Origin of the sequence: Paenibacillus sp. FSL R5-0766 (assembly GCF_037971845.1) — a bacterium.
Lineage (GTDB): Bacteria > Bacillota > Bacilli > Paenibacillales > Paenibacillaceae > Paenibacillus.
This window is the reverse complement of record NZ_CP150227.1, coordinates 4,151,991-4,209,661: the sequence shown is the minus strand read 5'-3', so window position 1 is coordinate 4,209,661 and position 57,671 is coordinate 4,151,991. Positions and strand designations below refer to the sequence as shown.

At 45.3% G+C, this 57,671-nt stretch carries 53 protein-coding genes and 1 other annotated feature (2 of these 54 cut by a window edge); of the genes, 40 read left to right on the top strand and 13 right to left on the bottom strand.

The window, feature by feature from the left end:
• The 11 genes from MKY66_RS18090 to MKY66_RS18040 form a co-directional block, all read left to right on the top strand.
• Positions 1-92: the end of an alpha-L-rhamnosidase gene (locus tag MKY66_RS18090; RefSeq protein WP_076210046.1), read on the top strand. The gene continues 2,629 nt to the left of window position 1, outside the view; the window shows 92 of its 2,721 coding nt (coding positions 2,630-2,721); its start codon lies beyond the left edge, outside the window; the stop codon is at positions 90-92.
• A 109-nt stretch (positions 93-201) separates the two neighbouring features.
• Positions 202-681, top strand: a complete 480-nt coding sequence (locus tag MKY66_RS18085; RefSeq protein WP_339805521.1) for a putative immunity protein — start codon at positions 202-204, stop codon at positions 679-681.
• Complete coding sequence (locus MKY66_RS18080) at positions 656-1,195, top strand: GNAT family N-acetyltransferase (protein ID WP_076210047.1); 540 nt, start codon at positions 656-658, stop codon at positions 1,193-1,195. Before MKY66_RS18085 ends, MKY66_RS18080 begins: the two co-directional genes overlap by 26 nt.
• Before the next feature lie 140 nt (positions 1,196-1,335).
• Complete coding sequence (locus MKY66_RS18075; protein ID WP_076210048.1) at positions 1,336-2,424, top strand: acyltransferase; 1,089 nt, start codon at positions 1,336-1,338, stop codon at positions 2,422-2,424.
• A gap of 167 nt (positions 2,425-2,591) precedes the next feature.
• Positions 2,592-3,152 carry an AAA family ATPase gene (locus MKY66_RS18070; RefSeq protein ID WP_076210049.1) on the top strand — a complete coding sequence of 187 codons (561 nt, stop codon included), beginning with the start codon at positions 2,592-2,594 and terminating at the stop codon, positions 3,150-3,152.
• Positions 3,153-3,209: 57 nt separating this feature from the next.
• Positions 3,210-3,509: a hypothetical protein gene (locus MKY66_RS18065; protein ID WP_076210050.1), complete on the top strand. Its 300-nt coding sequence runs from the start codon at positions 3,210-3,212 to the stop codon at positions 3,507-3,509.
• 231 nt (positions 3,510-3,740) lie between these two features.
• The gene (locus MKY66_RS18060; protein WP_036613486.1) at positions 3,741-4,580 is read left to right on the top strand and encodes a PRD domain-containing protein; all 840 of its coding nucleotides are present in this window, start codon (positions 3,741-3,743) and stop codon (positions 4,578-4,580) included.
• 167 nt (positions 4,581-4,747) lie between these two features.
• The gene (locus tag MKY66_RS18055; protein ID WP_076210051.1) at positions 4,748-6,685 is read left to right on the top strand and encodes a beta-glucoside-specific PTS transporter subunit IIABC; all 1,938 of its coding nucleotides are present in this window, start codon (positions 4,748-4,750) and stop codon (positions 6,683-6,685) included.
• A gap of 445 nt (positions 6,686-7,130) precedes the next feature.
• The gene (locus tag MKY66_RS18050; protein WP_074095535.1) at positions 7,131-9,044 is read left to right on the top strand and encodes a beta-glucoside-specific PTS transporter subunit IIABC; all 1,914 of its coding nucleotides are present in this window, start codon (positions 7,131-7,133) and stop codon (positions 9,042-9,044) included.
• Positions 9,045-9,078: 34 nt separating this feature from the next.
• Positions 9,079-10,521, top strand: coding sequence for a 6-phospho-beta-glucosidase (locus tag MKY66_RS18045; protein WP_076210052.1), 1,443 nt, complete (start codon positions 9,079-9,081; stop codon positions 10,519-10,521).
• A 313-nt stretch (positions 10,522-10,834) separates the two neighbouring features.
• A complete protein-coding gene (locus MKY66_RS18040; protein WP_076210053.1) occupies positions 10,835-11,233 on the top strand; it encodes a RidA family protein in 399 nt (132 codons plus the stop codon).
• A 119-nt stretch (positions 11,234-11,352) separates the two neighbouring features.
• On the opposite strand, the gene MKY66_RS18035 is transcribed toward MKY66_RS18040, so the two are convergent.
• Entirely contained in the window at positions 11,353-12,513 is a 1,161-nt protein-coding gene (locus MKY66_RS18035) for a S8 family peptidase (RefSeq protein WP_076210054.1), read from the bottom strand.
• 221 nt (positions 12,514-12,734) lie between these two features.
• Here MKY66_RS18035 and MKY66_RS18030 point away from each other — a divergent pair, with 221 nt between their 5' ends.
• The 3 genes from MKY66_RS18030 to MKY66_RS18020 all read left to right on the top strand — a co-directional run bounded on the left by MKY66_RS18030 (position 12,735) and on the right by MKY66_RS18020 (position 14,574).
• The gene (locus tag MKY66_RS18030) at positions 12,735-13,256 is read left to right on the top strand and encodes a GNAT family N-acetyltransferase (protein WP_083657006.1); all 522 of its coding nucleotides are present in this window, start codon (positions 12,735-12,737) and stop codon (positions 13,254-13,256) included.
• 81 nt (positions 13,257-13,337) lie between these two features.
• Positions 13,338-14,198 (top strand): Cof-type HAD-IIB family hydrolase, encoded by an 861-nt coding sequence (locus MKY66_RS18025; RefSeq protein ID WP_076210055.1) that lies wholly within the window; start codon positions 13,338-13,340, stop codon positions 14,196-14,198.
• 193 nt (positions 14,199-14,391) lie between these two features.
• Positions 14,392-14,574, top strand: a complete 183-nt coding sequence (locus MKY66_RS18020) for a YjfB family protein (RefSeq protein WP_036613510.1) — start codon at positions 14,392-14,394, stop codon at positions 14,572-14,574.
• A gap of 144 nt (positions 14,575-14,718) precedes the next feature.
• Here the strand turns inward: MKY66_RS18020 and MKY66_RS18015 are convergent, their stop codons facing one another.
• The 5 genes from MKY66_RS18015 to MKY66_RS17995 form a co-directional block, all read right to left on the bottom strand.
• Positions 14,719-15,456 (bottom strand): HAD family hydrolase, encoded by a 738-nt coding sequence (locus MKY66_RS18015; protein WP_076210056.1) that lies wholly within the window; start codon positions 15,454-15,456, stop codon positions 14,719-14,721.
• A gap of 71 nt (positions 15,457-15,527) precedes the next feature.
• On the bottom strand, positions 15,528-16,577 hold the full coding sequence (locus tag MKY66_RS18010) for an alcohol dehydrogenase catalytic domain-containing protein (protein WP_076210057.1): 1,050 nt from the start codon (positions 16,575-16,577) through the stop codon (positions 15,528-15,530).
• Positions 16,578-16,815: 238 nt separating this feature from the next.
• Positions 16,816-18,054, bottom strand: a complete 1,239-nt coding sequence (locus MKY66_RS18005; protein ID WP_076210058.1) for an aspartate aminotransferase family protein — start codon at positions 18,052-18,054, stop codon at positions 16,816-16,818.
• Between the two features lie 92 nt (positions 18,055-18,146).
• Positions 18,147-19,355, bottom strand: a complete 1,209-nt coding sequence (locus MKY66_RS18000; protein WP_076210059.1) for an MFS transporter — start codon at positions 19,353-19,355, stop codon at positions 18,147-18,149.
• A 341-nt stretch (positions 19,356-19,696) separates the two neighbouring features.
• Positions 19,697-20,329, bottom strand: coding sequence for a hypothetical protein (locus tag MKY66_RS17995; protein WP_076210060.1), 633 nt, complete (start codon positions 20,327-20,329; stop codon positions 19,697-19,699).
• 204 nt (positions 20,330-20,533) lie between these two features.
• Between MKY66_RS17995 and MKY66_RS17990 the strand changes: the two genes are divergently transcribed.
• Entirely contained in the window at positions 20,534-21,235 is a 702-nt protein-coding gene (locus MKY66_RS17990) for a pseudouridine synthase (protein ID WP_076210061.1), read from the top strand.
• Positions 21,236-21,307: 72 nt separating this feature from the next.
• Here MKY66_RS17990 and MKY66_RS17985 read toward each other — a convergent pair whose 3' ends face one another.
• The 3 genes from MKY66_RS17985 to MKY66_RS17975 all read right to left on the bottom strand — a co-directional run bounded on the left by MKY66_RS17985 (position 21,308) and on the right by MKY66_RS17975 (position 24,436).
• On the bottom strand, positions 21,308-22,246 hold the full coding sequence (locus MKY66_RS17985) for a DMT family transporter (protein ID WP_076210062.1): 939 nt from the start codon (positions 22,244-22,246) through the stop codon (positions 21,308-21,310).
• A complete protein-coding gene (locus tag MKY66_RS17980; RefSeq protein WP_076210063.1) occupies positions 22,243-23,094 on the bottom strand; it encodes an AraC family transcriptional regulator in 852 nt (283 codons plus the stop codon). The genes MKY66_RS17985 and MKY66_RS17980 overlap by 4 nt, the downstream gene beginning before the upstream one ends.
• A gap of 226 nt (positions 23,095-23,320) precedes the next feature.
• Positions 23,321-24,436: an NADH:flavin oxidoreductase gene (locus MKY66_RS17975; RefSeq protein ID WP_076210064.1), complete on the bottom strand. Its 1,116-nt coding sequence runs from the start codon at positions 24,434-24,436 to the stop codon at positions 23,321-23,323.
• A gap of 223 nt (positions 24,437-24,659) precedes the next feature.
• Here MKY66_RS17975 and MKY66_RS17970 point away from each other — a divergent pair, with 223 nt between their 5' ends.
• From MKY66_RS17970 to tyrS, 8 genes are all read left to right on the top strand, one after another.
• Entirely contained in the window at positions 24,660-25,241 is a 582-nt protein-coding gene (locus MKY66_RS17970; RefSeq protein WP_076210065.1) for a TetR/AcrR family transcriptional regulator, read from the top strand.
• A gap of 38 nt (positions 25,242-25,279) precedes the next feature.
• Complete coding sequence (locus MKY66_RS17965; RefSeq protein WP_076210066.1) at positions 25,280-25,579, top strand: Dabb family protein; 300 nt, start codon at positions 25,280-25,282, stop codon at positions 25,577-25,579.
• Between the two features lie 46 nt (positions 25,580-25,625).
• Entirely contained in the window at positions 25,626-26,405 is a 780-nt protein-coding gene (locus tag MKY66_RS17960) for an NRDE family protein (RefSeq protein ID WP_076210067.1), read from the top strand.
• Positions 26,406-26,728: 323 nt separating this feature from the next.
• The gene (locus MKY66_RS17955) at positions 26,729-28,045 is read left to right on the top strand and encodes a nucleobase:cation symporter-2 family protein (protein ID WP_076210068.1); all 1,317 of its coding nucleotides are present in this window, start codon (positions 26,729-26,731) and stop codon (positions 28,043-28,045) included.
• A gap of 312 nt (positions 28,046-28,357) precedes the next feature.
• Complete coding sequence (locus tag MKY66_RS17950) at positions 28,358-29,827, top strand: YdiU family protein (protein ID WP_076210069.1); 1,470 nt, start codon at positions 28,358-28,360, stop codon at positions 29,825-29,827.
• 95 nt (positions 29,828-29,922) lie between these two features.
• Complete coding sequence (locus MKY66_RS17945) at positions 29,923-30,375, top strand: Imm63 family immunity protein (RefSeq protein WP_076210070.1); 453 nt, start codon at positions 29,923-29,925, stop codon at positions 30,373-30,375.
• A 10-nt stretch (positions 30,376-30,385) separates the two neighbouring features.
• On the top strand, positions 30,386-30,637 hold the full coding sequence (locus MKY66_RS17940; RefSeq protein ID WP_256704187.1) for a DUF4375 domain-containing protein: 252 nt from the start codon (positions 30,386-30,388) through the stop codon (positions 30,635-30,637).
• A 295-nt stretch (positions 30,638-30,932) separates the two neighbouring features.
• Positions 30,933-31,160: a binding site (T-box leader), on the top strand.
• 119 nt (positions 31,161-31,279) lie between these two features.
• The gene (gene tyrS / locus MKY66_RS17935) at positions 31,280-32,542 is read left to right on the top strand and encodes a tyrosine--tRNA ligase (protein WP_036613950.1); all 1,263 of its coding nucleotides are present in this window, start codon (positions 31,280-31,282) and stop codon (positions 32,540-32,542) included.
• A 156-nt stretch (positions 32,543-32,698) separates the two neighbouring features.
• Here tyrS and MKY66_RS17930 read toward each other — a convergent pair whose 3' ends face one another.
• The 4 genes from MKY66_RS17930 to MKY66_RS17915 form a co-directional block, all read right to left on the bottom strand.
• Positions 32,699-32,977: a YxcD family protein gene (locus MKY66_RS17930; RefSeq protein ID WP_017687903.1), complete on the bottom strand. Its 279-nt coding sequence runs from the start codon at positions 32,975-32,977 to the stop codon at positions 32,699-32,701.
• Between the two features lie 5 nt (positions 32,978-32,982).
• A complete protein-coding gene (locus tag MKY66_RS17925) occupies positions 32,983-33,480 on the bottom strand; it encodes a hypothetical protein (protein WP_076210071.1) in 498 nt (165 codons plus the stop codon).
• A gap of 98 nt (positions 33,481-33,578) precedes the next feature.
• Positions 33,579-34,145 (bottom strand): PadR family transcriptional regulator, encoded by a 567-nt coding sequence (locus MKY66_RS17920; protein WP_036613540.1) that lies wholly within the window; start codon positions 34,143-34,145, stop codon positions 33,579-33,581.
• A gap of 173 nt (positions 34,146-34,318) precedes the next feature.
• Positions 34,319-34,894: a carbonic anhydrase gene (locus tag MKY66_RS17915; protein WP_036613541.1), complete on the bottom strand. Its 576-nt coding sequence runs from the start codon at positions 34,892-34,894 to the stop codon at positions 34,319-34,321.
• Between the two features lie 348 nt (positions 34,895-35,242).
• Between MKY66_RS17915 and MKY66_RS17910 the strand changes: the two genes are divergently transcribed.
• The 17 genes from MKY66_RS17910 to MKY66_RS17830 form a co-directional block, all read left to right on the top strand.
• A complete protein-coding gene (locus MKY66_RS17910; protein WP_076210072.1) occupies positions 35,243-36,757 on the top strand; it encodes a carboxypeptidase M32 in 1,515 nt (504 codons plus the stop codon).
• Between the two features lie 159 nt (positions 36,758-36,916).
• Positions 36,917-37,921, top strand: coding sequence for an ABC transporter substrate-binding protein (locus MKY66_RS17905; RefSeq protein WP_076210073.1), 1,005 nt, complete (start codon positions 36,917-36,919; stop codon positions 37,919-37,921).
• Positions 37,922-37,950: 29 nt separating this feature from the next.
• On the top strand, positions 37,951-38,745 hold the full coding sequence (locus MKY66_RS17900; RefSeq protein WP_076210074.1) for an ABC transporter ATP-binding protein: 795 nt from the start codon (positions 37,951-37,953) through the stop codon (positions 38,743-38,745).
• Between the two features lie 5 nt (positions 38,746-38,750).
• The gene (locus MKY66_RS17895; protein WP_076210353.1) at positions 38,751-39,575 is read left to right on the top strand and encodes an ABC transporter permease; all 825 of its coding nucleotides are present in this window, start codon (positions 38,751-38,753) and stop codon (positions 39,573-39,575) included.
• A 348-nt stretch (positions 39,576-39,923) separates the two neighbouring features.
• Positions 39,924-40,901, top strand: coding sequence for an aromatic acid exporter family protein (locus tag MKY66_RS17890; RefSeq protein WP_036613548.1), 978 nt, complete (start codon positions 39,924-39,926; stop codon positions 40,899-40,901).
• Positions 40,902-40,976: 75 nt separating this feature from the next.
• Positions 40,977-41,537 carry an outer spore coat protein CotE gene (locus MKY66_RS17885; protein WP_017687912.1) on the top strand — a complete coding sequence of 187 codons (561 nt, stop codon included), beginning with the start codon at positions 40,977-40,979 and terminating at the stop codon, positions 41,535-41,537.
• Positions 41,538-41,739: 202 nt separating this feature from the next.
• On the top strand, positions 41,740-42,990 hold the full coding sequence (locus MKY66_RS17880; protein WP_256704190.1) for a hypothetical protein: 1,251 nt from the start codon (positions 41,740-41,742) through the stop codon (positions 42,988-42,990).
• 207 nt (positions 42,991-43,197) lie between these two features.
• Positions 43,198-45,999, top strand: coding sequence for a DNA mismatch repair protein MutS (mutS, locus tag MKY66_RS17875; protein ID WP_083656991.1), 2,802 nt, complete (start codon positions 43,198-43,200; stop codon positions 45,997-45,999).
• A gap of 21 nt (positions 46,000-46,020) precedes the next feature.
• Positions 46,021-48,255 carry a DNA mismatch repair endonuclease MutL gene (gene mutL, locus MKY66_RS17870; RefSeq protein ID WP_076210076.1) on the top strand — a complete coding sequence of 745 codons (2,235 nt, stop codon included), beginning with the start codon at positions 46,021-46,023 and terminating at the stop codon, positions 48,253-48,255.
• Positions 48,256-48,272: 17 nt separating this feature from the next.
• Positions 48,273-49,058 carry a class I SAM-dependent methyltransferase gene (locus tag MKY66_RS17865; RefSeq protein ID WP_076210077.1) on the top strand — a complete coding sequence of 262 codons (786 nt, stop codon included), beginning with the start codon at positions 48,273-48,275 and terminating at the stop codon, positions 49,056-49,058.
• Positions 49,039-49,995: a tRNA (adenosine(37)-N6)-dimethylallyltransferase MiaA gene (gene miaA, locus MKY66_RS17860; protein ID WP_076210078.1), complete on the top strand. Its 957-nt coding sequence runs from the start codon at positions 49,039-49,041 to the stop codon at positions 49,993-49,995. Before MKY66_RS17865 ends, miaA begins: the two co-directional genes overlap by 20 nt.
• A 373-nt stretch (positions 49,996-50,368) precedes the next feature.
• Positions 50,369-50,611, top strand: a complete 243-nt coding sequence (gene hfq, locus MKY66_RS17855; RefSeq protein WP_017687918.1) for an RNA chaperone Hfq — start codon at positions 50,369-50,371, stop codon at positions 50,609-50,611.
• Positions 50,612-50,781: 170 nt separating this feature from the next.
• Complete coding sequence (locus MKY66_RS17850; RefSeq protein ID WP_076210079.1) at positions 50,782-53,469, top strand: PBP1A family penicillin-binding protein; 2,688 nt, start codon at positions 50,782-50,784, stop codon at positions 53,467-53,469.
• Positions 53,470-53,757: 288 nt separating this feature from the next.
• The gene (locus MKY66_RS17845) at positions 53,758-54,321 is read left to right on the top strand and encodes a DUF402 domain-containing protein (RefSeq protein ID WP_062835000.1); all 564 of its coding nucleotides are present in this window, start codon (positions 53,758-53,760) and stop codon (positions 54,319-54,321) included.
• A 113-nt stretch (positions 54,322-54,434) separates the two neighbouring features.
• Positions 54,435-55,406, top strand: coding sequence for an AAA family ATPase (locus tag MKY66_RS17840; RefSeq protein ID WP_062834999.1), 972 nt, complete (start codon positions 54,435-54,437; stop codon positions 55,404-55,406).
• Positions 55,407-55,525: 119 nt separating this feature from the next.
• The gene (gene hflX, locus MKY66_RS17835) at positions 55,526-56,812 is read left to right on the top strand and encodes a GTPase HflX (protein ID WP_076210080.1); all 1,287 of its coding nucleotides are present in this window, start codon (positions 55,526-55,528) and stop codon (positions 56,810-56,812) included.
• An 84-nt stretch (positions 56,813-56,896) separates the two neighbouring features.
• On the top strand, positions 56,897-57,671 hold the 5' portion of the coding sequence (locus MKY66_RS17830; RefSeq protein WP_076210081.1) for a methionine gamma-lyase family protein. The gene runs 479 nt beyond the window's last position; 775 of the gene's 1,254 nt are visible here — the first part of the coding sequence; the start codon lies at positions 56,897-56,899; its stop codon lies beyond the right edge, outside the window.

Genomic DNA, 57,671 nt, shown 5'->3' with positions numbered 1-57,671 from the left:
TTGGATCTGGGAGTTACCAATTCACTTACAAAGACACAGATGCTAAGAAGGATCAGAATGTTCAGGATGCTACATTGACAAAGTCTGTATAATGATAGAATAAGCGGTAAGAGGGACACTTGAAGAGGATCTGCACACACGCAGGTCCTTTTTCGAACTTGTCTGAGAGTGAATTTGTAGTATTTGAACAATGAAAGGAGCATGACCATGGCAAAACCTGCATTCAAAGATGCGCCTATGCGCCGCGAAATAGAGGATTTGGCTAAGCAACAGGATCACCATACATTGGCTTGTTGGGCTGCGGAGTGTGCGTTACGTGTCTTGTATATATCTGAGAAGAAGACGGATGATCTCCGCGCCCGTGATGCCATTGATGCAGGAAGAGGTTGGATCCGTGGAGAGATTGCCATGGTAGATGCTCGAAAGGCGGCTTTTGCAGCTCATGCTGCTGCACGGGAAGCCGATCATGTCGCTACCTCTGCTGCATCTCGTGCGGCGGGGCACGCAGCTGCAACAGCCCATGTGAAAGGCCATGCGGTGCATGCCGCAACGTATGCAGTGAAAGCTATCTTTTATGACTGTTTGATGGAAGAGCAAGAACGTCTTGTCCTGGAAGAGAGAACGTGGCAATATCAATATCTGTTGGGAGGATGTAATGATCATGGGGAAAGAACAAGTTAGATTAATTAAACCATCACGAGCATATAAGGAAGCATATTTGGCATTTTATGAAGACTGGGTCAGAAGTGGAGAATTGATGGTACCTTGGGTCGTTTCCAAAGATCCTTATGCGTTCGATGAGATGTTGGCATTTTTGCAGCGCAATGAACAAGGGATCGACATCCCGGAAGGCTGGGTCAAAGACAGTACATACTGGTTGGTCACGGAGAGTCAACAAATCGTGGGTGCTGTGAATATAAGGCATGAGCTTAACGATAAATTGTTCAACAGTGGAGGACATATTGGATATGGTATTCGTCCAGGAGAGCGGCACAATGGTTATGGTTCCGAAATTCTCAGGCTTTCTTTAGAGAAAACGATAGAACTTGGAATCTCCAAAGTATTGGTCGTATGTGATGCGGTTAACGAGCCTTCCAGAAGGATTATCCTTCGAAATGGTGGCATTCGGGATGAAGACTATGTGGAGTCCAATGGCAACGTTGTTGAACGATTCTGGATAGAAAATGTCGAATAATGAAGAATAATGATGTAATATAACGAAAATAATATGGATTATGATTGTATTACCCTCGTGTGCTGATTAAAATGAAGCATAGAATCTGGATTGCGGCCGGAAACTATCATCCCATATCAGGCACAAGTGAGGTTATCTTTATGAATCAACCGGTTAATCGGCCCCGGCGAATTGAGTATCTGGATCTCTATCGTGCTTTTGCCATCATGGCAGTGGTAGCTATTCATGCAACTTCAACAGCAGTTGCGCATTACCCCAAGCATACATTAGATCATGATGTGTATTACTTCTGGAACACGTTTTTGCAATTTGCCGTTCCAGCGTTTCTGTTTCTGTCATCCCTGGTCTTGTTCTACAACTACAGCTCCAAGGTGAATGAGAAGGGTTGGATGCTCGCTTTTTATAAAAAGCGTTTATTTAATGTATTTGTACCTTATCTGGTGTGGTCCCTTATCTATTTTGCCATTAAACAGTTTCTTGCGGGCAAAGAACCTTTGACCCATAGTGTTCAATTTGCCAAACAATTAGTGATGGGAACCGCTCATACGCACTTGTACTTTTTTTTGATTATTCTTCAATTCTATATCGTTTTTCCATGGCTTCTGTCCCTTACACGCCATCGTTTGTTTAATCGGTACTTGCCATTATTCTTTATTGCGGGCCAAGCGATCTTCTATGCACTACATTTGCAGTTTCACTTCGAACGGACAGGAAGTTTGTTACCCAGTTATCTGATCGTGATTGGATTCGGCGCATGGGTTGGGTTGAACTTTGAGTGGGCATTGAACAAACTGTATACTCACCGTTATGTGCTCATAGCTGCGTTGTTAGGTGGAGGTGCCATTTTTATATATGGTAATGCTTATATCAAAACCGCTTTTGCTGCATACCCGGTTATTACCTATACCGTGCTGTTCCTGTTCCGTAATCTGTTTACCTTGTCAGCCTGCCTGCTCCTACTGATCTTTAGTGAACGAATCGGCACAGGAAAACATACCGAGGTTCGTAAAGCTACGCGTATTCTGGACTCCTTGGGTACAGTTGCATTCGGTGTATTTTTAATGCATCCACTTGTACTGCTCTTCTGGAGACGTGAATTCACAGATGAACTGGCTAGGCACTTCAGTGTTGGCATCATACTATCTTATGTTGCGGCGCTCCTGATCTCATGGATCTGCGCGATGGGGTTGCGCCGGATGAAGTGGGGATGGGTACTGATCGGACGTTAATTCAAAATAAATATATGTCATTTAAGATAAGAGATTTCAAGCCCTCACGCGTTGAGGGAATCACTTGAAACCTCTTTTTTATTTGCCCTAAAGAAGTTATTATAGAGTTTAATGTCCATAAAATTGAATTAATGGAATGTACACTACCTTGTCAGGAGTGATCGAAAATGAAATTAGTGATTATTTTTGGCCCACAGGCTGTAGGCAAGATGACGGTGGGGCAAGAACTGGAGAAGATAACAAAGCTTAAATTGTTTCATAACCACATGACCATTGAATTAGTGTCTCCTTTCTTCAGCTATGGCACACCACAAGGCAAAAGACTGGTGAGTCTGTTCCGGCAGGAGATTTTTGAAGAAGTGGCAAAGAGTGATTTGCCGGGTCTGATTTTTACATTTGTGTGGGCTTTGGACGCGGAGTCAGATGGTGAATACATCCGTAAGATCAGTGAGTTGTTTACATCTCAAGGGGGTCAGGTCTGTTATGTGGAACTGGAGGCCGATGCATCGGAAAGACTAGAGCGCAATAAAAGTCCGCATCGTCTGTTACATAAACCAACCAAGCGTGACATTGCGTGGTCTGAGCGAGATTTGCTAGATACGATGAAGCATTATCGATTGAATTCGGAACCGGGAGAAATCAAGCAAGAGCACTACATAAGGATTGATAACACACACAAGAGTCCGGATGAAGTGGCAAAGATAATTCAGGAACGATTTAATTTGTAATCTGAGAAACGTCTAACTTAGCAAAGTAGATGCTTTCTATGAGAGGGGCACTACATCATGTACTTTGTTTTATTTCTGCTCATAGGACTTGTTTTATGTTATCTGATCCCATTTGGTCCAATAGTGGCCGGGGGTATTATTTTTGCACTTGTTGTAGACCAATACCGTCAGACGATACATATGCGTGAAGATATCCGGGATATCAAAAATCATCTGGGCCTAATGAACAATAATGAGGCGAAAGAGTACGAGTTGGATAAAGAATATACGCAAGTTGATCAATTGAGTTCAGAAGAAATGAACATGATTAATCGAAGAATCGAAGCGGAACTGGAGAAAGACAGCAAAAAACAATAAACGGTGAATCGCTGTAAAATAATTCTTGATTTGCTCACTCCTGTGAGTATATTTACCTAGATCAGGAGTCATGCTAATTCGATATTAACTTTTTGTTGCACTGTGTAGAAATTTGTAATATTATGAGGGAAGCGCGTACAACATATCGGGTTGTAACTGTTGAATCAGGCAAAGCCGTATACCTTGAGAAAAGGGATTGGTTTGTCTTTTTCTGTATATTGGAGTGATAAAGTGAAAATCGAGAAGGTGCTGAACAATAATGCTGTAGTTGCAATGAATGACGAACAGGAAGTTATTATCATTGGCCGGGGGATTGCTTATCAGAAGCGGGCGGGTGATATGGTTTCCGAGCAGCATATCGACAAGATATTTACTTTACAGAATGAAGATATTCAGGAAAACTTCAAGGCATTAATCTCAAGCATTCCTCTGGAATACATGAAAGTATCCGAGGAAATCATCGCTTACGCCAAATTAAAACTTGGCAAGAAATTAAATGAGAGCATTTACTTACATCTCACAGACCATATTCACTTTGCCATTGAGCGGTATCGCAAGAATCTGCCCATACGCAACGGTTTAATCTGGGAGACAAAGCAGTTATACAAAGAGGAATATGAAGTCGGAATGGAAGCGCTCAATATGATCTGTGATCAGTTTGGTGTGATCTTGCCCGAGGACGAAGCCGGTTTTATGGCACTTCACTTTGTCAATGCAGCTTTGAACGAGGAAATGCCCAACATCAAGAGTATGACGCAGGTCATGCAGGAAATCTTGACAATCATCAAGTATCATTTCAAGATTGATTTTGATGAGAACTCACTGACATTTTATCGCTTTGTGACGCATTTGAAGTTTTTCGCCCAACGTTTGGTGAAGGGAAAACATTACAAGAGCAACAACGATGATGAACTGTTCCTGATGATTCAGAAAAAGTATCCAGCAGCGCACAAGTGCTCGGAGAAAATCAAGAAATTCATTGAAAGCAACTACACGTATCAACTAACTGACGAAGAATTGATGTACTTAACGATTCATATTGAGAGAGTTGTGAATGCAACTTCTGAATAATCCCATAGATCAGCTTGCAGGGTTGCAACCACTAGGGCAAAACCTGAACGCTTGAATGACAGAACATACCGTTAACCGGATGTTCCATACATTCAGATGTTCAGGTTTTTTTATTCTCTCCAATATGCTCCGAATCCGTGTCTAGCCAGAAAGGAAGAAAAGACTTCATGAAACACGAGCAATTAGCCAAAGACATTCTGTCTGGTGTTGGTGGTAAACAGAACATTAACAGCGTGGTGCACTGCGCGACCAGACTTCGTTTCAAATTAAAAAATGACAATAATGCCAAAACAGACGAACTCAAAAATCTGCCTGGAGTCATAACGGTAATGCAAAGCGGGGGACAATATCAGGTCGTTGTGGGTAACGAAGTGTCTGATGTGTATAAAGCCTTGTTACAAGTGGGTAATATGAATGCGGATGAACCGGTCTCAAGTGATGAGTCAGAATCTTCCGGTAAAAAAGAGAGTCTCTTGGGTCAGTTTATCGACTTGATCTCAGGTGTATTTACACCCATTCTCGGCTTGCTAGCTGCAACAGGGATGATCAAAGGTTTCCTGTCCATGTTCACTTCTCTCGAATGGCTGGACCCGGCTTCAGGAACATATCAATTGTTGAATGCTGCAGGAGACTGTCTATTCTACTTCTTCCCAATCTTCCTGGGTTACACAGCTATGAAAAAATTCGGTGGATCTCCATTCCTCGGGATGGCCATCGGAGCATCACTTGTATATCCGACCTTATCCGGTCTTAGTGGTGGGGAACCGCTCTATACGCTGTTTGCAGGCACATTGTTTGAATCACCGATTCATATCACGTTCCTGGGTATTCCCGTTATCTTGATGAGTTATTCCTCATCCGTCATTCCGATTATTATTGCTGCTTATTTTGGAGCAAAGGTAGAAGCGTTCTTCAAAAAGATCATTCCTTCTGTTGTGAGAACGTTCCTCACGCCATTCTTTACAATTCTGATTGTTGTACCTGTAACATTCCTCTTGATTGGTCCAATTGCGACATGGGCAAGTCAGCTGATTGGTGCCGGGGTATCGGGCATCTACGACTTGAGTCCGTTGGTAACCGGTATTGTTGTTGGTGGATTGTGGCAAGTATTGGTGATCTTCGGGTTACACTGGGGTATCGTACCAATTATGTTGCTCAATCTGTCCACACTGAAAGCAGACCCGATTCTGGCGATGATGTTTGCTGCTTCCTTTGCTCAGATTGGTGCCGTTCTTGGCGTTATGCTTAAAACGAAAAATACCAAACTCAAATCACTGGGTGTTCCTGCTTTTGTGTCCGGGATTTTTGGTGTAACTGAGCCTGCTATTTATGGCCTTACGTTGCCATTAAAAAAACCATTTATTATGAGTTGTATTGCTTCTGCAACGGCTGGTGGTATTATTGGCTTCGCAGGTTCCAAAATGTTTGTATTTGCTTCAGGAATCTTTGGTGTTCCAGCGCTGATTAGTCCCACAGAGGGGATCAACTATGAATTCTGGATGGCCATGATTGCCACTATCATTGCTTTTGTACTAGGCTTTGTTCTCGTTTATTTTGTAGGATTCAAAGATCCTGCTAATCCAGAGACTGCCAAACAGGCTCCAGAACCAGTAAAAGAAGAGAAGGCTACGCTTGAGCCTAATCCAAACAATCGCTACGAAATTGCCAGCCCGATGATGGGTGAGGTGGTTCCTTTGCAAGAAATTAATGATGCTACATTTGCTGGTGAACATATGGGTAAAGGGATTGCTATTCGTCCAACCAGTGGGAGAGTTGTATCCCCGATTAATGGTGTGGTACAGACGATATACCGTACCAAACATGCAATTGGTCTGGTAGATGATCAAGGTGTAGAGATTCTGATCCATATCGGTCAGGATACGGTACAGCTCAAAGGTCAACATTTCACTGCACATGTGAAAGATGGAGATCGTGTGAGTGTTGGCGATCTGATCGTTGAATTCGATCTGCAGGCCATTATTGAGGCGGGATATGAGACCGTAACACCGATTATTGTAACGAATACGGCTGATTATTTAGACGTGGTTGCTACAACAAGTCGTGAAGTGCATGAAAAGGATAAATTGGTTACGGTTATAGGTTAATTCTGCTTTAGTGCGTATTTTATTAATCTGAACATTAGCTATATAGAGACCACTTTGATGTTTTCGAAGTGGTCTCTTTTTTTCATTTTCGGTCACTCCAATGTATTTGTGAAATTAATAAAAATAAGTGTTGCAAACGTAGTTCAGATGTACTATGATGAGTTCAAGAAGTAAGCGCATACATCAATCGGATTGTAACTGTTCAATCAGGCAATGCCGACCATCCTCAGTTCAGAGGGTATGGAATGTAACTTACTCTCGTTATCCAAATAATTAAATACCAATGTGTACAGCCTTACAGGGTTGCAACCGTTAAGGGCAAAACCTGAATTGCTGAATAACACGACTGATTTCCGGACGATCCGGTATGTTGTGTATGTTCAGTGGTTCAGGTTTTATTTGTTTCAAAAGTCATGGGGAGTCTACTTAGAGAGGGAGAATTACAATGAGCAACTACGATCAATTAGCTAAGGACATTCTGTCACGTGTAGGTGGTCGCGAGAACGTAAACAGTGTATTCCATTGCGTAACAAGACTGCGGTTTAAACTGAAAGATGAAAGCGTAGCCAAAACGGAAGAACTTAAAAATCTGCCAGGTGTTATTACCGTCATGCAAAGTGGTGGACAATATCAAGTTGTTATCGGCAACGAAGTGCCGGATGTATATAAAGCAGTGGTTAAGGTAGGGAATTTCCCAAGTGAAGGACAAGTTGAAGAGGAAACGGATAACTCAGGCAAAAAAGTAGGGTTGTTCAGCCGATTTATCGATATGATCTCCGGTGTGTTCACTCCGTTACTAGGTTTGCTGGCTGCAACAGGTATGATCAAAGGTTTCACGGCCATGTTTTTATCCTTTGGATGGATTACAGACACTTCCGGAACGTACCAACTGTTGAATGCAACGGGTGATTGTCTGTTCTACTTCTTCCCGATCTTCCTGGGTTACACGGCAATCAAGAAATTTGGCGGTTCACCGTTCCTGGGTATGGCGATAGGTGCTTCATTAGTTTATCCTACGCTGTCCGGCCTGACTGCCGGAGATCCATTGTACACCCTGTTTGCGGGTACGTTAATTGAATCACCGATTCACATTACGTTCCTGGGTATTCCAGTTATTCTGATGAGTTATTCAACATCGGTTATTCCAATCATTATTGCTACATTCTTCGCTGTTAAAATTGAAAGATTCTTTAAAAATATTATTCCTAAAGTTGTTAGCACGTTCCTTGTTCCATTCTTTACTTTGCTCGTTATCGTTCCGGCAACATTCATTCTGATTGGTCCAGTATCCACTTGGGCAGGACAGTTGATTGGTGCAGGAGCAACAGGCATCTACGATTTAAGTCCGGTTGTTACAGGTTTGATTATCGGTGGTTTGTGGCAAGTGTTTGTACTGTTTGGGCTCCACTGGGGACTCGTGCCAGTCATGCTTCTTAACTTGAGTACTTCTGGGGCTGATCCAGTAATTGCGATGTCTTTCGCTGCATCCTTTGCCCAAATCGGTGCTGTACTTGCGGTTATACTGAAAACCAAAAATACGAAATTGAAATCTTTAGGTATTCCGGCCTTCATCTCTGGGATCTTCGGTGTAACCGAGCCAGCAATTTACGGTCTAACACTTCCACTGAAAAAACCGTTTATCATGAGCTGTATTGCAGGTGGTATCGGTGGTGGTATCTTGGGATTGGCCGGTTCAAAATTATACATCTTTGGTGGACTGGGTGTGTTCGGTTTCCCAAGCTTCATTAATAAGGCAACAGGCGTTGATTCCGGATTCTATATGGCTCTGGTTGCATGTGGTATCGCGTTCATACTTGGTTTTATTCTGACATACGTGGTTGGATTCAAAGACAAAGTGGAAGCTACACCAGCTCCAGCACCAGTACTTGATCCAAATCCGAACAGCAGATACGAAATTGTCAGCCCAATGGCTGGTGAAGTTGTTGCACTGAACGAAATTAATGACGTAACGTTTGCAGGTGAGCACATGGGTAAAGGGATTGCAATTCGTCCAACCAGTGGTAGAGTGGTATCTCCAATCACAGGTGTTGTTCAAACCGTATATCGTACCAAACACGCCATTGGTCTTGTAAGCGATGATGGTGTAGAGATGCTGATCCATATTGGACAGGATACGGTCAAGCTGAAAGGTCAACATTTTACAACCCATGTGAAAGATGGAGACCGTGTTAACGCAGGTGACCTGATTGTTGAGTTTGATCTGCAAGCCATTAAGGATGCAGGGTATGAGACGGTTACACCGATCATTGTTACTAATACTTCAAATTATCTGGACGTTGTAGGAACGAAAGATGCATCCGTTCATGAGAAAGATAAATTGATCACGGTATTAAGCTAATTGAAATTACAGATTGTTTAGGAGGAGCTCCTCTATGAATGAAAAGTTTACAGCCTTCCCGGAGAATTTTCTCTGGGGAGGAGCAACCGCAGCGAATCAATTGGAAGGTGCTTATCTGGAAGGTGGCAAAGGTTTAACAACGGTAGATCTGATTCCGATTGGTGCCAATCGATGGAATATCGCTCTGGGTAATCTGGATTCGTATGAGCCCAAAATAGGGGAATTCTATCCTTCACATGAAGCCATTGACTTCTATCATCGATATAAGGAAGATATTGCGTTATTTGCAGAAATGGGATTTAAGTGCCTCAGGCTTTCCGTAGCCTGGGCACGGATTTTCCCTAATGGTGATGAAGCGGAGCCAAACGAAGCAGGCTTGCAATTTTATGATGATGTCTTTGATGAGTTATTAAAATACAACATTGAACCTGTCGTGACGATCTGCCATTTCGATGTACCTGTACATCTGGTCGAGACTTACGGCGGCTGGAAGAATCGTAAGATGATTGGTTTCTTTGAGAAATATGCGACGACTTTATTCAATCGATACAAGAATAAAGTGAAATACTGGATGACGTTTAACGAGATCAACATGTTGCTGCATCTTCCGTATATTGGAGCGGGTATAGTTCTACAGGATGGTGAAAACAAAGATCAGGTTCTGTATCAGGCAGCACATCATGAATTGGTAGCGAGTGCACTTGCTGTTAAGGCTTGTCATGAGATCATTCCGGATGCACAGATTGGGTGTATGTTAGCCGCTGGAATGGTGTATCCATACAGCTCTAATCCGGATGATGTATGGAAAGCCATGGAGAAAGATCGCGAATCATTCTTCTTCATCGACGTTCAGTCGAAGGGAGCATATCCGGGTTATACAAAAAGATTTTTCAGAGAAAATGACATTTGGATTGACATGCAACCCGAAGACGCAGAGATCTTGATGCAGAACACGGTCGATTATATCGGTTTTAGCTATTACGCAAGCCGATGCACCAGTACAGACCCTGAGATTTTGAAAGATTCGACAGAAGGCAATGTATTTGGTTCGGTGAAGAACCCTTATCTGCAAGCTTCCGAGTGGGGGTGGACCATTGATCCTAAGGGGCTTCGGATTACGCTTAATCAACTGCATGACCGCTATGGCAAACCTTTGTTTATCGTAGAAAATGGACTTGGAGCAACCGATGTGTTGTTAGACAATGACTCCGTAGAAGATGACTATCGCATCGAATATTTGAATAGTCATTTTGCCGAGATGGCTGAAGCGATTCAAGACGGTGTAGAGCTCATAGGTTACACAAGCTGGGGACCGATTGACCTCGTCAGTGCGGGTACCGGAGAGATGAAGAAACGTTATGGCTATATCTATGTAGATAGAAATAATGATGGTACGGGCACACTTCGCAGAGTGAAAAAGAAGAGTTTTCACTGGTATAAAGATGTCATTGCGAGTAATGGCGCCCAATATTTCTGATACAAGGTGTCCGGCTCTATAGAATAAACAAAGAGCAGTCTCGTTATTACGGGATTGCTCTTTGTTTATGAGGGGATGAATTTGACCCTTGATGTGGCTTTCAGATATAATAAAGAAATGAAGAGAATCTTGTCACTTAAGAAAGGGGAGCATCCACTCATGAAGAAAAAATCACTTGCGTTTATATCTTCGGGATATGGATACTCCACTGCTGTCTTTTTCTAGAATCTATTCCAAGGGTGAAGTCTGCCCAAAATCGGAAGAAAACTAGGAAATAACGCAGAAAAATCTTAAGAATGATGAGGTAATCCAGATGAATATTGACAAAATTACTAGAACAAATCCAGAAAATATGCCAGCTCCTGTAGGTCAGTATACGCATATTACAAGAATCCCGAGAAATGCAGAGTTATTTGTGACTTCGGGTCAAATTGGAGCAGATCGTGATGGACTCTTTCCAGAGAGTCTGAATGAGCAAGTCACTAATACATTTAATAATATTAAAACAGTGCTCGAATCTGAGCGTTTAGATGCTGAACATATTATCAAAGTGAACGTCTGGGCAACCGAGAAAATCGATTGGGATTTCTTATACGCCGAGTGGGGACAATTATTTAGTACGGATTATCCTGCAATGACGATTGGATATATTACGGCGTTAGGTCTACCAGAGATTAAAATTGAAATAGAGCTTTGGGCAGCAAAAGTGTAACATCGAATACGTTTTAACCAAGCGAAGGAGCATCTCACTTACAGATGCCCCTTCGTTTTTTAATTTGTGAAAAATGGAAACGATATGCTTGTGTGCAATCATGAGCGATAGTAGGTGTATTATGGCACCTGCAAGCTCTGGTAAGCATTCAGTCGACCATATGTCCAGTAGATCCCGGAGCCTGATACCGGATCAGAAGCGAAACACAGTGCATCCCGAATCTGGGCATTTGTTTTCCCTTGTGCAGCGAGAAGTGCAGCCACTCCAGCCACATGAGGGGCAGCCATGGACGTCCCGCTAAGGTAGGCATAGGAACCTCCCAGGTATGTGGATAGAATGGTATCACCCGGTGCAGCCATATCGACCCAGGAACCATAGTTGGAGAAATTGGATTTGAGATCGGAGGGATTGGTTGAAGCGATGGCAATCACATTGGGATACGATGCGGGTACGATTGGGAATGAAGTGTTGTCGTTACCGGCTGCAGCAATAATCACAGCTCCTCGATCCCAAGCATACTGTACGGCAGCTTGAAGGAAAGCATTTCCCATCGGCCCACCAAGGCTCAGGTTAACAACCTGTACACCGTTATTGGCAGCAAAGACAAGCCCGTTACCGACATTACCTATCGTTCCTTGCCCGTTGTTATCCAGTACCCGGAGCGGAACGAGGGATGCGAGTGGTGCAGCGCCTGCGATGCCCACACCATTGTTGGTAACGGAGGCAGCGATCCCGGCTACATGGGTGCCATGGCCGTTCCCGTCCTCAGGAATGTTATCATAATCAACATAATCATAACCGGGGAGGAGCTTGGAGGCCAATTCTGGATGGTTCAACTGTACACCGGTATCAATAATGGCGATTTTGACAGAGCTGTTACTCTGAGTAATATCCCATGCAGCGGGTGCATTGATTTTGGACAGGTTATACTGATAAGGAAAGAAAGGGTCATTGGGAGTGAAGGATGCCTCAACGAGGTAATTCGGCTCTGCATGTTCAATAAGCTCATGATCTTTGTAATGTTTCAGCATCCGGTGCATTTTTTTGCGGGATTCCACACGGTACCATCCTAAATCTTCATAGGTCTCAGCGACCTTACATCTCCCTTTTTTGTGAAGGGTGTGCATCTCATCATCTGTTGTACCTTCCTTGAATTTGACTAAGAGCTGCTTGGGAGCATGAGGGTGAAACTTGCTCTCGGCACGTTGGTCCAGATAACGATACACGAACACTATTATTGCTAGCAAAATGAAACCAAAAACACCTAACCATAACCACATGAGTATTTCTCCCTCCAATAAGGATTGTGACACGCCTTATCGTATGCGAACTCTATCAGACTGCGTGGGCACTTTTTCAATTTGGTTAGTAGTGTAGATAGGTTGATAGGAAGGAGTAAGTTCGGTAAGATGAGATGAAGAGAGCCGATCTTGGCATGAACAAGCTTTAAAGAAGGGCCAAGAAGCAGCTCCTAATACAGAGGATAAGGAATGTGGATTTGTTGACACAACTTCAGGGTATACCGACAGTCACACCAGTTCAGTCACACCAGATTCATGATGCCATTGATTTTGCCATGCGTGTACGCAGAGAAGTGTTTCCGATGATGGATCATACGAAATTGCCTGTAGACTTCGAGCAGTTCAGAGAACATTATCTGGACTCCGATGGTTCGATCTTTCTTGTTGCAATGATGGGGGATGCGGGCATCGTCGGTTCTATTGGAATATTACCATATGATGGACGTATTGAAGCTGTGGATGGTCGATATGAAGCCCAGTCTGCTGCCGAAATAGTAAAATGTTATGTAGATCCCACGTATCGCAGATACGGCATTGGTTCGATGATGTTAAAGGAACTGGAGAAAGTGGTAAAGGATATGCACTATACGACACTGTATTTGCATACACATCGCTTCTTGCCAGGGGCCGTAGATTTCTGGAAACGCCAAGGGTTTACGGTTATTACTGAGCAGGATGATGACTGGCAAACCGTACATATGGACAAGTTGGCTTGTAAGTGACCTTTGGAATTTATTGAAGGAAATGCCTGTCGGTACTCGCTCGGTTAGACATAGACAACATACATAATGGGGGCTAGGCAGATGAACGAAACGAAGCGAAAGATTGTTTTTATTGATATTGATGGCACATTGGTTGACGATGATGGAAACATTCCGTTGTCAGCACAGAAGGCTTGTAAACAGGCGAGAGAGAACGGACATCTGCTCTATTTATGTACAGGCCGATCCAAAGCAGAAATTTATGATTCCATCTGGGATGTCGGATTCGATGGTCTGATTGGTGCAGGTGGGGGTTATGTGGAGTTTGGCAAGGACGTGTTATATCACAAAAGGGTAACAGCGGAAGATGTTCGACATATGGTCGATTTTTTCAATGAAAACGGCATTGACTTCTACCTTGAATCCAATTCGGCATTGTATGCGAGTAACAATCTTCAACCTCACCTGGAAAGCCGTATCTATGGCGATGTGGAGAATGACCCTGTAGCCAGAGAGAAGAAGGAGCTGAAACCGCACCCGTTTATTGCCGGATTAACGTATGGAGAGGCGGACCTGTACAAGGATGATGTGAACAAAGTATGTTTCTTGGAGAGCTCAGTCATCCCGTTTGAGCGGATCAAGCAAGAGTTTGAAGGAAAATTCGAAGTCATTCAGTGCACCGTGCCGATCTTTGGTGAAGGAAGTGGTGAGCTAATGATTCCTGGCATTCACAAAGCCATTGCGATCGCTGATCTTCTGGAGCATCTGGGCATGTCCCAAGAAGATACATTCGCCATCGGTGATGGCATGAATGATGCCGAGATGTTGGAATTTTGTAACATCGGAATTGCCATGGGTAATGCGAAGCCAGGTCTGAAAGCCATTGCAGATGATATTACTGGAACAGTCGAGGAAGATGGATTGTATCATAGTTTTGTGAAGTATGGATTGATTGAGGGGTAAGTAAAACTATACATGGGTTATATAAAGTGAAATGAAACAGGCAACTCCCGGATAGGGAATTGCCTGTTTGGCATGTGTTTATTTCATAACATATAAGTAGAGAGAGTTTTTTGATTTTTTCAACAAATCCTCTCTTCTAACCGATATATAATAAGTACATCTATGTAATCAGAAAGTGAAAGGAGTGCAGAACATGGATATTGCAGCATTATCAATGGCGATGAGCCAAGCTTCAGTAGTGCAATCAGCAAGTTTGCAAGTGATGTCGATTACAAAAGACATGGCACAACAGCAAGGCCAGCAGATGGCGGAAATGTTGAAGTCAATGCCTGCTCCTCACCCCAATCTGGGGAGAAGTCTCGATCTTTCGGTTTAGTTGAAATTACAGCATGTGTTCTTATGTAACACCCATTGCAGCAAGCAAAACCCAAACAGCTCCAATTCAAATGAATTGAAGCCGTTTGGGTTGTTTTATTTTAAATACTCATTCCGAAATTACGATCTTTTTATTACGATCTTCTCAGCGAAACTTTGACAAACTTGGCAATCTGCCTTCAAAGGGCAGTGTATTCTTCAAGGTCCATAACTCATCGTAACTGGAAATCTGAAGATCGGCTTTGGACAAGTCCTGATTGCCTGATCCCGGATTACGGTATCCGATGCAGCGCATGCCTGCACTTTTGGCAGCCTGAACACCATTGCGCGAGTCCTCGATCACCAGACAATTCGAAGGGGACGCACCGATCATCTCAGCAGTGGTCAGGAAAATATCCGGTGCTGGCTTGCCACTCGCGACTTCCTCTCCGGTCATCCGTACCTCAAAGTATCGCCCAAGTCCGGTTTTGTCCATGATCAGATCGATCAGTGCACGTGGAGAGGAAGAAGCAACTGCTATGGGTATATGTTGCTCATGCAGCCAACTTAACCAGCGTTCCACGGAAGGCATCGCCGTCAGATTCGGATGGGCAAGCATCGTTTGCATCACATTATGCTGATGATAAGCAAATATTTCTTCCAGCGTAGCTGTCAGCTGATGTTTGTCCAGTACTTGCTGCCACATGGATTCCAGCGTAACTCCAACATAGGTATGATGTTCTTCATCAGTCACTCTTGCTCCAAAATGGGCAAAAGAGCTGCGCTCAATCTCGAAATAAATCGGTTCGCTGTCAATCAGTACACCATCCATGTCAAAAATGACCGCTTGAATGATGTCATCATTGGGTGCTCCCAGTCCGTTAGATTCTTTGTTTGCTGCCATGTTGTATTCCTCCTCCAGAATTGTGTATACATATATCTCTAATGTAGTCCATTCATGGTTAACGTTCCACTTTAGAAACTGGAACCGCTGGATTGCAGCACAACTTTAATGGCATGTGAAGAGGATTGAAGTGTGCGTCCTTGAATATCGCAGCCAAGTGTGCGGAATGCCTCTTCGTAATCCTCCAACGGGAAAGAGTGGGTGATGATTTTTTTTGCCGGAATAATCCCTTGTTCAATCATATAATGTGCGGTAGCAAATGTCCCCAGAGAATCGATGGAACCAATAATTTTCAGACTGCGGTCAACCACTTCCTTGGGATTGAATGATGTGTCTCCATCTCTCAGACCAACCAGCATCAAATAACCGCCACTGGCGAGCTGGGAAAGTACTTGTGTACCAACTACGCCCGTTGTATCAACAATCATATCGACCTGTTGGTTTTCGGGTGACAGTGACTCTATTGCATTTTCGAAGGATGAATGAACCTCCCAACGGTCTGGTGCAATGGAACCGGCAATGGCTAAGCGTTCTTCGGAGATGTCGACCAGACAGCCGGTAACCCCTTTAGAGGCGAGCGCGTAGCTGTACAGAATGCCAATCGGGCCTGCACCTAGGATGATTGTTCTGAAATTCGGCAGTAGATGAATCTGATTAATCCCCGTCAGCATACAGCTGAGCGGTTCCGTCAAAGTTGCTTCTTCATAGCTCACATGGTCCTTCAATTTGTACAAAAAACGATCCTCGGTCACATAATAATCTGTAAATGTTCCGTCAGCACTCACACCTGTCTCGGTAACAGACTTGTGTGTGCAATGATTTTGTCTGCCTGTTCTGCACATGTCACATTGTCCGCAATAGTAGGTAGGGTCGATCACAACACGGTCGCCCGCTTGTAATGTCGTTACCGCAGAGCCAACATCAATGACTTCCCCGGCAGACTCATGACCGAGAATGACAGAAGGAACCGCATGATATTTGCCGCTGACAATACCGAGATCGGTACCACATACGCCGGTTGCTCGAATACGAACCAATACCTGATTATCTCTTGTAATTTCCGGAAAAGGCCGTTCCTCAAGCGCCACATCCCAAGCCGATTTGTATACCAATGCAAGCATGATATAACCTCCTTATAATTATATAAAATATAAATATAGCGATTCATCTTAAAACAGTTTCAGACAAGATACGAAAGTAGTGAAGGGGACGAAATCGATTCTGGAGAAGCGAAGCGTTCGCCTTTATCAATGGATTTTTCCCTTGGCAAAGGGAAATCAAGAAAATCCGTGGATAACAGCGATCATAAGAACGATTCGTAACCGAAACGACCACTTCGAACAGTTGCATTGAAATGTTTTAATTAACGCTGGCAAGCACTGAATCCAGCCGCTCTACAATCTCTACCAGTTCGTCTTCGGTTGTGGTAAGGGAAGGCCGGACCTTAACAACGTTGCCGAAACCATATCTTGAACTTCTCAAGATCAGATGTTCATCTGTAAAAGCGCGGTCAACAATGGCATTGGTTTTGAGCGTATCCGGTTCATTACCGTCACCTATAATCTCGAGCCCCCACATTAACCCGACACCACGAGCTTCACCGATACTTGGGTATTTCATAGCCAATTCATGCAGCAATTCACCCAAAATTTCACCTTTGCGTTTCACTGCATCCAGGAAGCCGGGTTCGGATACCACTTCCAATGTGGATTTGGCAGCGGTTACGGAGATCAGATTGCTTCCTGAGGTGAAGGAGTGTTCGTGCTTTTCGAGCACGTTCAGCCGGGATTGCATTAATACCGCAGCAACAGGTACGCCGATCCCGCCAAGACCTTTCGCAAGGGTAATCATGTCAGGCTGGATATCAAACAGTTCGCTGGCAAACATGGTTCCGGTACGACCGATTCCTGTCTGCACTTCGTCGGCAATAAGAATAATATTGTACTCATCACACAGTTTACGCAGACGTTTGAAATATCCGGCAGGAGGAATGATATTGCCGCCATTCCCGAGAATGGGCTCGATGATCATGCAGGCGACTGAGCCGGAACTTGCATATTCTATCGCATCAGATATAGCTTCAACGCATTGATAGGCGCAGTCTCCATTTGAGGATTTGAATGGGCAACGATAACAGTATGGGGCAGGTACATGGACCGCGTTAGCCACAGCCGAATTGGGGAAGCGTTTCCGCCGGAAGGCATTCCCTGAAATCCCGGTGGCAAATTGGGTCTGCCCATGATGGGATAGATACAGGCTGATGATGTCTGTCGATTCGGTATACTTCTGTGCAATTTTGGTTGCACATTCGTTGGCAGTTGAACCCGTGATATCCCGCATCCATCCGGCATTAATGTCGTTTGGAGCATATTCGATTAAGTGATCAAGTACTTCATTTACGTACGGTTCAGTGAAGGAGGAAGACATATGCGTCAGATTGCCGACTTGTTCCTGAATTTTGCTGACTACATGTGGGTGATTATAGCCCAGTGACAGATTGAATGTTCCCGACACGCCGTCCAGGTATTCAATACCTGAATCGTCAATCAACTTAATCCCTTTTCCGGCTATGAAGCGGTTGTTGGTTAAAGTTTGCATACGATTTCCTCCAATTGTAATGGTGTACTAGCTCGAACGAAGCTCAAAAAATCCCGGATGATGCGGGCATCACCTCCCTTAAGAAACGATGTTTACATTTCCTTGCTATGTTGTGCGAGAGCAGCACGTACTGCATTATTTTTTACAGTCCATAGATGAGAGACCATCAAAGTAACAAGCAAGATCAGACAGAATCCGGCCAAAATCCAGATCGTATTCACGACAGGCCCTGTACTCATACTCCATCCAGTCACATACTGCAAGATGGCACCTCCAATCCCCCCCGATGCGATCAGGATACTGGTTGTCCGCTCGGTCATGCCGGGAATCAGAACATTTGCATAGACCAGTGCGATACAGAACAGCCCTGACATGAACAGACCGGTTCCGAAGATGAGCACATACGTTGCCCACTGTCCAGTTACAAATACCATAGCGACCGTAAACAAAAGCGTGCCAACCGTACTCCAGATCAGGAAAGGCATATAGTTGACGGCTTCCGCTATTTTCCCGGAGAAAAGACGACCGATGATCATCGCAATCCACAGGATGGAGACACTCAGCGATGCAACAGATTCCTGAAGGTGCAGTCGTTCTACGAGAATGGAGGGCAGGAAGTTCATCAATCCCAGTTCCAATCCCATGTAGATGAAAAAGAAGATGACGAAGATTGTCAGCAGACCCAGATGTTTTCTCGAATATTGGGCTTTACCTGCTGCATGTGCCACTGTATTCTCGCCAGCCTGTTCCAGATACAGTGCGGCTGGCCGGGGCATTGTGATCCACAGCAGCATGAGAATCAGTGACAACACGGCGACCGTATAAAAAGTAAGATGCCACAGCTCCATCCAGATGAATAAAGCAGCAACAGCCGGGATGAGAAGTGCTCCAAGAGCAAAGAAGACATCCAGCTTGGACATGGCGACCGCCTTCTGATTCTCAGTGAATTCGATCGTGAAAGCACCTACAGAGGGTTCGATGATACCTGAACCGAAACCTACGATAATCGTTAGAAGAAGAACTACAGACCAGGATGGCAGAAAACCGAGTAATATATAGGCGGCTACAATACAGATCAGTGCAAGGGTCAACATCGCTTTTCTTCCGATACGGGCTGTCAGGGCAGGAGCTGCGATTACACCGACAAGAAATCCAAGAAACTGCAGAAATAACAAAAATCCGCCATCACTGTAACCGCGCTCATAATGTGACAATAAAACAGGAAGAAGTGCACCGAGCACAACGCTGGTTATGCCGATTAACAGATAAAAACCGCAGCTTAGAGCGAATATTCTTTTCAAAAGCCCGCCTCCTAGTTGGATAAAAATTTTATATTATGTAATTAATGTTTATTTCATATATAACTTATACCATAAATGCACAAATGTACATGCTTTTTGTTGTAAAATAATGTTAAATTTTGATGAAGAGAAATATTTCTCGTGCTAAGTTTCATCTAAAACGATTTCGTGTCGAAAGGATAAATATGATCCAATTCATATGACCGTTTAACAGGGTTTGGCATCTGTATTGATCGAGAATAGTAAAACGTGCATATATAAAAACAGTTCCCTGTCTGAGTAGACGGGAAACGTTCTGATAGCCTTTTTATATGATGATACCTGACCTCAACGTATTAACATTAAGCAGTCTGTACAAAGAAAATTCCATCGAATGGTGCGTGAGCAGATGCGGGACCCTTTCGCAAAAATAAATAACCATTTGCATCGGGAAGACCCAATATATCCCGATAAGGCTCAGGAAAATCTCCGGAATATATTTGACACACCAGTTGATGTTCCTCTAGCAAATGGTCAATTCCTTTCACACCGTTTGGTAAAGTGGGAGAGAAAAATGAAAATGCAGGGAACGCCTCATCGTCTAACTCCGTTTCAATCAAACGTACGCCGCTTAACGGAATGGGTGGAACGGGACATACGGAAGTAAGTGGATGCGAAGATACCGAGACATAAGTGCTTCCGGCAAGAATATTCTCGTTCCATTCCAGCTCATCTCCCGTATAGATTACCTGATCCAGAAAATATTCGGAGACGGAGTAGGTCGAGAAGACCGAGATATATTTATCTTGTGGTAAAGATGGGATATGGACCTGCTGTGAAAGTGTATTACAATTGATGGAGAACAGATGCAATAAAGGCTGACCATCAGGGTTGAGTGGCCAGTCGGAAACGTATGCAGTTTCTCCACCAATCCACATGCCAGAGTCTTGGTTGGGATCATCGGGGTCAACTGTAAATCGAGTAACTTTGTACATGAGAAACTCCTTCCAGAGTGTATTTGGGCTTTCCTATGTAACGGTGTATATGTTTTTATATAACCATTCATTGCTTCGTTTCAGTATAAATGAGATGATGTGGAATGAAAATCAGTACAAGGTACTAACTCATTGCACGATGCGAATGAACGTACCAGCACTCTAAGAACCAGTGGCAATACTATAGATGAGAAGTGGTGACATATGCTAATTAACAAATACATAAGTGAAACGGGATTCTGCTCCCGCAGGGAAACGAACCGTTTAATTGCAGCTGGGCGCATAACGATCAATGGCAGGGTATGTGAAAAAGGGGCGGAAATTGAAACTCACGATGTGGTACTCATTGATGGGAAGCAGATCCCTCGTAATGACAGCGAACCTGTCTACATTGCTTTGAACAAACCCATCGGTATTGTCTGCACAGCAGCAGAACATGTGAAGGGGAACATCATTCAATATATGAATTATCCTTCTCGCATATTTGCGATAGGCAGGCTGGATAAGGCATCTGAGGGGTTGATTTTGCTTACGAATGACGGAGGCATTGTGAACAAGATGATGCGTTCGGAGCATAATCATGATAAAGAATATGTAGTGACTGTAGACAAACCCATAACTGACGAATTCGTAAAGTCCATGTCGGATGGCGTTGAAATTCTGGACGTGGTGACCAAGCCCTGCGAAGTGTATAAGCAAAGTGACAATGTATTTCGTATTATTCTGACACAGGGTCTCAATCTGCAGATCCGGAGAATGTGCAAAGCCTTGGGGTACCGAGTCCTCAAGCTGGAGCGCGTGCGAATTATGAATATTACGCTGGATCAACTGGAGCGGGGGCAATGGCGTCATCTGCAGCAAGAGGAACTGGATATTCTGCTGTCTCAATTAAATGAGATAAAATGAGTTTTGCTGCATGTCAACGCAACGGTGTTCAGTCACAATGAACGTTTATATCAGTGAAAAATGAAGCAAACACTAACCCCTATGCGGATTAGTGTTTTTGTTGTTAAGTTTGTGTCCTTTTCGTTCTGAAATGTAAGAGCCAAATAGGGTTAAGAACGCACCGATTACAATCACCCAGGTTATCTGCTCTTGAAGAATCAGTGCAGATGACACAACAGTAATGACCGGCACAAGATAGATATATATACTCGTTTGGATAGCTCCGAGAAGATTCACGGCCCGGTTCCAGGTCACGAAACACAATGCGGAGGCACCAAGACCGAGGTATAGAAAATTGGAAAGATTGGTCACACTCGTGAAGCGTCCAAGTTCCAAGTGGAATTCAAACAGGAAAAGAGCTGGCAGCATGAAGATCAGGCCATAGAAGAATACCTTGCGGGTCGCACCAATGGTGTGATAACGAAGCTGGCCAATTTTCCGCATTAACACAGAGTAGATCGCCCATACCGCAGGTGCTATGAAAGCAAGCAGATCACCTATCGGATTCAGTTGCAGAATGAAACTGCCTTTCAGTGCGATGAGTAGGATGCCGCTCAAGGCAATCCCGAATCCGATCATGAAGCGGCGAGTTAACTTCTCACCATCTAAGAAGAAGTGTGCGAGCACGGCAGTGAAGAACGGGGCAATGGAGACAATAACACCCACGTTGGAAGCTGTTGTGTACACCAGAGCAATATTTTCAATAAGAAAATATAACGTCACCCCACATAGTCCTGCTCCGATAAATAACCATTCTTCTCTGAATGAGGCGATCCGTAGTGAGCGTGGATAGATCAATAACAGTACCAAATACCCGATCAGGAAACGGAAAAATAGAATCTCCACAGGAGTGAAATCAGTCAACAGAACCTTCGTCGAGACAAATGTAGTTCCCCAGATCAGTATAGTAAACAAAGCGAGTAAATGTCCGGTAGAGGCTTTAGTGTTTTGATGACCAAGATGACTTGTCATACGATGTTAGTGGTGGTACGTTTCAACTCCGAATCATGATTGAAGATACGTCTATATTGCTTGGGTGTCAGGCCAATCAGTTTTTTGAAAAAATTTGTGAAATGGCTCTGGTCACTGAATCCTGTCTGTGCAGCTACTTCAATCGGAAGCAGACCTTGTTCCAGCAGACGTTTGGCTTGATTAATGCGAATCGTCTCTAGATAACGGTAAGGTGATATCCCTTTCTGGCGGGTGAATAAACGCAGCAGGTGGTATTTGCTCATCTCCGTCAAATCGGTTAAATCGTTCAGCGAGATGCTCTCCATGTAATGAGCTTCTATGTAATCACATATGCGTCGGATCTCTGTGGTCACATCCTGTGTGGAAACAGTTGGTTCAGCATCCGAATAATCTCGCAGCAATTGATCCAGTAGTAAGAGTAACAATTCTTCTTTGCAGAAATCCGATTGCTCTTCCAGAATCATCTGATGCAGCTCGTGCAGGGAACCCACAAGTTCACTTTGGTAGAGAACGGGGGATGTAAACCGTGGCAAGTAAGCTTGTCCAGTAATCTCTCTCGCATACTCTCGCATAACCTCAGGCTGGACATTGATACAGCGATAATCGAGGGTTCTTCCATCCACCTGTTCGCAGGCATGAGGATCATGTGGATTAAAAACAATCATGTCTCCGCTATTCAGAATGTATTCTTCGTTGTTGCAGACGAGGTGTCGCTTGCCTTGTTCAATGAATCCAATGACGTAATAGTCATGAAAATGATTGGGAAACTTCTGCATAATGCCTTCAAATTGATAAGCTTCTAGCTGTAAATCGGTATCAAATACGACAGTCCGGACTTCCCGTGTCATGATGCACCTTCTTTCTGGTAAGTTAAGATCATTATAGGTTGCAAAGAAGGAATTTTCTTGAACGATATTGCTATTGCTCGAAGTGTTTGAACGGACAGATATCTCTAAAAACAAAATACCCGCAATCCCGGAGGGAAAGCGAGCCCTTTGCTTAGTATAGTTGATTCATGAGTTCAAACCTATATATATGAGACAAAAAAATGTCTGGAACAATAAGGTATTGTTCTTAGTGTAACGTAGCGAGTGCTTCAGGTGTAAAAGGATGAATTTCAGATGCGCGGCTTTCCTGTATTTTAACTGCCCATGCCGGATCACCAAGGAGTGCACGTCCCACAGCTACCAGATCAAATTCCTCTCGCTCATATCGCTTCATGAGTTCGCCTATACCTGGATGGTTTGCTTTATCTGCTCCTGTTTCAGGCTCATCTGGCATACCCACTGAACCGACTGTAATTGTGGTTTGACCACTTAGCTTTCGCACCCAACCTGCAAATCCAAGCTCAGATCCTTCAAACTCGGGTTCCCAGAAGCGTCGTGTCGAGCAGTGGAAGATATCTACACCTGCGTCAACTAACAAACGAAGGAATTGTTCCAATTGTTCGGGGGTGTCGAACAGTCTGGCTTGATAATCATTCATCTTCCATTGGGAAATTCGCATCGCAATAGGAAAATCAGGACCTACCGCAGCACGAACTGCCATTACAAGTTCAACTGCGAATTGCGTTCGTTTCTGAAGGTCACCGCCATAGCGGTCCGTTCTCCTATTCGTTGTTTTCCAGAAAAACTGATCGATCAGAAAACCGTGTGCACCATGAAGTTCAATTCCGTCAAAACCAATGCTTTGCGCATTGGCTGCTGCATCTGCATAAGCTTGAATCACAGTTGCGATCTCCACCTCAGTCATTGGCTCACTTACTTGAGTACCTTCCATATCAACTCCCGATGGACTAAGAGATTCAGCTTCTGTGTGAGGTTGAGATCCAGAAGGGCGGGTAATGCCCATGTGCAGAATTTGCGGGAAAATCTTGCCGCCAGCTTCATGGACTTGTTTGACTACTTCAGCCCAGCCGTGAAGAGCTGCTTCTCCATACATATGAGGGAGCCTAGGCTCACTTGATGCAGACGGATGATCAATAGTGGCACCCTCTGTAATAATGAGTCCAACACCATGCTCGGCACGTCGGCGATAATATGCAGCTACATCGGGACCTGGCACACCATCCGGGGAGAAGGCACGAGCCATGGGGGACATGACGATGCGCGAGGAAAGGGTTAATTTTTGAACAGTGTATGGTTGAAACAGAAACTCCGTAGAAATAACGTTATGTTGTTGATTACTCAAACTAAGCACCTCCATTATGTTGCACCTTCAAGCGGGTACGAGTGCAATCTTAACAAGGTCTATAGGCATGCTCAACCAACAATCGGAGCATTTTGTTGCTTAAGCGAAAGACACTGATTATTGTATGGTGTCTGTGCACTTACTTTCACTTGTTGAACAAATAACACTTATCTATAATGAAGGAATCTAACCAAATATTTTGTGAACAAAGGAGGATTGGGACATGTCTGGTGTATTGTCTCCAAACTCGAATGATCCGCGTGTAATCCGCACGCGTCAATTAATTCTTGATGCGTTTTTAAACCAATTGAATCTTAAAAATTTCAACAGAATTACGATTCAAAACATTACGGAACAAGCCACAATTAACAGGGCTACATTCTACGCCCATTTTCAGGATAAATATGCATTGCTTGAAGCCTTGTTATCGGATGCTTTTATGGAGTATGTAACGAAAAGGGTAGACCCGGATGCCCGGTTATCAGCCGAAACCATACAGCAGCTTATATTTTCATTATGTGATTATCACGTCTCAAGTAATGGTTGCATCAAAAAATATGAGTCAGTTGCACCAATTATTGAAGAAAACATCAAGACACAGCTGGAGCAATTCCTTCTTGAATTAATGAGCAAAGTAGCGGGGGATGTAGATCCCAAAACGCTTAAAATTACGGCAACCATGCTAAGTTGGTCGATCTATGGAATGACGTATCGATGGAATATTGAAGGCGGGCAGGAATCCCCGGCTGAATTAGCCAACAGAGTGGTCCCTTATATGATGGGTGGATTGGAATTGTTGAATTAACTTTATTTTATTCGAATGGACATGGGAGGAATAACAAGATGTTTGAACATTTGGTTGTTTTTAAATTTAACGATAAAACCACACTAGCCACACAGCAGGAATGGGTGGATCAATTGCTCGCGTTACAGGAACAAATACCGGGGATTGTCGGGCTGACCGCAGGGATCAATGCAACGGAAGAAACGGACCGTATCCAAGGTTACACGATTGGCTTGCGAGTGACGTTTGAAGATCAGGAGGCATTGCGCGCCTATGGTCCACATCCTGCTCATCAGACATTTGTAGCTTCCCTCGATGGTTGGGTGGAAGATGTAATTGTGGTTGATTATGCGATATAAAGACGCGAAATCAGAGGTTTAACGAATATAGGAGTTGAAGATTCCCATGTGTTTAATTTTATTTGCTTACAACATGCATCCAAAGTATTCGCTTATTTTGGGATCAAATAGGGATGAATTCTATCACAGACCTACGGCTCAAGCACATTATTGGGAAGACCATCCTCATATACTGGCTGGCCGGGATTTGTCGAAAATGGGAACCTGGATGGGCGTAACCAAAGGTGGGCGTCTGGCTGCTGTCACAAATTATCGTGATCCGAATGAAGAGGTACATGCCAAAGGCTCAAGAGGAGATCTGGTTGCTGATTTTTTAAAGGGAACGTCCATACCTGAGCAATATATACAACACGCGGAGAGAAGTCGCAATGATTATCCTGGCTACAATTTGTTAGTGGGTGATCCTGACGACCTCTATTATTATTCTAATGTGGGTAATGTTGTGATGAAGTTGAAACCGGGAATATACGGGATTAGTAATCACTTGATTAATACAGATTGGCCCAAGGTGAAACGTGGGAAAGAAGGGCTGGAGAAAATCATCCAAGGGGAGGTCAAAGCTACCCTGACAGAACAAATATTAGGTTTGCTGCAAATGGCAGAACCTTCAGTGGATGAACTTCTGCCTCATACAGGTGTTCCATTGGAATGGGAACGTTTGCTTTCTCCCATCTTTGTTAAAAGTGAGAAATTCGACTATGGGACCAGAGCTTCATCCGTTGTTCTGATGAACAGAGAAGAAGTGTCTTTTACGGAGAGGGTTCACCAGAACGGAGAGGTAATGGAGCAACGTTTTAACATCAAACCTCTTAACTCTACAAGCTGAGAATATGAAAGAATTCATGTTCTGACATTATGCATTAACATGAATTTACATGAATCACTGAAGTTAAATCCAAAGTTGATGTTTCTTTTCTTCTGAGTGTAAAGAGTATTTTCGTTTCTTTATGTCAACTAATATAACGCGACATAAACCGTTTGAGAGTACCTTTTGTATAACACGCCCAATTTAAGTTGGGCTCTTTATCTCTTATCACAATTCTATGTTATGAATCATGGAACTTCCCTGAATAGTTTATATAATGTGAATCAACATAACATGATTTTGCAGCGGTTCTGTTGATTCTAATTTCAGGGGGGCAACTTGGGATGAAAGAAACCAAAAAGATGAGAGTTTTTTCACTGGGGATTCAGCACGTACTCGCGATGTATGCGGGAGCAATTCTGGTGCCTTTGCTTGTGGGCAGAGCACTAAATCTGACTGCAGAGCAGTTGGCGTATCTGGTATCCATTGACCTATTAACGTGTGGGATTGCAACATGGCTTCAGGCTCGGAAAGGGAAGTATTTGGGTATTGGTTTGCCAGCGGTGCTCGGAAGTTCTTTTGTAGCGGTGACACCCATGATTGCGATTGGATCGCAATACGGAATTCCTGCCATATATGGGTCGATCATCGCAGCCGGGTTATTTATCGTCATCTTTGCCGTGTTTTTCAGCAAAATCGTCAAATTATTTCCACCAGTTGTAATCGGTACAGTAGTAACCATCATCGGTCTTGCGTTAATCCCAACCGGCATTAAAAACATGGCGGGTGGAGCAAACAGCGAGAATTTTGGAAGTTTGGACAATTTGGCGCTTTCATTTGGTGTATTACTGTTCATTCTAATCCTGAATCGATATGCTCGCGGGTTTGTTAAATCCCTGGCTGTTCTCCTTGGTATTATCGTGGGGACCCTCATCGCAGCCTTTATGGGAAAAGTGAGTTTTGCCTCTGTACAGGAAGCCTCTTGGTTCCATTTACCTCAACCCTTTTACTTTGGATGGCCTACCTTCGAAATCGGTCCAATCATTACAATGATTATTGTAGGTACGGTGGTTATCATCGAATCAACAGGTGTATTTATGGCTTTGAGCAAAATCTGTGATCAACCGATCAACGAAAAAGATCTGGCACGGGGATATCGCGCAGAAGGTCTTGCGTTTGTCCTTGGCGGCATCTTTAATGCTTTTCCATACAATACATTTGCACAGAATGTTGGTTTGGTTCAGCTCTCCAAAGTAAAAACGACCAATGTTGTTGTTGCAGCTGGAGGTATTCTGGTCTTTCTGGGACTCATTCCGAAGGTAGCTGCTTTTGCAACCATTATTCCGAGTGCTGTCCTCGGAGGAGCGACTGTTGTCCTGTTTGGAATGGTCGTCTCATCCGGGATCAAAATGCTGCAAAACGTCGACTTTGGCAAACAATCCAATCTATTGATCGTGGCTTGCTCCGTTTCACTTGGGCTCGGTGTTACGGCTGTACCCGACCTGTTTGCCCAGCTTCCTCAAAGTATTCGGATTATTGTGAGCGATGGTATTATCACGGGAAGCCTGTCAGCCATCCTGCTTAATGTCTTCTTTAACCTTGCTTTGAAAAAAGAGAGCTTGCCAGTACAGCCTGTACAGGCTCAAGAAGTACACACGTAATCCTTGTAATAACAGACGTTTCATCCGGTAGTTGTGGAATAGATCCAAGATGGTTTTCTGGGGAGTGGGATGAAAGACAATGATTCTACTTAGCCAAGAAACTTCTTGGATTTTTTGGTGCTTACGATTCATGAGGAATGCAAAAGGCATGCAAATATGCTAAAGTTTCATCAAGAACATTTTAGCTGTTCGTTTAAGTCAACAACCTCTTGAATTGAATTTCCATGCGACTACATAAATGAGCATTGGTTCACAAGGCTACAATATAACCAAGGGATATCCCTGGGGTACAGAAAAGGAGTTGTGATCACCATGCAACAAGAAACGTTGAACAAAGGGTGGAACTTGGAGAATAGTTACGCGCAATTACCGCAACCCTTTTTTACAAGTCAGGGCGCGGTGCCTGTTGAATCACCAAAGCTGATCATTTTCAATAGACTGCTTGCATCCAGCCTGGGACTGGATGTGGCGTCTCTTGACAGTGATGAAGGAGCGCAAATTTTTGCAGGTAATTCGATTCCGGAAGGAGCCGAGCCTTTGGCTCAGGCCTATGCAGGACATCAATTTGGCAATTTTAACATGCTTGGAGATGGACGTGCTTTGCTGCTGGGTGAACAGATTACGCCACAGGGCGAGCGAGTGGATATCCAGCTCAAAGGATCAGGGAGAACACCCTACTCCCGTGGGGGAGATGGACGTGCTGCTGTAGGGCCCATGTTGCGTGAGTATATTATTAGTGAAGCGATGTATGCACTGGGTATTCCAACGACACGCAGTCTGGCGGTGGTATCAACAGGAGAAAACATTATCCGCGAAACAGAGCGGCCGGGTGCCATTTTAACCCGGGTAGCTTCCAGTCATATCCGGGTAGCAACCTTCCAGTATGCAGCCAGATGGGGATCTATCGACGATCTTCGGGCGTTGGCTGATTATACGTTGCATCGACATTTTCCTGATGTTGCCCAAGCTGAGAATCGCTATCTTTTGCTCCTTCAGGAAGTAATTAAACGGCAGGCGGCACTCGTTGCCGAGTGGCAGCGTGTTGGTTTCATTCATGGCGTGATGAACACGGATAACATGGCAATCAGTGGTGAGACCATCGATTATGGTCCGTGTGCCTTTATGGATGCTTACAATCCTTCAACCGTATTCAGCTCCATTGACAGGCAAGGTCGCTATGCTTATGGTAATCAACCGTATATTGCGGGGTGGAATTTGGCTCGTTTTGCCGAGACGCTTCTGCCGTTGTTGCATGAAGATGAAGAACAGGCCGTGCAACTCGCTCAGGATGCTATCGCACAATTTTCTGAATTGTACCATCATCATTGGCTCAAGGGAATGCGTGCCAAACTGGGCTTGTCCGATGAAGAGGCCGAAGATGAAGCGCTGATCAAGGAGCTTCTTGAACTCATGGAGAAGCATAGTGCAGATTACACCAATACGTTCCTGGCATTGACCTTTGACAGGTTGGAAGGGACAGCTTTGTTTGGTACGGCAGAATTTGCTGAATGGAATGAGCGGTGGAAAGCAAGATTGGACAGACAGGGAGGGGCGAGGGAAGTCTCTCAGGAGTTGATGAGAACAAGCAATCCAGCCGTCATTCCCCGAAATCATCGGGTCGAGGAAGCCCTTGAGCAAGCGGAGAACCACGGAGATCTTAGCGTGATGGAGAAGCTTTTGGCAGTTCTTTCAGATCCGTTTGCACACTCACCTGAACAGGCTGAATATGCCGAACTGCCTGCACAATGCAATACTTCGTATCAGACTTTTTGTGGAACCTGATTGAACTGTAGGAATAAATATGAAGAGGCTGCCTTGGGCAGCTTTTTCATTTTTCATTCTGTCATCGACGTTACTTTACAGAGGCAGGTGCATTCATGTCCAACATGTTAAGCAAAGAACAATTGGCAGAAATCCTTATACAGCTTTTAGAACGTATATCTTTCCCTAGGGAACAGATGCAGAACTATGTTAACCGCTTGTTTGAGAGCTTTAAATGGGATGGGGTGCCCTATGTAGAGGCTGGAGAAGATGTGTATATCGTACGAATATACGAACGTGGTCTCGTTTCATTGGAGAAACGGGTGAAACAGCCGGATGAAGTCATCTATTGGTTGCTGGAAGATATTATTTTCACCGCGACGCATGTAGGATTGTTGGAACGACATGGCGTGGATAATAAACAAACGCATTTGAACTATACAAATGAAGTGATGAAGGACTTGAACAGGGGCGTTCTGGAAGCCTTCCAGCAGATCGGTGATCCATATTTACATTGGCATCAGGCGGGTAAACGTCAGGAGTTGGAGAGCATGCATAAAGAAAAGTGAGGTGTGTTACATGAGCGAGCAAGATATCAATGATGTATGGTATGACTATGCTGTGTTATTTGTCGAAAAAAAGAATGAATCTGAACAGGGATGGGTTTCGTTGACTTCGAACGAGCAGGACATTGCTGCTTTATGGCTGCTAGAGGCGGATATCTTTAATGGCGGTTTTATACAGTTTTTCTGTAACTGGGGGGAGATGTATACCGATACGCGTTGCGGGCAGTACATATCATTGATGCGACTCAAGTCGTGGAGATTATAACGTCAGCATACGGCTGCATTGAGCACTTGAAAGAGGATGGAAGGCTTACCGAACTTTAGGATATACCTAAATTCCTGACAAAGGAACAAGAGCAGCATTTAGATGCGCTGGATCAGCAGTTTTGGAACAATGAGGATCAGATCGCGGAGAAAGCTTATGGTTATTATCACGGAAAATTGAACACGATAATCATATAATCTGGTTTCAACTATGCATCCGTTGTTCTGTTCGAAGATTAATACTTGGTCTTGCAATGACTGAAACGTTCGGCTATACTTGCTATAAATTGAATACATGAATCACGTTGATAGAGCGCAGTAGCGGCTTTGTCCCTGTTACAGAAAGTCAGGGGTTGATGGAACCTGATACATACAAGGGCTGCGAATTACACTCTGGAGTACTTGGGTAATGCCAAGCGGATGGGCAAACGATATATTGCCAAAAGTGGTATGGATAACGTGTTAAGCTCACGTGTTGTCCATGCAATTTGGGTGGTACCACGGTTATGATAATCGTCCCTGTGTCTAATGAAGACAAGGAGGCGATTTTTTTGTGTCCAAAAAAGCCGTTCCAGGGTGTTATTTCGCAATTTAACGTAGATCATGACAGAATCTTGAGGATAGAAAAGGGGTTATACACATGATGAATATTATTGATGAACTACAGTGGCGTGACGCCATTAACCAGCAGACAGATGCAGAGGGACTGCGTGAATTGACTGAAACCAAATCAATCTCACTGTACTGCGGCGTTGACCCTACGGGGGATAGCATGCATATCGGACATCTCATTCCATTCATGATGCTGAAACGTTTTCAACTGGCAGGACACCGTCCGGTTATTTTGATTGGTGGAGCTACAGGTACGATTGGTGATCCAAGTGGTCGGCAGGCAGAACGTTCTTTGCAAACGATGGAGCAAGTGCAGGAGAATGTGGATGCACTGACAGCGCAGATGAAGAAGTTGTTCGTAACAGACGGTGATAATCAGGTTCGCATGGTGAACAACTACGATTGGACACACAAAATCAATGTCATTGAATTCTTGCGTGACTACGGCAAAAACTTTAACCTCAATACAATGTTGGCTAAGGATGTAGTTGCGAGCAGACTGGAAGGCGGAATCTCGTTCACCGAGTTTTCCTACCAGATCCTTCAATCCCTCGACTACCTGCACCTGTTCCAGAACGAAGATGTACAGCTTCAAATCGGCGGTTCGGATCAATGGGGGAATATCACGAGTGGTCTTGATCTGATTCGTAAAAAAGAAGGATCTGAAGCGAAGGCGTACGGTCTGACCATTCCGCTCATGCTCAAATCCGACGGTACGAAATTTGGTAAAACAGCTGGCGGGGCAATCTGGCTTGATCCGAACAAAACGACACCATTTGAATTCTACCAGTTCTGGGCGAATACAGATGACCGTGATGTGATCAAATACTTGAAATACTTTACCTTCCTGAGCAAAGAAGAAATTGAAGCTTTGGCTGAAAAGGTAGAGACAGAGCCGCACAGACGTGAAGCACAGAAAGCACTCGCGGAAGAAATGACAAAATTCGTTCACGGCGAAGAAATGCTCGAACAGGCTAAGCGTATTACAGCGGCACTGTTCAGTGGTGATATCCGTTCCCTGACAGCAGATGAAATCGAGCAGGGCTTCAAGGAAATGCCAACATTCGAAACGGACGGCGAAGCGAAAAATATCGTGGACTGGCTCGTAGATCTGGGTCTGGAGCCATCCAAACGCCAGGCGCGTGAGGATGTCACCAAAGGGGCGATTTCCATGAATGGTGAGAAAATTACAGAGCTTGAATTCACGGTGTCGGCAGAGCATGCCATTGGTGGTAAATTCATCATTATCCGTAAAGGTAAGAAGAACTACAGCCTGGTTAAACTTCAATCGTAGTTTCCAAGAATCAGAACGTAACACAGAGACGTAAAGAGACTACAGTAGACACACAAATAAAGCCACAAATACAGAAACAAAAAGACCGTCTTCCATCTCTGTCAGGTGACAGAGCGGAGACGGTCTTTCGTATATCAGGCCAGTGAGTGACCTCTCTTATTGATTAACGATCGCTGTGATCTCTTCATCCAGATCAAGTCGTACGTTCTCACGGTACGCCCGGATGTTGTATTCACTGTGCAGGTAACGAAGAATCGCTTCAATCATATTGGACTCCACCAGATATTGACTACGGCCTTGAATCCAAACTTCAGCGGAATAACCTGTATCTTCTTCCCAGCTCAGTTCTACGTTCACATCGGTTGGACGTACACCCTTACGTTCTGCCATATGAATACAGATTGCATTCACAATTTCATCCATGCTCAGAACCATAGAGATTAGTACCGTCCGTTTCTGTTACGGTCATCGTCACGATCATTGCGACGGTCATAACGACCATCCGCTGCAGGTTTGCGACGATTGGAGATGGCTCTGAAGAGTGCCATAGCCAGCATAACAATCAACATAATTGCTGCAACGTTCACGAGCAATCCAAGGATGTTACCCAGAGCGCCCATGCCACCGAACAATCCGCCAAACATCATACCAGCAAGACCACCAAGCATCATGCCTTTCATGAATCCGCCGCCACCGCCGAAGAATCCACCACCACGAGTTGCAGCTGCACCAGTACCGGAGTTATTACCGGAATTGGATTGATTCACGTTACTGTCGGATTTCTTAGGTGTATTACTATAACTTTTTGTACCGGATTTGAATCCGCCACCACGTCTAGCATCCGCTGAATCCGGATTGGCTACTCCCACTGTTGCGAACAATAATGTAAAGGCCATAAATACCATCATTAGATGTTTAACTCCGAATTTTTTCTTCATTGTAAAGATCGTAACCCCCCGATTAATTTGTTTGAATCGCCCAAAAATGGGCCTTACTCATGTAATACGGTCAACTTGCAGCAACGTTTCAAATTTTATTAAATTTCTGAAACGCTTGGACTTGGGTCTTGAATTGCAGCTTGGCCATCAAGCAATTGGGTAACCCAATGACACCATTCCAGGCCTGTTTGTGCGTGCATCAACCCTTTTTGTACCAGGATGTAGCTTCCAAAATCTCGGTTGCCTACACGAAGATTATCCTGAGGTATACGTGACTTCAGATCCTCGAAATAACGTATGCGTTCCATAAACCAGCTTTTACGCTCGTTAAGAATGCGTCTCATGCTTCCGTCTTCCGCTATGCCAACACACAAAATACGCAAATTAAATTCATCGCGTGTAACCGGTGCGGTAACAGGAGTAATCATCCATTCCAAGAGCTTTTCAATGCCTTTTTCCGTTACTGCGTACATTTTCTTGTCCGGTTTGTCAGACTGTTGTACCCAGCGGGAGGCCAATAACTCATCGTTTTCCATCTTGGACAGGAGTGGGTAGATCTGGCTGTGTTTCGCCTGCCAATGAGGCTGGATTTTCAGCATCAGATCGTAGCCCGATGACTCCTCGCGGGTAAGCAGCCCGAGCAATCCGTAGGAAAGTATGTTCATGCACATGTCTCCTTAATATTAGGGCTAGGTCAGAGAGAACAATCGTTTTTACTTTCTTTGACCGCTTTCATAAAAAGTGTACACTGAAACTGTATGGTTTGACAACCTGACAGAACAACTGCCTTAATTTAGACAAAAAAAGTGCGAACCATAAGGTCCGCACTCCAAACCATTTAGAGAGATGCCTGTTGTCCATACCCCTCAGCGACAAGATCGAGTTCACCTGTAGCAGAATCGATAACCATGCCGTGGACGGGTACATTGGGAGGAAGTAATGGATGCTTTTTGATCACTTCCACAGTATGTTTTACCCCTTCTTCAACGCTGTCAAACCCACGCAACCATTTTTGCAAACGGATGCCCGAATTCTCCAGAGTAGTCATGACTTCTTCCGATACACCACGCTCTACCATATGTCCAATCATGGTCTCAGCGTGAAGGGAAGCCATACCACATTCCGTATGTCCCACTACCAGGACTTCATCTGCACCCAGTTCATAGATGGCGACAAGTACACTACGCATTACACTCCCGAAAGGCTGAGAGATAATTGCGCCTGCGTTTTTGATGATTTTCACATCGCCGTTTTTCAAGTTCATAGCCTTGGGCAGCAATTCCACCAGACGTGTATCCATACAAGTGATGATAACCATCTTTTTGGTTGGAAACTTGCCAGCCGTATACTTTTCGTATTCTTTGGTCTCGACAAATGATTTGTTGTAAGTCAAAATCTCTTGAATGTTGTTCATGTCCATTGCCTCCTGTTATCCAATACGACGAGCACGGCCACTTGCATATGATGCAGCTTGTCCTACGCGCCTTTGCTTTAATAGTATTTCACGGTCAGCAGATGGCATTACTCCAACCCTTTAGAGGTTGTTCAAAAAGTCCACTTTTGATTACAAATCATGCCTGAGGCATCATCAGCATCGAAGTTGAACGCCATTTCTATCTTCTCCGTAATGAAAATCAGACTTTTTGAACACGTATCTTAAGGAGAACAATGCAATTTTCATCTGTTAAAAGTTGATTATACGCAATGCAAAAAGTATCATCAATAGGGTATAACATTTTTTTTGAAGAGGTGAACGATAACAATGGATAAACAAACACAGGAACATTTGGAATCCTTCCGTAATCTGGCTCGTAAAATTAAGAGCTATCATGAAGCCATTGGTTTGCTTCACTGGGATCTGCGCACAGGTGCGCCGAAAAAAGGCGTTCCGACTCGTTCGGAGACGCTGGGCATGTTGTCCACCGAAGCATTCAAGTTGCAAACCTCGGCTGACATGAAGACTTACCTGGATGCATTAACGACTCCAGCGGTATTGGAACAGCTCGAAGATATAGATCGTCGTTTGGTTGAAGATTGCAAGAAAGAATATGATCGCAGTCAATCCGTACCACCGGAAAAAGTACAAGCATATACCGTGCTCACGGCTAAGTCTGAAACCGCATGGGAAGATGCCAAGCATAACAGTGATTTTGCAGGGTTCTCGCCTTATCTGACAGATATCGTCAAGCTCAAACAGGAGTTTATTGATTATTGGGGTGTGAAGGATACACGTTATGATACGCTGCTTGATATGTATGAACCAGATCTGACGGTTGAGAAAGTGGATGCTGTATTTGCCCGCCTCAAAGCACGTTTGGTGCCTCTGCAAGAGAAGATTAATGCTTCAGAAAACAAGCCAAATACAGAGTTCCTGAACCAGTTGTTTGACACCGAACAGCAGGAAAAATTCAGTCTGTTCATCTTGGAACAAATGGGCTATGACTTTGAAGCTGGACGATTGGACGAGAGTGTTCATCCTTTTGCAACGGGTCTTAACCCGGGTGATGTGCGGATCACAACACATTATCTGCAAGATGATGTAGCAAGCGCAGTCTTCAGTTCCCTGCATGAGGGCGGACATGCCCTGTACGAGCAAAATATTGATGACAGTCTGGCGGGTACTCTTCTTGCCGAAGGAACGTCCATGGGGATTCATGAGTCCCAGTCCCGTCTTTGGGAAAACATGATTGGGCGCAGTCTGCCATTCTGGACACGTTATTACAAAGATTTGCAGCAGCATTTCCCGCAACTGAGCGAGGTTGAACTGGAAGATTTCTATCGTGCAATCAACCGGGTGGAGAGTTCACTTATTCGGATTGAAGCGGATGAACTGACCTATAACCTGCATATTATTATCCGGTATGAGATCGAGAAAATGTTATTCAACGATGGTCTGGAAGTGAAGGACCTGCCGGAGACCTGGAATGCAAAATACAAGGAATACCTCGGTATTATGCCAACGAATGATGGAGACGGCGTTCTTCAGGATGTTCACTGGTCCGGTGGTGACTTTGGTTACTTTGCTTCGTATTCTCTGGGTAATATGTATGCAGCTCAAATTCTACATACATTGCGCAAGGAAATGCCGGAATTTGATACCCTCATTGCCGAAGGTAATCTGATTCCAATTAAGGAATGGCTTACAGACAAGATCTACCGGTATGGTAGAAGTCGCACACCTTCCGAATTGATTGTTGCCGTAACGGGTGAAGAATTGAACCCGGATTATCTGGCCGATTATCTGGAAGCCAAATACGCCGAGATTTACAAGCTGTAGTTAACCCATAAATAACATACTGAATAACATTTCGAAGAGCTGAAGAGTCGGGCATCATTGCCCGGCTCTTTTTTGCATTTAAGTTCTTAACCTTTTGTTGGGCATCGGCATATCCATAATAGAGAGAAACTGCTGAAACCAGTGAAGGAGGGAAACAACATGAAATACACGCCATGGTTCGTCCGGGGCATCGTTATTCTGCTGATTATCATTGTGGCGCTCACCAGCTGTAATAAGGAAGAGAATGAAGCCAAGATTACGATTGGCGAAGTGACTCGTTCGGTATTTTACGCACCGGAGTATGTGGCTGTGGCTCAAGGTTTTTTTGAAGAGCAGGGACTTGAGGTGGATATTCAAACGACTGCTGGTGGTGACAAAACGATGGCGGCATTACTCGCAGGTTCGGTGGATATCGCACTGGTAGGGGCGGAGACGTCCATATATGTCTATCAGCAGGGAGCGGAAGATCCGGTCATTAACTTTGCCCAGCTCACCCAGACGGATGGTACATTTCTGTTCGCTCGTAACACAGAAGGTAGCTTCGATTGGGAGCAACTGAGGGATTCCACATTTCTCGGTCAACGCAAAGGCGGCATGCCGCAAATGGCAGGGGAGTTCGCACTGAACAAACATGGCATTGATCCTCAAAGTGATCTGGAGCTGATTCAAAATGTGGACTTTGCCAACATTGCGTCCGCTTTCGCCTCAGGCACGGGAGATTATGTTCAACTGTTTGAACCCCAGGCATCCATCTTTGAACAAGAAGGTCGGGGTAAGGTTGTTGCATCGTTCGGCACAGAAGGTGGTCTTCTGCCTTACACCGTCTTCATGACGAAACAGAGTTATCTTAACGACAATAAGGATATCGTACAGAAGTTTACAAACGGTCTGCACAAAGCGCAGGCATGGGTGGATTCCCATACGGCTGAAGAGATTGCTGAAGTCATTTCTCCTTTTTTCAAAGACATCGATCCAGCCATTTTGGTAAGCAGTGTGAAACGTTATAAGGAACAGGGCAGCTATGCAACGGATCCGATCATTGATGAGGAAGAGTGGAACAATCTGCTTGATGTCATGAGTGCCGCCGGAGAGTTGAAAGAACGTGTGGATTTGAATGCCATTGTGGATAATGCCTATGCGGAAGAAGCTACGAAATCAAAGTAATGGGGTATTCAGGAAAGGAAGTGAGCAGAATGCCTGAATCCGAAAGTGTGATCCGACTGGAGGGGATCTCTCAAGTATACGTCAGCGAGCGGGAAGCTTCCTTGGTGATTGAGGACTTGAGTCTGGAGATCCAAAAAGGAGAGTTCGTCAGTCTGGTTGGACCGAGTGGATGCGGTAAAACGACATTGTTGTCGATCATCGCCGGGCTGCTCACACCCACCCGAGGAGAGGTTAAGGTTAAAGGCAAACTTGTTGGCGGCCCCTCAGCACAGATTGGTTATATGCTTCAACAGGACTATCTGTTCCCATGGCGGACCATTCTGGATAATGCATTGATTGGTCTTGAACTGACAGGCAGACTGGATGAACGGAGCCGTGAGCGTGTACGGGAACTGCTGGTAAGTATGGGGTTGGCCGGAACGGAGAATCAGTACCCTTCAGAGCTTTCAGGAGGCATGAGACAGCGAGTAGCCCTGGTGCGCACGCTGGCAACCGACCCAGGGATTTTATTGTTGGATGAACCATTCTCAGCACTTGATTATCAAACCAAGCTGCAACTGGAGGATTTGGTCTCGGACACGTTAAAACAGTTTGGCAAAACATCTGTTCTCGTCACCCATGATTTGTCTGAAGCCATTGCGGTCAGTGACCGCGTCATTGTACTGGATCGCAATCCCGGTCGCATCCGTCGTGAGTTTATTATCCCCGATGGAATTCGGAAGGCTCAGCCGTTTCATGCCAGGGAGCAAGAAGGATTCAATGCGTTGTTTCAGGCGTTATGGAGTGAACTGGATCAGCCCGGGGGAGGTGAGGAAGACGCGTGAATCCAATGAATCCGAAGCAGGAAAAGCGTGACGAATGGATGGGGCAGCTGCATCGGAATCATATTCAGCAGGTGGCCAGATGGCGACATCAAGTGCTTGCCGTACAATTATCTATCTTAGTATGTATGTTTTTGCTATGGGAAGTGGCAGGCAGACTCCGTTGGATTGATGTACTGTTATTCAGTTATCCGAGTAAAGTTTTTGCCCAGATTGGCAAGGACATCGCTAGTGGCGAGTTGTGGGCACATGTTGGGGTAACCGTAGGGGAAACGGCAGTTGGTTTTTTACTGGGAACACTGGTGGGAACCTTGCTTGCGGTTTTAATTTGGTGGTCTCCTTTTTTGTCCAAAGTGCTTGACCCCTATATGGTTGTGTTCAACAGTATGCCAAAGGTAGCACTTGGCCCGATCTTTATTGTGATGTTCGGCGCGGGTTTTACAGCGATTGTTATGACCACATTGTCCATCACGGTAATTATCACCACACTGGTGGTGTATAACAGCTTCAATGAAGTGGATCCCAATTATATTAAAGTGATTCGTACGTTTGGTGGAGAACGTTCCGAGATTTTTACCAAAGTTGTATTGCCAGCTTCTTTTCCGGCGATTGTATCTACTTTGAAAGTGAACGTAGGCATGGCCTGGGTGGGTGTAATTGTGGGTGAGTTTCTGGTCGCTAAACAAGGGCTCGGTTATCTCATCATCTACGGATTCCAGGTATTCAACTTCACGCTTGTATTTTCAAGTCTGTTAATTATTGCAGCAGTTGCAACAGCCATGTATCAACTTGTTGTCTATGCAGAACGTAAAATGCTGGCTGGCCGCAGGTGATTCGGAAGTGTTTTACTCGTAATGTGACCGGGTATGATATGTATACAATTTCACAAGGGGTGTCACGTTGCCCGATACCGTAAAATCAAGTACCATATTTAGTATGAATATTCCGCGCAGATCCGGAATGAATGCGATGATTGGAGAAGAGGGCCTTGAGGTTCTGTCGCAACGATCTAACTTGCCAGCGTCCCTCATTCGGGGCGTGTTGCTGTGACCGGCATGCATGCGCATGTCGGTTGATGTCGTCTAGTTTACATTTGGATGAGACATACTAGTCATGATAAATGAATGAGGCGACGAGCTGGCTAAGAATTTTTTTGCAGCTTAGAGGAGATGGAATGTTAAATGGGTTTTAGGGTAATTAAAACTGCAATCGCCGCATTAATGGCTGTATTGATTGCAGACTGGTGTCGCTTGCCGGGACCAACATCAGCGGGATTGCTTGCCATTCTTGGCGTGGATGTAACGAGAAAACGAAGTATTCGCACCATATCGGCGCGGTTCTTTGCTTCCGTAGTTGGACTTTTATTTGCAAGTGTACTTTTTCACTTTCTAGGCTTCCATTATTGGGTGCTGGCGGTATACATATTGATCGCATTCCCGGCTATTGTCCGGGTAGGCTTCAAAGAAGGTATTGTTACAGGTTCTGTTGTGGTGTTTCGGGTGTTCGGCGGCGGGGAGATGGACGTGCATGTCGTCCTCGTACAAATTGCTTTGCTGTTAATTGGTCTTGGTTCCGCAATGGCGGTTAACCTGGCCTATATGCCGGCAGCAGATCCACAGATGCTGCGCATTCGCAAACGAATCGATGAACTCTTCTCGAAGATTTTCAAGGAATTTGCGGCCACGCTGCGTAATCCCAATGAAGCATGGGCAGGGAGAGAGCTGATTGAAGCAGATAAAGCGATTCTGGGCGGTATTGATGCTGCCAAACGTTCTCTGGAGAATCAGGTGATTCATCCGAATGAGGAATGGAGTGTCTACTTCTATATGCGCAAAACGCAGTTGGACTCCATCCAGCACATGATGCATCTGGTGTCCCAGATCTATCAGAAGATGCCACATGCGGAAATGGTCTCGGAGCTGTTCGATCAGCTTAGTCAGGATGTACTTACTGAATCCTACACCGGACGAACTGAAAAACTTCTTGCAGATGTGCAAGAAGAATTCAAACGTATGGAGCTGCCGGATACAAGGGAAGAATTCGAGATTCGTTCCGCAATTCTCCAGCTGTGCCGTGAACTCGCGCTGTATCTGAAAGTCGCGAAGAAGGACAAAGCACCGTCCCCAATCTCGGACCGGTCCCAATCTACAAACGAATAATAGAAAATAGTTGTCACCCTAGACGAATGCCCTGCATACACTTGTAGTGAATGATTGTATGGAGGAGGTTTAAAGATGTCATTGAGTCATAAACATCAATGTAGAGAGATTATCACGAAGGCGATCTGCGGCAAAGGTCGTAAGTTCTCTACCGTAACACATACCGTGACTCCGCCAAATGGTCCGACAAGTATTTTGGGGGCTTGGATTATCAACCACCAATATGAAGCCGTATCAGCGGGTGACGGAATTGAAGTTATTGGTACTTACGATATCAACATTTGGTATTCCTATGACAAGAATTCGCAGACGGATGTAGCCAAAGAAACGGTGTCGTATGTAGAACATGTGCCTTTGTCCTATCTGGACCCGAAACACCGGACTTCCACAGTGGAGGTATCTGCGGATGCAACGCAGGAACCTAGCTGTGTGGAAGCCACAGTATCAGCAGGTGGAAGCAGTGTAATTATCCGGGTAGAACGGGAATTCGCTGTGGAACTCGTTGCCGAGACTAAAGTTTGTGTGAAGGTCTGCACAGATGGTTGCGGTGATTACGAAGACAAGGACTATGACTTTGGCAGTGCCGATGGAGATTATGACGATCTCGATCCCGATCTGCTCGACGATGAGCTGTGAGTTTGACGCCTGTATTTGATAACCTAAGGTATCATATGCGCCAGAAGGCGCGGTGAAGAGGGCGTAAGCCCTCTTTCTTCTTAAATATTGAAAAATGGGTGGTAACGAGCCTCGCAATGTGCCTGGAATACCTTTCACGGGAAGGCTCCGCATTGCGGGGTTATTTTTATTTTTGGTTGCATGATCCGGGAGGGGGGACGTAATGAATGTGATGGAACAAGCGGAGGAAGCGCTGCGCCGATATGAAAGGATGACTTCTGGAGAACGTGCAGAACGGTTGAAACAGGCAGGCATTGAAGTATTGTCACTGCACGATCGGCGCAAACGTGAACCAGGCTTGCGTGTACGCTATGACATAGAGATAAGCTGTCTGCAGGCGATCCGGATCAAGCGCAAGGATACTAGTGGCATGGGAGGGGCACAGGAAACTCTGTTGGAGCGTGAAGCGGGTTCAACCTTGTTCAAGCGCGTAGAACGACTTGCGATCAAAACGCTGTATACGCTAGGGCTGGATCATGGAGCTGTTCGAATGGAATCCTCAGGGAACGGCGGTTGTGCAGTGATTTCGATTGATCCGTGTCCCTGGAAAGGGGTGACCAACCTTGCTGCTACCTATAAGGAAAGCTGGAAGCAGCATCAGGAACTGCTGGATGAGGAAGTGAGTCACAGACCCACTCCGATACTCGGCATGGACCCGGAGTTTCTTCTGGTGCAGATGCCGGAATCCAAAATCGTACCCGCCTCCAAATTTCTTGAACGTAGCGGAATGGCAGGCTGTGATTCCGTGACGATTGGTGGACGGCGCATATATCCGGTTGCCGAATTGCGGCCTGCTCCCAGCTCCGAACCACGAGAGCTACTGGCTCATCTGATGAGGGCATTCGCAGCCGCTTCCCGCAGCATCAGTGATCACTCGCTCATCTGGCAGGCAGGAGGGATGCCACAGCGGGGGTTACCTCTTGGCGGACATATTCATTTTAGCGGGGTGAATCTTACCGGGGAACTGCTCCGTGCACTGGACAATTATATGGCATTGCCATTGGCATTTCTTCAAGACCCCCGTGGATCGGGAAGGCGCCCCCGTTATGGAGCACTTGGTGATTTTCGTCTGAAATCCTATGGTGGTTTTGAGTATCGGACGTTACCCAGCTTTCTTGTGTCACCCCTTGTTGCGAAAGGTGTTGTGGCCTTGGCAGGTCTGATCGCGAGCGGGTATACTCAATTACGGCAGCGTCCTTTGGCGAAAGCTGAGGTTCATGCCGCTTTTTATGAAGGAAAGCGGGAATTGATCAAGGAACACATTCCAGCTCTCGTAGATGATCTGAAGAGATTGGATGGATATGCACGTTATGAACGGTATGCGTCTCCGTTAATCCTTCAATTAAAACTGGGAAGAACATGGGATGAGAGCCGCGATATTCGCAAACTCTGGAATATTCGGGCAGGTTCATGAAGTACGGACGTTTTTTTGATATAATAAGAAACAAGTCTTTTATGAGTAATAAGCTACTACGGAAGATATGGAGCAGCAACCTTTGAAGGAAGTGGCGAATAGCCAACACATAAGGCGGAGGCGCAAACACAGTGCCTGACCGTCTTATTGTCCTTCCAGGACGCGTTTCTTCCTGACATTATAGGAACGGGATGGAGGATATTCATCATGGCTCAGTATACGCCAATGATTCAACAATATTTGCAAGTGAAGGCCGAAGCACAGGATGCTTTTCTATTTTTTAGACTGGGTGACTTCTATGAACTGTTCTTTGAGGATGCAATTAATGCTTCCCGTGAACTAGAGATCACGCTGACCGCACGTAACGGAGGCACGGATGATAAAATTCCGATGTGCGGTGTACCTTATCATTCGGCTGACAATTACATACAGCGTCTGATTGAAAAAGGATATAAAGTTGCGATATGTGAACAGATGGAAGATGCAAGTGTAACGAAAGGCATGGTACGACGTGAAATTGTACGTGTGGTTACACCCGGAACGGTGATGGAAGGCAAAACGCTGGGGGATAAGTCCAACAACTACATGGTCTGTCTTACAGGTAATCAAAATACGTTGGCGCTGGCGGCCTGTGATCTGTCAACGGGTGAGTTGTATGTGACATCAGTGCCCTATTCCAAGGAATGGCTTAAAGATGAAATCGGCATCTACGAACCATCGGAGCTGGTGGGGGATGCAGCGCTGCTTGAAACGGTAGAAGCCGAGGCGTCTCCAATCGGTCGCCCTGTGGTCTACACGTCCTGGACAAAGAATAAGGAAGATTTGGTCCGTCAGCAGTTTGGCGAGGCTGTGTGGGCAAGATTAGAGCCTGAACGTCAAGCGTGCATTGCACGTCTTTTCTCCTATCTGAGTGAGACACAGAAACGTTCTCTGGGACAATTAACACAAATCTCAACGTATGAACCAGATCATTATATGATCTTGGACCCGTTTACCCGCCGGAACCTGGAATTGGTGGAAACTGTGCGTGAACGCTCCAAAAAAGGTTCATTACTCTGGTTGCTTGATCGGACCGAGACGTCCATGGGTGCAAGAATGTTGCGTCGCTGGGTCGATAAGCCATTATTGCAAAAAGGGAAGATTAATGAGCGCCTTGAAGCAGTGGATACGCTATACAACCAGTTTATATTGCGTGAAGACCTGCGGGCAGAACTCAAAGACATCTATGATCTGGAGCGTTTGGTAGGCCGGATTGCGTTTGGCAATGCCAACGGTCGTGACCTGAATGCGCTCAAATCATCGCTGGAGAAAATCCCAGGACTTCGTCAACATTGCGCAGGATCATCTTCCGCAACATTGCAGCATATTGCCGAAACGATGGATGATTGCAATGATCTGCGTGAAGCCATCGGGCAAGCCATTGTGGACGAGCCGCCGGTATCGGTAAGGGACGGAGGTCTGATTCGTGAAGGGTACCATGAACGTCTGGATGAATTGCGTGAGGCTTCGGTTAACGGGAAACAGTGGATTGCGGAGCTGGAAGCGCGAGAGCGTGAGGCGACAGGCATTCGATCGCTGAAGATTGGATATAACAAAGTGTTTGGTTATTATATCGAGATCACCAAGTCCAATCTGTCTGCGCTGCCAGAGGGGCGTTATGAACGTAAACAGACACTTGCCAATGCAGAACGTTACATTACGCCGGAGTTGAAGGAAAAAGAGACGCTGATTCTCGAAGCTCAGGACAAAATGGTTGATATTGAGTATGGGCTGTTCGCAGAGCTGCGCGAGCGGCTGAACAAAGAGATTGCAAGATTGCAGAAGCTGGCCGAACAGGTAGCCGAAATTGATGTGTATCAATCTTTTGCGGTGATTAGTGCTGAGCGAAACTTTGTACGTCCTACATTGACCGACGGTTATGATCTGGTTGTGGAAGAAGGACGCCATCCGGTCGTTGAGGCGGTCATGCGAGATGGCGCATTTATTGCCAATCACACGGCAATGACCAAGGAAGAGGCACGTATTCTGCTGATTACCGGTCCAAATATGGCTGGTAAGAGTACGTATATGCGACAGGTCGCTTTAATCTCCATTTTGGCGCAAGTGGGTTGTTTTGTACCTGCGGGTCAGGCGGAAGTGCCGATCATGGATCGTATTTTCACACGGATCGGTGCCGCGGATGATCTCATTGGCGGACAAAGCACATTCATGGTGGAGATGGCCGACATTCAGGTCATGACGGACAAAGCCACACCACGCAGTCTGATTATTATCGATGAATTGGGACGGGGAACGTCGACCAGTGAAGGTATGGCCATTGCTCAGTCTGTTATTGAATATGTACATGATATCATCGGCTGTAAAGCTCTTGTATCAACTCATTTCCATGAGCTTGCTCATCTGGAGGAGAGTCTGGACAAGCTGGCCAACTACTCGATGGCGGTACAGGAGAGTGGTGACAAAGTTAATTTCCTGCGCAAATTGATTGCCGGGGCAGCCAGCAGTAGTTATGGTATCTATTGTGCACGCCTTGCAGGTCTGCCTGATAGCATTATTGAGCGGGCGAATGGACTTTTACATGGGTTCGAACATGCGGCTGCTCAGGTAGCGGTGGGCAGTGAATATATCGGGAATGAGAAGCAGGAAGCAGGCCTGAATGTAAAAGGTGTAGAATTTCAACACACGGATTCAGCACCATTGATCCGGGAGCACGAGATTGTGGATAGTGCAGAGTACACACCTTCTATTGAAGATTCGGTCGAGAAGCAACATGCCAAGAAATCAAACAGCGAAGTACAGTCCAGTGCAAGGCATTCGGATGTGGTTCAACTGTCCATCTTTGGGGATGATGAGCCGAATGTGGCAACGAAACCGGATGTAGTTGCGGTGGATAAACCAGCGCGAGAATTCATCCGTACGATGAAAGATATCGATGTCATGAATATGACGCCTCTTCAGGCGATGCAGATATTGAATGATCTCAAATTGAAGGCACAGCAATTATCCTGAGTATAAGGGAGGGGAAAACCTGTGGCGAAAATACATGTGCTTGATGAACATATTGCCAACCAGATCGCGGCGGGTGAAGTGGTCGAACGGCCTGCTTCAGTTGTCAAGGAGTTGCTCGAAAACTCGGTGGATGCAGGCGCCACCAAGATTGAAGTGACGGTGGAAGAGGGCGGACTCCTCAGTATTCGTGTCAAAGACAATGGTACAGGTATTGAGCCAGAGGACATGGAAACTGCCTTTTATCGTCATGCGACCAGCAAAATAGCCCATGGCCGAGATCTGTTCCAGATCACAAGTCTTGGATTCCGTGGCGAAGCCTTGGCGAGTATCGCCGCCGTGTCCAAGGTAGAGGTATTATCGGCAAGTGATAATGACGGGCGAGGACGCCGCATTGTAATTGAAGGCGGGAACCTTGTCTCTCATGAAGATGCAACCTCACCCCAAGGTACAGATTTTGCGGTGAGAGAACTATTTTACAATACACCAGCCAGACTCAAATATATGAAAACGATCCAGACGGAACTGGGACATATATCAGATGTCCTATACCGGATGGCGATGTCTCATCCAAACATTTCATTTCGACTGCGTCATAATGAGAATGTGTTGCTTCAGACATTGGGCAACGGTGATCTGCTGCAAGTAGTTGCAGCGATCTATGGGACAAGTGCTGCCAAAGCGATGCTTCCCATCCAGGGAGAAAGTCTGGATTACCGGGTGAGCGGGCTGATCAGCCTGCCAGAATGGACACGAGCGAATCGTAATGGGATGTCAACGATTGTTAATGGGCGATTTGTTCGCAATTACGGTCTCAATCAGGCGATTCTCAAAGCCTACCATACCTTGCTGCCCATTAATCGTTTCCCACTTGTCGTGGTGCAGTTGGAGATGCACCCATCTCTTGTGGATGTGAACGTGCATCCGGCGAAGTTGGAGGTTCGCTTCAGCAAGGAACCAGAACTGTATGAATTCATAGAGACGACGTTGCGGGGGATACTCCGGCAGGAGGTATTGATTCCACAGGTCAAAAAACAGCAGATTCGACGTGGGGACGATAGTTCCTTTATTCAAGAGCAATTTCTCTTTCCACGTGGCCCGCTGAAAGATGCATCTGATGCAGAAGGATATGGGCAACAAGGTCCACTCGGGAAACCTACTGCTGCACCTCTGAAGTTGACTGCCGAAGATGATGATCTGGATTTGGATGCTCCGGCGGATGTGTCTACAGCACAGTTGGTATCTGAACAGGGTCACTCAGTGCCGTTGCCCGAAGCTCCACCTGAGGTTACACAGCCCCCAGAGCAGTTAGAAAGTTGGAACGGGGATATTTTGCAGAAGATTGCTAGTCATGACGGGGTGCAGACATCCGCTGACGTGCAGGAAGGTACTAAGGATGTAAGTACAAGTTCAAGTACAAGTACAAGTTCTACCGAAACTGTTCCCAAATCTGACCTGTCTTCTCAAGATGGTGGAGGTCGTGTAGCAACAGAGAAACCGCTGGCTGAAGGCAAACCAGCTACGTATCGCTCCGATTCCGTATATTCACCGGTTAGAGAAGCTCGGTCAACCTACAATCCGTCTTCGATTGCAAGAGGTGAACGGACGTGGAAAACTTCAGGTCTGCCTGATGCCACCAAACTTGCTGCTGCCATTAAATCAGATGCATCCATGCCCGCATTTCCGGAGCTGAGTCTGATCGGACAGCATCATGGTACGTATTTGATCGCGCAAAATGACCAAGGTTTATATCTGATTGATCAGCATGCTGCTCATGAACGCGTGAATTATGAGTACTATTACGAGAAGTTTGGCAACCCTGCACAGGCCTCACAAGAGTTACTGCTGCCGATTACGCTGGAGTTCACACCTTCGGAGACGGAAAAACTAAAAACAAGGCTGGCATGGTTCGAGCAGGCAGGTGTTTATTTGGAGCATTTTGGTGGACAGACGTTCCGCGTGCGCTCCCATCCGTTCTGGTTCCCCAAAGGGGACGAGAAAGACATTATCGAAGAGATGTCTGAATGGGTTCTTAGTGAACGCAGCATAGATGTGGCCAAGATGCGAGAAGCTGCATCAATTATGTGCTCCTGCAAGGCGTCCATCAAAGCGAACCAGAAGCTGACGGATCAGGAAGCAGAAGTGCTAATTCAGCGTCTGGGTTTATGTCGTCAGCCCTACACTTGTCCACATGGACGGCCGATTGTGGTTTCATTTTCAACGTATGATCTGGAAAAATTATTTAAACGAGTGATGTAGCTATTTAGGGGGACATTATGTACATTACAACCGGTGACAAGGAGATTGCCTCTCAGGTGGAGCGTGCACGTAAGCTCGCCGAAACGACAGGAGGTACCTACGTACCGCGCAATAGAACGTCTTTACCCAAACTGATTGAACAGTATGGTATCAACGAAATACTGGTTGTGCTCAATGGCAGAGCGCGCTTGTTTCGCAAGGATGCAACGGAGCTTGAGTTTCACCCCAGTATGGGATTTGTTCGTGCTAAACGTGTTCTAAGAGGTGAAGCCGATCCTATGCTTGAAGCTGGTGCGGTACTCGAAGGAGACACCATTGTTGATTGTACCGCTGGACTTGGTTCAGATGCGCTGGTATTTTCAGTTGCGGCTGGGAAGAGTGGACAAGTCATTGCATGTGAAAGTTCTCAACCGCTCTATACCCTGCTACTGGAGGGCATGTCCCATTATAAGAGCAATCAGCCCTTGGTGGATGAGGCTTTCCGGCGCATAGATCTGCGGCATGTGGATCATCTTGAGTTGCTACGGTCCATGCCGGATCGAAGCTGTGATACCGTATATTTTGACCCCATGTTCCGTGAACCGATGATGGATTCAAGTGCTATACAGCCCTTGCGAGATTATGCAAATGCTCACGCACTGGATGAACAGAGCATTATGGAAGCAAAACGGGTTGCCCGTAAACGGGTAGTCATGAAAGAAAAGCGCGGCAGCGCGGAGTTTGACAGGCTCGGATTTGAAATACTTGATCGGGCCAATGCAAAAACCCTGTACGGAGTGATTAATGTTGAAAGTGGAAGTTAAACCAAAACCTAAACTGCTTGTGCTGGTTGGACCAACAGCAGTAGGCAAAACAAGAATGAGCATCGAGCTTGCCCAAGCTTTCAATTGTGAGATTATCTCAGGGGATTCGATGCAGGTATATCGTGAAATGGATATCGGAACTGCCAAGATTACCTCTGAAGAAATGAAGGGTGTACCTCATCATCTCATTGATATCCATGAACCGGAGTATCCGTATTCTGTGGCTGAGTTTCAAGAGAGTTGCACACGATTGATTAGTGAAATCCATGAACGCGGTAAAATGCCTTTTATTGTAGGTGGCACCGGTCTATATGTGGAATCAGTATGTTACAGCTTCCAATTTTCGGATAGTGGTTCAGATGAAGCGTTCAGAGAGGAACAATTCAGCTATGCGGAGCAACACGGAGCACAGGCCCTTCATGATCGATTGAGGGAAGTTGATCCGGTTAGTGCGGATCGTCTGCACCCCAATGACCAGCGGCGAATTGTACGTGCGCTTGAGATCCATCATCTCACAGGCGAGAAGTGGTCTGATCAGCTGGCAGTACAGAAGAAAGAGTCGCCTTATGACCTTCTTATTGTTGGTTTGACAATGGATCGGCAGAAGTTGTATGCCCGGGTAGAAGAGCGGATTGATCTGATGATCGAACAAGGTCTGGTGGATGAAGTGAAGTCCCTGTTGGAACGCGGAGTGGCCAGAGGTCATATTTCCATGCAAGGACTGGGGTATAAGGAGATTGCAGCGTTCCTGCAAGGGGAAGTGAGTTGGGAAGCTGCTGTTGAGTGGTTGAAGAGGGATACGCGTCGGTTTGCCAAACGGCAGCTTTCCTGGTTTCGCCATATGAAGGATATTGAATGGGTGGACATGACGGATACCCAGGATTTTGAAGGGAAATACAAGCAGATTAGTGAATTGATTACACGAAAATTTGATTGATTTAAGCGATTATTAATATTCTTCTGACAGGCATCGATTAGATCAAGATATGTAAACCTCTACCTTGTAGTATCAAAAGGATAGAGGTTTTTTATTTACCATTAGAACAGATGGTAGAGATTAAGCGTTCGCTAAACAACGAATAAATGTGCTTTAAAATGAAGAATTAGTCCCTCTTTTGCAAAACAGACAAGCGGTGTATAATGGGTAAGTCTTCTATTTTTTCACCTCGCCAAGAATGGGGGTAAAATAGCAGACAAGGGGTTTTTGTGGATTATATGAAACTGTTCATGATATAATAGCACGAAAGCTACTCAGCGATATTGAATATTACTTGAACACGAATTCAAATGAACCAATGGGGGTACGGCTAATGAACAAGTCCATCAACATCCAAGATACGTTCTTGAACCAACTGCGGAAAGAAAATATTCCTGCTACGGTCTATCTGACCAACGGCTTCCAAATCCGCGGGACGATCAAGGCATTTGACAATTTTACGATCGTCATTGACAGCGACGGACGCCAGCAAATGGTCTACAAGCATGCCATCTCCACGTTCACGCCGCAACGCAGCGTATCGCTGATGCAGCAAGATAACAGCGGCGAAGCTTAAAAAATTACGAAACCTTTTCACCAACCATTTCGTCTACAAGTATAGGTATTGAAACAGAGCAACCTGAATAAAGGGTTGTTCTTTTCATTCCGGGCAAAATATGTTTAATATATGCCTGAGCCTATAGACGAATAGAAATTATGCAACCGAAAGGGAGTCAGGAGGTTAACATGCCAAACGATCCGTTGTCGAGGTCTAACAATCGCAACAATAATAACAAGTCACCCAAAAAAGCGAAGCCAAAGACCTCTAAAAAGAAAAAAATTACGGGTAAACGCGTTGGATGGACACTGTTTTTCACAATGGCAATCGCCATATTCTGTGCACTTGGTGGATATTTATTTATTATGGTGAGTGGTGAAAATCTGCTCAAAGCCAACAAGGACAAAACCACAATTAATGAAACTTCAAAAGTATATGATCGCAATGGCCAATTAATGGGGGAGCTTTCCATTCAGAAGCTGGAACCTGTCAAAGAAGATGATATTCCTGAGCTGGTGAAGCAAGCCTTTGTCGCAACGGAGGATAAACGCTTCTACGATCATCAGGGCGTGGATATCTGGTCCATTGGGCGTGCAGCCGTTAAGGACGTCATGGCTCGTTCCATGGTGGAAGGTGGTAGTACACTAACCCAACAGCTTGCCAAGAACATGTTCTTGTCCCGTGACAAAACGTTCTTCCGTAAAGCAACGGAAGTATCGATTGCCATGGCATTAGAGCGCAAGTACACAAAAGACGAAATCCTGACGATGTATCTGAACCGGATTTTCTTCGGCCATCAGCGTTACGGGATTAAAGCAGCATCTGAATTTTACTTTGGAGAAAAAGATCTAAATAATCTTGAATTGTGGGAAATTGCCACACTCGCCGCGATGCCCAAGGGGCCTTCTGCCTACAATCCGGTGAGCAATCCGAACGATTCCAAGGCACGCCGTGGTGTTGTTCTCCAGCTAATGTATGAACAAGGCTACATCACGAAGGAAGAGATGGATAAAGCTAAAGCGGTAGATTATAACTACAAGCGACCAGAAAAAGACCAGAAATATCAAGCCTTTATTGATTATGTGCTCCGTGAAGCTGAACGTGTAACAGGCAAAACGGAAGATGATCTGAATATTGGCGGATACAAAATCTATACGACCATGGATGCTCAGGCTCAAACAGCGATGGAAACGGCCTTCACAGATGACAGTCTGTTCGAGGCAAGCAAAGACGATCAACAGGTCCAAGGCTCCATGGTAATCATGAACCATGAGAATGGTAGCCTCGTTGCCCTCCTGGGTGGACGGGATTATCAGACTAAAGGTTATAGCCGTGTAACGCAGAGTCGAAGACAACCAGGTTCAGCTTTTAAACCGATTGTGTCTTATGCACCGGCGCTTGAATCAGGAAATTACAGTGCCAACTCGTCGCTGAGTAATGCGAAGCAATGTTTTGGTAACTACTGTCCCGGTAACTTGCATGGATATTCTTCAACAATCAGTATGACGGATGCCATCACGAAGTCGGAAAATATTCCTGCGGTTTGGTTGCTTGATAAAATAGGCGTTAACACAGGCATTAATTTTGCCAAAAGTGTAGGCATACAGCTGACAGATGAAGACAAAAACCTGGCGATTGCCCTTGGTGGTCTAAGTAAAGGTACAAATACACTGGAGATGGCGCAAGCCTATAGTGCATTTGCCAACCTCGGAGAATACCGACAAGCCTATGCGATTAAAGAAATCAAGGATAGCGCAGGCAAAACCACTTACAAACATGATAACTCGGACACAACGCGTGTCATGAGTGAGCAAAATGCGTATCAGCTTACACAGATGCTGCAGAACGTCGTTAATGACGGTACGGGACGTTCAGCACGTTTGGATCGTCCGGTAGCGGGTAAAACAGGAACAGTTCAAAGTGGTATCTCTGGCAACAGTGCCAACCGTGATGTATGGTTTGTTGGATACACACCGGAATGGACTGCCGCAGTCTGGATGGGCTATGACAATCCGGATGCTAATCATATGCTTAAGAACAGCAGTAAGCTGTCGGCAGCTTTCTTTGCCAAAGTCATGGGAGATGCTTTAAAAGGCGTTCCAGTGAAGCAATTCAAAGCACCAGCTGGAGGGCAGGCACCTCCGCCAGTAGAAGAACCAGAAAAGCCGGCTCTGTCCGTTAGTGGGCTGAGTGGATCATACGATCCAAATGCACAAACCGTCTCCCTGAGTTGGACTGGAACGGGTGACGCGAGTACGCAATATCGGATTTATCGGAAAGAAACATCTGAAGCCCAGTTCACTCATCTCATTGATGCTATAGGAGCGACCAATGCACAAGATTTAAGTGCGTTGCCTGGTCTAACCTATGAGTACTATGTGACAGCTTATGACTTGGCATCAGGACTTGAGACGGATCCTTCCAACACCATTTCCTTGATGATTGAAGCGCAGGAAATGCCGCCGGAGGAACCTGATCCTGGTATAGACCCTGGAACAGAGATAGATCCTGAGCAGCCAGGTACAGAGAATCCGGACAATGGTTCACCGGATAATGGCAACTCGAACGGTAATAATGGTAATGGTAATGGGAATGAAAATGGCAACAACGGAAATGGTAATGGTAATAACGGAAACAGTGGTAACAACGGAAACAACGGTAACAACGGCGGAGCTGGCCAAGGAAACGGTCAACCTGGGGAAGGAAATACGACCCCGCCTGGTCAGGGGACAACAGATCCGGGCGGTACCGGTGAAGGTTCCGATGATGGAGCCGTAACAACGCCAGGCGAGGTTGTAACTCCGGACAGCGGAACAAGTGGGGATACTGGAGGGACAGATGCACCCGCAGATTCTCAAGCTGGAACCGGCGGCTAAGCCAATGAATCACTAAATAGCTACATTGAAAAAACTGCTTCCCGGAAAACCGGTGAAGCAGTTTTTTTGGTATACGGAACCAACTGTAATGGAAGCTGATTTGATGAATAGGTGGGACAAAGCTTGATTTTGAGTGTAAACCTTAAATATGGTAAGCTGTAACTATTCGTAATACGTTGTGCAAGGGCGGGCCCAGAGCGCTGGAATCCATCAGGCGGACGTTATTACATTGTTCACCAATAACATCAGAGCAGGTCACGGACCTGTAGTCGGCAAAGAGGGGTTCGTATGAAACGGAAATTCGGGGACCGCGCGAACTGGCGCCGGATTACGAACCGACAATTCACATGCCGGTTCGTTCAATCCAAAATTTTCACAGGTTATATTACGTTGTACACCATACAGGATTTGAAAGAACCTCTGTGGAAAACTTATGGAGGCAGTACCTTCTGTATCGCAGATAAAGGGTATTCCTGGCTGCAATACTATCCGAAGGGAGAGCACTTTGTAGTTACAGCAATGTTTGACGATCAGGAACGGATTGTAGAGTGGTACATTGATACATGTCGTAGTCAGGGGATAACCGATCAGGGTGTTCCTTGGTTTGATGACCTGTATCTGGATGTCGTTGTACTGAAAGATGGAGAAGTATTTTTGCTGGATGAAGATGAGCTTGAAGATGCACTGTCACGGAAGCATATTACTACAGGTGATTATGACTTGGCTAACAAGACGGCAAAGGAACTGCTGCATGCTATTGACGCACATGTATTCCCATACTTTCAGTTATCACTGAAGCACAGGCAGAGTTTGTTTGAGAACGGAGAGTTTCGAAAAAACATTCAGATTTGAGGCATGTACTTCGCCGTAGAATTCTTCTTCATGATCCTTCTAATATTGGAGCACCTGATAGAATACATTAATAATCAGGAGAGTTCAGCCCGATAAAATAGAGGTGATGGCGAATGAACGGACGGGTCATGGCTGCAGGAGAGCAACCAGGAGGCAGACCATCCAGACAAATTAATATTGTGTTGCGTAACCAGGAACCTCAGATGTTGGTCAAAGATGAAGCAGCGGCAGTACAGGCAGCCAAGAGTATAACCAAACATGCGCATTTCCAGGAGATACAGGGTGAACTGGAGCAACTGGTTGGACTTGAAAATATCAAAGACTTGGTATTTGAGATTTATGCTTTCTTACAGATTGCTCAGATGCGTACTGAAGCAGGTTTACTTAGTGGTGCGCACGTGTATCATATGATCTTCAAAGGCAATCCGGGGACCGGTAAGACCACCGTGGCGAGAATCGTTGCCAAACTCTTTCAGAAGATGGGTGTGTTAAGTAAAGGACATCTTATTGAAGTAGAGCGAGCGGATCTGGTTGGAGAATATATCGGTCACACGGCGCAGAAAACAAGAGATCTGGTCAAGAAGGCACTCGGTGGGATATTGTTCATTGACGAAGCTTACAGTTTGGCCCGAGGTGGAGAGAAGGATTTTGGCAAGGAAGCAATCGATACGCTTGTAAAGTCCATGGAAGACAATAAAAATCAGTTTATACTGATTCTTGCCGGGTACTCAGAAGAAATTGATTTTTTTCTCCAGACGAATCCTGGATTACCTTCTCGCTTCCCCATTCAAGTGGAGTTTCCAGACTATAGTATTGATCAGTTGATTCAAATCTCTGAGATTATGGCCAAAGAGCGTGATTATATTCTAATGCCTCAGACCATACTCAAACTAAAGCAGCATTTGCTTCAGGAAAAAAATGATTCGTTGCATGCGTTCAGTAACGCCAGATACGTTCGTAATGCCATTGAGCGTTCGATCAGGCATCAGGCGGTTCGTTTGTTGGAACAATACTCGGAAGGCAGTCCAGGAAAACTGGAGCTGATGACAATCCGTACAGAGGATTTGAACTTTGAGCGAAAGTAAGCGATAATATAGTTTTTACACCAGCCGGCCGGGCCAACCGGTTCGGCTTAAGGCATGCCATGGCATATTCGTGGCAATGAATACTAATGGATTAGTAATTAGAGGGAGTGAACATATACATGACAAATGGCACACATGATACAGATATGGTCAAAAAAGATCGCGCCGTTTTGGTGAGTCTTGTTACGGATGATGTAAAACGTACAGGTATCAACCCTGAGTACTCTTTAGAGGAACTGGTGAAACTTGCCGAAACAGCTGGAGTGGAAGTGCTAAGTGTACTTTCTCAGAACAGGGAAAAACGTGATACCAAATGGTTTATAGGTAAAGGGAAAGTGGAAGAGCTCCGTGCAATCGCGGAGGAACTCGGAGCAACAACAGCTATTTTTGATCAGGAATTGTCAGGGGCACAGGTTCGCAATCTGGAAGAAACCCTCGATCTCAAAATTATTGACCGTACCCAATTAATTTTGGACATCTTTGCACAACGTGCCAACACTAGAGAAGGTATCATTCAAGTGGAATTGGCTCAACATAGCTACTTACTGCCACGTTTGTCGGGTCATGGCAAGAACCTGTCCAGACTTGGTGGCGGAATCGGAACAAGGGGCCCAGGTGAAAGCAAGCTGGAGACAGACCGCCGTCACATTCGTGGTCGTATCGATGATTTGAAACGTCATCTGGAAGAATTGACTCGTCATCGTAAGTTGCATCGTGAACGCCGTAAAAAAACAGGTATAGTACAGGTGGCCCTTGTTGGTTATACCAATGCTGGCAAATCAACCTTGCTCAAGCAGTTGACGGCTGCAGATGTGTATATTCAAGATCAGCTATTCGCTACTTTGGATCCAACATCACGTACGATGGAACTTCCAAGTGGAAAAGAAATCGTCCTTACCGACACGGTTGGATTTATTCAAAATCTACCGCATGATCTGATTGCAGCGTTCCGTGCAACGCTGGAGGAAGTGAATGAAGCAGACCTGATCCTGCATGTTGTAGACGCCTCATCAGCTATGCGTGAAGATCAGATGCGGACGGTTAATACAATTTTGCAAGAACTTGGTTCAGGGGACAAGCCACAGTTAGTCCTGTATAACAAAAAAGATGCGTGCACACCAGAGCAGCTTGAGATGCTTCCATTGGATAAAGACCATATCAAAGTAAGCGCATTAGACGCAGATGATTTGCTTAAAATCCGTGAATTGATCCAGACAGAGCTTACAGGTGACACGAAGCGCTTCCGGATTCCGGCAGAACGTGGTGATCTTACGTCCGTCCTCTACAAAATTGGTGATGTAGTAGATACCAGCTTTGAAGAAAATGATGTAATTTATGAAGTGGAATTACAAAAAGGTGAATATGAGAAATTTGGTCATATGCTTGAAGATTTCATCGAATTGTAATACTCATGACATATTGATGTGATAAGTTGACACGATAATAGATATTTAACGTCAGATTCGTGCTATGAAGGGGAATGAAGTAAGATGGTAAGCTTTGATTCAGAAATATCTGAACTTCAACAACAAGTGGAGCGTCAGATTGAAGGACAACTGCAACAGATTGATCGGATCACAGATCACAATCAATGGAAGGTGATTAATGCTTTCCAACAGCGAAAAGTAAGTGATTTTCACTTTGCAGGTTCAACAGGTTATGCCTATAACGATCGTGGGCGTGAAGTGCTTGATGAAGTATATGCTGATGTTTTCGGCGCGGAAGCCGCGTTGGTGCGTCCTCATTTTGCTTCAGGTACTCATACGATTAGTACAGCTCTCTTTGGAGTTTTGCGTCCAGGTGACGAATTATTGTACATCACGGGTAAGCCTTACGACACATTGCATAAAGTTATTGGCAAACCCGGTGATGGTACAGGTTCATTACGCGATTTTGGCATCGGTTACCGTGAGACGGCCTTAACTGATGAAGGTGGAGTGGACTGGGCAGCAGTTGAAAAAAACATTACACCGGCTACAAAAGTCATTGGGATTCAACGTTCACGTGGTTATGACTGGCGCTCATCCTTCTGTGTTGCTGAGATTGCTGACATGGTTACGCGTGTTAAAGCGCTTAAGGAAGATGTCATCGTATTCGTAGACAATTGTTACGGTGAATTCACGGAGGAACGTGAACCGACAGAAGTCGGAGTTGATCTGATGGCCGGGTCACTGATCAAGAATCCTGGTGGAGGCATTGCGGAAACCGGTGGATACATATGTGGGAAGGAACAATACGTACAGCTGGCAGCTTATCGTCTAACAG

Excerpts from the sequence above, each read along its gene's own strand:
- MKY66_RS17955 (WP_076210068.1), top strand. The coding sequence starts at position 26,729 with ATGAAAGAAACCAAAAAGATGAGAGTTTTTTCACTGGGGATTCAGCAC.
- MKY66_RS17970 (WP_076210065.1), top strand. The coding sequence starts at position 24,660 with ATGTCTGGTGTATTGTCTCCAAACTCGAATGATCCGCGTGTAATCCGC.
- MKY66_RS18020 (WP_036613510.1), top strand. The coding sequence starts at position 14,392 with ATGGATATTGCAGCATTATCAATGGCGATGAGCCAAGCTTCAGTAGTG.
- MKY66_RS18015 (WP_076210056.1), bottom strand. The coding sequence starts at position 15,456 with ATGGCAGCAAACAAAGAATCTAACGGACTGGGAGCACCCAATGATGAC.
- MKY66_RS17960 (WP_076210067.1), top strand. The coding sequence starts at position 25,626 with ATGTGTTTAATTTTATTTGCTTACAACATGCATCCAAAGTATTCGCTT.
- MKY66_RS17885 (WP_017687912.1), top strand. The coding sequence starts at position 40,977 with ATGTCATTGAGTCATAAACATCAATGTAGAGAGATTATCACGAAGGCG.
- MKY66_RS17965 (WP_076210066.1), top strand. The coding sequence starts at position 25,280 with ATGTTTGAACATTTGGTTGTTTTTAAATTTAACGATAAAACCACACTA.
- MKY66_RS17890 (WP_036613548.1), top strand. The coding sequence starts at position 39,924 with ATGGGTTTTAGGGTAATTAAAACTGCAATCGCCGCATTAATGGCTGTA.
- MKY66_RS17980 (WP_076210063.1), bottom strand. The coding sequence starts at position 23,094 with ATGACACGGGAAGTCCGGACTGTCGTATTTGATACCGATTTACAGCTA.
- MKY66_RS18005 (WP_076210058.1), bottom strand. The coding sequence starts at position 18,054 with ATGCAAACTTTAACCAACAACCGCTTCATAGCCGGAAAAGGGATTAAG.
- hfq (WP_017687918.1), top strand. The coding sequence starts at position 50,369 with ATGAACAAGTCCATCAACATCCAAGATACGTTCTTGAACCAACTGCGG.
- MKY66_RS17880 (WP_256704190.1), top strand. The coding sequence starts at position 41,740 with ATGAATGTGATGGAACAAGCGGAGGAAGCGCTGCGCCGATATGAAAGG.
- MKY66_RS18070 (WP_076210049.1), top strand. The coding sequence starts at position 2,592 with ATGAAATTAGTGATTATTTTTGGCCCACAGGCTGTAGGCAAGATGACG.
- MKY66_RS17915 (WP_036613541.1), bottom strand. The coding sequence starts at position 34,894 with ATGAACAACATTCAAGAGATTTTGACTTACAACAAATCATTTGTCGAG.
- MKY66_RS17840 (WP_062834999.1), top strand. The coding sequence starts at position 54,435 with ATGAACGGACGGGTCATGGCTGCAGGAGAGCAACCAGGAGGCAGACCA.
- MKY66_RS17945 (WP_076210070.1), top strand. The coding sequence starts at position 29,923 with ATGTCCAACATGTTAAGCAAAGAACAATTGGCAGAAATCCTTATACAG.
- MKY66_RS18045 (WP_076210052.1), top strand. The coding sequence starts at position 9,079 with ATGAATGAAAAGTTTACAGCCTTCCCGGAGAATTTTCTCTGGGGAGGA.
- MKY66_RS17895 (WP_076210353.1), top strand. The coding sequence starts at position 38,751 with ATGAATCCGAAGCAGGAAAAGCGTGACGAATGGATGGGGCAGCTGCAT.
- MKY66_RS18025 (WP_076210055.1), top strand. The coding sequence starts at position 13,338 with ATGAACGAAACGAAGCGAAAGATTGTTTTTATTGATATTGATGGCACA.
- mutS (WP_083656991.1), top strand. The coding sequence starts at position 43,198 with ATGGCTCAGTATACGCCAATGATTCAACAATATTTGCAAGTGAAGGCC.
- MKY66_RS17930 (WP_017687903.1), bottom strand. The coding sequence starts at position 32,977 with ATGGTTCTGAGCATGGATGAAATTGTGAATGCAATCTGTATTCATATG.
- MKY66_RS17925 (WP_076210071.1), bottom strand. The coding sequence starts at position 33,480 with ATGAAGAAAAAATTCGGAGTTAAACATCTAATGATGGTATTTATGGCC.
- hflX (WP_076210080.1), top strand. The coding sequence starts at position 55,526 with ATGACAAATGGCACACATGATACAGATATGGTCAAAAAAGATCGCGCC.
- MKY66_RS17990 (WP_076210061.1), top strand. The coding sequence starts at position 20,534 with ATGCTAATTAACAAATACATAAGTGAAACGGGATTCTGCTCCCGCAGG.
- MKY66_RS18040 (WP_076210053.1), top strand. The coding sequence starts at position 10,835 with ATGAATATTGACAAAATTACTAGAACAAATCCAGAAAATATGCCAGCT.
- MKY66_RS18080 (WP_076210047.1), top strand. The coding sequence starts at position 656 with ATGATCATGGGGAAAGAACAAGTTAGATTAATTAAACCATCACGAGCA.
- MKY66_RS18010 (WP_076210057.1), bottom strand. The coding sequence starts at position 16,577 with ATGCTTGCATTGGTATACAAATCGGCTTGGGATGTGGCGCTTGAGGAA.
- MKY66_RS17850 (WP_076210079.1), top strand. The coding sequence starts at position 50,782 with ATGCCAAACGATCCGTTGTCGAGGTCTAACAATCGCAACAATAATAAC.
- tyrS (WP_036613950.1), top strand. The coding sequence starts at position 31,280 with ATGAATATTATTGATGAACTACAGTGGCGTGACGCCATTAACCAGCAG.
- MKY66_RS17910 (WP_076210072.1), top strand. The coding sequence starts at position 35,243 with ATGGATAAACAAACACAGGAACATTTGGAATCCTTCCGTAATCTGGCT.
- MKY66_RS18055 (WP_076210051.1), top strand. The coding sequence starts at position 4,748 with ATGAAACACGAGCAATTAGCCAAAGACATTCTGTCTGGTGTTGGTGGT.
- MKY66_RS17985 (WP_076210062.1), bottom strand. The coding sequence starts at position 22,246 with ATGACAAGTCATCTTGGTCATCAAAACACTAAAGCCTCTACCGGACAT.
- MKY66_RS17900 (WP_076210074.1), top strand. The coding sequence starts at position 37,951 with ATGCCTGAATCCGAAAGTGTGATCCGACTGGAGGGGATCTCTCAAGTA.
- miaA (WP_076210078.1), top strand. The coding sequence starts at position 49,039 with ATGTTGAAAGTGGAAGTTAAACCAAAACCTAAACTGCTTGTGCTGGTT.
- MKY66_RS18085 (WP_339805521.1), top strand. The coding sequence starts at position 202 with ATGACCATGGCAAAACCTGCATTCAAAGATGCGCCTATGCGCCGCGAA.
- MKY66_RS17905 (WP_076210073.1), top strand. The coding sequence starts at position 36,917 with ATGAAATACACGCCATGGTTCGTCCGGGGCATCGTTATTCTGCTGATT.
- MKY66_RS17845 (WP_062835000.1), top strand. The coding sequence starts at position 53,758 with ATGAAACGGAAATTCGGGGACCGCGCGAACTGGCGCCGGATTACGAAC.
- MKY66_RS18035 (WP_076210054.1), bottom strand. The coding sequence starts at position 12,513 with ATGTGGTTATGGTTAGGTGTTTTTGGTTTCATTTTGCTAGCAATAATA.
- MKY66_RS18075 (WP_076210048.1), top strand. The coding sequence starts at position 1,336 with ATGAATCAACCGGTTAATCGGCCCCGGCGAATTGAGTATCTGGATCTC.
- MKY66_RS17920 (WP_036613540.1), bottom strand. The coding sequence starts at position 34,145 with ATGAACATACTTTCCTACGGATTGCTCGGGCTGCTTACCCGCGAGGAG.
- MKY66_RS17940 (WP_256704187.1), top strand. The coding sequence starts at position 30,386 with ATGAGCGAGCAAGATATCAATGATGTATGGTATGACTATGCTGTGTTA.
- MKY66_RS18065 (WP_076210050.1), top strand. The coding sequence starts at position 3,210 with ATGTACTTTGTTTTATTTCTGCTCATAGGACTTGTTTTATGTTATCTG.
- MKY66_RS18050 (WP_074095535.1), top strand. The coding sequence starts at position 7,131 with ATGAGCAACTACGATCAATTAGCTAAGGACATTCTGTCACGTGTAGGT.
- MKY66_RS17950 (WP_076210069.1), top strand. The coding sequence starts at position 28,358 with ATGCAACAAGAAACGTTGAACAAAGGGTGGAACTTGGAGAATAGTTAC.
- MKY66_RS17995 (WP_076210060.1), bottom strand. The coding sequence starts at position 20,329 with ATGTACAAAGTTACTCGATTTACAGTTGACCCCGATGATCCCAACCAA.
- MKY66_RS17865 (WP_076210077.1), top strand. The coding sequence starts at position 48,273 with ATGTACATTACAACCGGTGACAAGGAGATTGCCTCTCAGGTGGAGCGT.